The following is a 54,707-nucleotide window of genomic DNA, read 5'->3' on the forward strand; positions in this document are numbered from 1 at the left end:
AAATCCGCAAATCGCGATCCGCAAAGTTCAATGCCAACATGGACTTGGCTACTGTGCATGGGGTTGTTTTCGCGGTTTTTGTTTTAGGGGGCCCTGTTGCCGAGACCGCACACGTCCCGGCTTTCGCATCTCGCCTCGGTTGCCAACGAACCCCCGTTCACCCACTATCCGCTCCGACTCGACATTTTGGGGGGATCGATGCCGGCGTTCCGATTTAAGAAATCTTTCGCTGCTGCGATTACGGGTATGGCCCTGGCCGTCCTGATCCACCCGGGTGAAGGCTTCGCCTACTCCCAGGAGGAGCAGCAGGCCTGCACCCCCGATGCGATGCGGTTGTGCGGCGACTTTGTTCCGAACGTCGACGCCATCACCGCCTGCATGATCCAGAAGAAGTCGCAGCTCTCGCCGCAGTGCCGGGCCTTCTTCCGGCCGGGACCGGAGCCGGGCATGGCGGCGGCGCCCCGCGCCGGCAAGCCGACCAGCATCGCGCCCAAGAGCTCAGCCCGGACGGCGAAGAAGAGCACCAAGCCGGCCAAGAAGAAGAAAGCCAGCGAAGGCTGAGCGCGAGCACGACGTTCCCTTTTTGAAACTCGACCATGCCCGGGCCACAGCGCGCAGTGCGTTTGAAGTCCCGGGCATTTGCGTGTCCGACTCCTCGTTTGCTCGCCCCTTGAGTCAAACTGACCCAGGCATCAGCCCCACACCAGCCACCGGACTCGTTTTGTTCGCCTCCGCGTGCGGACGCTTGCGACAATCGCGATCATGTGGGGATGGAAACGAGTCGCGAAACGGATTGCGCGGCGAGGTTGCATTCCATTTTTTCCCGCTGGACTGCTCAAAAAACGCACGATTGCTGGCGTGAAGCCGCCGTCGGACGCAGCAGTGTGACTCAAAAGCCAACGCGCTTTGTTATTTCATGGCGCCAGCATAACTTATGATAAATTTTTCTTTCCCGAATCACCGTGGTGATTCATTTTCGCCGCCTGGGGTCAATCTGGAGGCAGAGGTATGAACGTTATTGTTTTTGCATCGCGTAAAGGTGGCTCGGGCAAGAGTACCCTGGCCGCGCATCTCGCCGCGCAGATCAAGGCGACCAAGCCGATCCTGCTCGTGGATGCGGATCCGCAAGGCTCGCTCACGCTGTGGCACAAGCTGCGTGGCACCAACGAGCCGCCGATCAAGTCCGCGGTGAACTCGGTCAGCGGCATCGTCTCCGCTGCCAAGCGCGACGGTTATGAATGGGTGTTGATCGACACGCCGCCGAACCTGTCGGCCGTCGTCGACGACGCCATCCGCAATGCCACCATGGTGGTGATACCCGCCCGTCCCGGCGTGTTCGACGTCAACGCGGTGCAGGAAACCATCCAGATGTGCCGTGCGGCACGCAAGCCCTACGCGGTCGTGCTCAACGGTGCGCCGGCGCGCCGCGATGAGTCCGAAAGCCCGATCGTCACCATCGCCCGCGAGGCGCTGGCGAAGTTCCGTGCTCCGGTGTGGGGCGGCCAGATCACCAACCGTTCGGATCTGCTGATGGCGCTGAGCCACGGCGAGGGCGCGCGGGAATATCAGGCCGAGAGCCGTGCGGCGCAGGAAATCGCAAGGCTGTGGGCGGCGATCGAGCGTTCGGTAAAGGCTATTCGCGGCACGGCGTCGGCTTCCGGCGCAATGCACAAGCAGGCGGCGTAATTTTCATAAATCATTCCCCGGACGAAAAACGCGCGGACCTCCGCGCGTTTTGCGTTTTTGGGAAGATGACTTTGCCGCTAGGCCACCATCAGCATGTAGAACACGATCACCGGCGACAGAGTGAGGATCACCGACCAGATGCCGGCGGCCCAGAGAATGTCCTCGGTGGTGAAGCCCTGCTGTCCAGCGTCGTAATGCGACGCCATTTCGTTATGACTATTCACAAACGCCCCCGCGATTTCTTCGCTTATGGGCATGAACGCTACGTGAGATATTTTAAAATTCCGGGTCGCAGTTTCGCGCGCTTTTGAACACAGCTGCTACCACGGATTAACCATCCGGACGTGCGCTGACATCACGCCAGCCAGACCCGAAACACCAGCACCGGCATCAGGCCGAGCATCACCGCCCAGAAGCCGAACCACGACACCACAACAATTCCCCGCAAGAAATCAGCGGACGCGAACATTTCTGCCGCCGTCGGGCGGATGCGTTGCCCCATGATCATTCCCCCATTTGAAAAGACTTTGAATGGAGACGATAGGCGCGTTTGCGTAAACGAGCCGTGGATGCGCCATGTGGCAGCAGCGAAGACCGTTGAGGCGCGGTTAACCAAGCACTCCGCTCTCTCACTCCCTCTCCTCGTTCTTAGGAGGAGAGGGTGGGGTGAGGGGCTACCAGCTACGCCGCGACTTGCATGCGTCGCTCGATCTCGCGGTCGAGCTGGACGGCGAGTTCGCTGCCGACCTCCACCATCGGCAGGCGCACTTCGGGGCTGTCGATCAGCCCCGTGCGCCACAGCCAGTATTTTGCCGGCGCGGGACTGGGCTCGGTGAACAACAGGCGCGTCAGGTCCGCGACCTCCTGCCAGCGCGCCAGCGCCGCATCGTGGTTGCCGCGCTTCAGCTCGGCATGGACGGCCGCAAACGTCGCGGTCTCGAGATGGGCTGACAGCACGATGCCGCCGTCGGCACCGTCGCTGAGCGCCTCGAAATAATTCGCATCCTCGCCGGTCAGCACGCGAAAGTCCGCAGGCCTGTCGCGCAGCAACGCGATGGATTGGTCGCGGCTCGCGCCGCAATCCTTCAGGCCGATGATGTTCGGATGCTCGGCAAGCCGTAGCAGCGTCTGGTTGGTGATGTTGACCGAGGTGCGATAGGGGATGTTGTAGAGCGCGAGTGGCCAGGCGGCGTGATCGGCGAGCGCCTCGAAATGCGCCAGCAACCCGCGCTGCGACGGCCGCACATAATACGGGCTCGCGATCAGATAGCCATCGATCGGCCAGTCCGCGGTCGCGTCGAGACGCTCCTTCAGCCGCGACGTGTCCGCACCTGAAAGTCCAAGGCAGATCGGAATCTTGCTGTGGCCGATGGCCAGCTCGTCGCGCACGATGGCGACGAGACGTTCGAGCTCGGCGTCGCGTAGCGTCATGCCTTCACCGGAGGTCGCCCCCAGGATGAAGCCGTCGACGGCCTGTCCGCTGTAATGCCGGGTCAATCGGCGCAGCGACCTCTCGTCGAGGGCGCCGTCGCGAAACGGCGTCACCAGCGGCAGCCAGAGCCCGTGCAATTGTTCCTGTAGTCCGGTCATGTTCCATCTCCTTCTCGGGAAAAATCCTGAGACGGGGCACATGAAAAAACCCCGTCCAGGCGGCGGGGTTTTCGAAGTTTCGGCTCGCGATGACGAAGGCTGTTAGCGCGCGCAAAAATCCGAGGTCCCCAGATGGGGGCCTTTTTTCGAGGCGACTGCCTGCGACGAGATTGCGCACGACTTCGTGATCATTCGCAAATGATGCGGGGTAAGCATGGAACTGTCAATACACGCGGAGGGCGATGGCCGGATCCGCAAAAAAAAGCCGGGCTCGATCGAGCCCGGCTTAAGGTATTGGCCACGTGAGGCCGACACAATCACCTTCCAAGAGGGATTACTGAACTCCCGCGCCACTGGAGGAGGGGGACAAATGCGCAACGCGAAGGCTCAGCGTAAAGAGATTATGGGCTAGCTTCGCGCCATGCATCAAGCGTCCAAGCCGCATGTCAGACATGCGGAAATCAGGACGGCCAGCGCTGCGCCTTGCTCACCACGAAGTCGCGGAACACTTGCACGCGCGCGACCGTCTTCAGCTCTTCCGGATAAACAAAATACGTATCGAGCTGGATCGAATCCGATTCGCCGAACAGCTGCACGAGGCGGCTCTGTTCTTCGATCAGATAGTCCGGCAACGCGGCGATGCCGAGACCCTGCTGACAGGCGCGGACGAGGCCGAGAATGTTGTTGACCCTGAAATAGGCTTCGCGCGGACCCGAGCCGTTGCGCCCCGCTTCCACTAGCCAGTTGCGGTTCTGAAGATGCGGCGCGAAGTTGCCGTCGGAGAGCGTGATGATGCGGTGGGAGTCGAGCTCCTCCAGCGTGCGCGGCGTGCCGAAGCGCTTGATGTAATCGGGCGAGCAATAAGCGTGGAAGCCCATCGCGAACAGCTTGCGCTGGATGAGATCCGGCTGCGTCGGCTTGCGGGTGCGGATCGCGACATCGGCCTCGCGCATCGAGAGATCAAGCTCCTCGTCGGTGACGATCAGCGAGATCCGGATTTCCGGATACAGCGCGGTGAATTCGCCAAGCCTGGGGATCAGCCAGTTGATGCCGACGCCGGGCGTGGTGGTGATCTTGAGATCGCCGCTCGGCCGCTCGCGGCTGTCGGTCAGCTTCGCGCGCGCCGCCTGCAACTGCATGAACACGTCATGGGCGGTGCGGAACAGGAGGTCGCCCTGTTCGGTGAGGATCAGGCCGCGGGCGTGGCGGTGGAACAGCGAGACCGAGAGCTCCTGCTCCAGTGCCGAGACCTGGCGTGATACTGCCGATTGCGACAGGCCGAGCTGCTCGCCCGCGTGCGTGAAGCTGCCCGCTTCCGCCGCGGCGTGAAACACCTTCAGCTTATCCCAGTCCATATCCGTAAATCCGTCGCGTGTTCTTGCCATGATGTCTATTCCGCTGCCGCGCGCTCGCTGGCGCGCAGGGCCAAAAATCGTTCCGCCTCGAGCGCCGCCATGCAGCCGAGGCCGGCCGCCGTGACTGCTTGACGATAGGTCTCGTCGGCGACGTCGCCGGCGGCGAACAGTCCGGGCACCGAGGTGGCGGTCGAGTTCGGGGCGACCTCGACATAGCCCGACGGTTTCAGCTTGACCTGCCCGGCCACGAGCTCGGTCGCCGGGGCATGCCCGATGGCGACGAAGACGCCGTCGGTCGGCACATCGGTCAACGCGCCGGTCTTGACGTTCTTCAGCCGCACTTGGGTGACCTTGTTCGGGTTCTCGGTACCGCAGATCTCGTCGACGGCTGAGTCCCAGATCACCTTGATCTTCGGGTGCTTGAACAGGCGTTCCTGTAGGATGCGTTCGGCGCGGAAGTGATCGCGACGATGCACGATGGTGACCTGCGAGGCATGGTTGGTGAGGTACAGCGCTTCCTCGACCGCCGTATTGCCGCCGCCGACTACTACGACTTGCTTGTTGCGGTAGAAGAAGCCGTCACAGGTGGCACAGGCCGACACGCCGCCACCCTGGAATTTCGCTTCGGACGGCAGCCCGAGCCAGCGCGCCTGGGCGCCGGTGGCGAGAATGACGGTGTCGGCGAGATAGACATCACCGCTATCGCAGGTCAGGCGAAAGGGGCGTTGCGAGGTGTCGAGCTTGGTCACCAGATCGGTCTTGATCTGGGTGCCCACATGCAGCGCCTGCTTCTCCATCTGCTCCATCAACCAGGGGCCTTGGATCACGTCGGCGAAGCCCGGATAGTTCTCGACGTCGGTGGTGATGGTGAGCTGGCCGCCCGCCTGGATGCCCTGGATCAGGATCGGCTCAAGCATCGCGCGCGCGGCGTAGATCGCCGCCGTGTAGCCGGCGGGGCCGGAGCCGATGATGACGACCTTTGCATGGACAGCGGCGGACATTTCGACAGATGCCTTTCACGGGGGACTGCAGCGCGGGCGCGGAACGTGCCGGGAGGCCTCGCGGAGGCGCTGAAATATCAGAGGTAATCTAAGCCTTCTGGTGAGCTATGCAAGAATTGCATTCCCTGTCGGCGGATTTTTCCAACAGGGAACAAAAGTCGATTGCGCTGCACGCGCAATAAAATTGCGCCGAGTGCGTGGTCTGCGCTATGAGGATTGCGACAGAGCCACCAATACCGCCGCAAAGGCCAGGAGTTCCAATCACGTGTCGCGGAACCTAGACGAGATCGACCTGAAAATTCTCACCGAGATTCAGGCCGACGGTCGAATCACGAATGTCGAGCTGGCCAAGCGCGTCGGCATTTCGCCACCGCCCTGCCTGCGCCGAGTCCGGGCGCTGGAGGAGGAGGGGTATATCCATGGCTATCGCGGGCTCTTGGACGCGCGCAAGCTCGGCTTCGACGTCACGGTGTTTGCCGCAGTGCACCTCTCCAGCCAGGCCGAGGCGGATTTGCGCGCCTTCGAGGAGTTCGTCCGCGCCGAGCCGCTGGTGCGCGAGTGCTGGATGCTGTCGGGCGAAGTCGATTTCATCCTGAAATGCGTCGCACCCGACATGGCCACCTTCCAGGATTTCGTCACCCATTTGACCGCCGCCCCGCACGTCCGCAACGTGCGGACCTCGCTGGTGCTGCACAATTCGAAATACGAGGCGGCCGTGCCGCTCGACGTGAGGGGACGAAGGTAGCGTCTCCTCCGTCATTGCGAGCAACACGCAGATACAAAAAAGGCCGCGCAGTGCGCGGCCTTTTTCAAATCACACGCAACGGCAAATCGTTACCGCCACTCCACTTTGGTAATCTCATAAGCCTTGGCGCCGCCGGGTGCGTTGACCTCGACGGTTGAACCCTTCTTCTTGCCGATCAGCGCGCGCGCGAGCGGCGAGGTGATGGAGATGCGGCCCTTCTTGGCGTCGGCCTCGACCTCGCCGACGATCTGCCACACCGTCTTCTTTTCGGTGTCCTCGTCGACCAGTGTCACGGTCGCGCCGAACTTGATGGTGTCGCCGGACAGCTTCGAGATGTCGATGATGTCGGCGCGCGCGAGCTTGTCCTCGAGCTCGGCGATGCGGCCTTCATTGTGGGACTGCTCTTCCTTCGCGGCGTGGTATTCCGCGTTCTCCGACAGGTCTCCGTGCGAGCGCGCCTCGGCGATATGCTCGATGATCCGCGGACGGTCCTCCGACTGGCGCTTCTTCAGTTCTTCCCCGAGCGCGGCAAAGCCGCCCGCAGTCATCGGTACCTTTTCCATCTCTTCTCTCGTCCTTCGGTCGCGCGCGCCCTGACATGTCAACGCGCACGCAACTTGATTCGTCAGTCTGTCCGGGGGCTCAACGCGCGTGCCGCCGAACGTTCATATGGGCTTGGCGCCGGAACAGAACAACCATATGGCCGGACAGTTCCTCCGGCCATAGTGGCTTCATCGCCAATCACTTAGCGGAAGGTTGGGCCTCCCGCTCGCGATCAGGTTTCCGAAAAGTAGCTCTGCAGGGTCCGAACCTCAAGGTCCCCGCCCAGATAGGCGTGGATGCCCTGCGCGGCCGCCACGGCCCCGGAAAGAGTGGTGTAATACGGCACTTTATGCAAGAGGGCCGCGCGCCGCAGAGAACGGCTGTCGGCGAGCGCCTGCGGGCCTTCGGTGGTGTTGAAGACGAGCTGGACCTCGCCATTGGTGATGGCGTCGACGATGTGCGGCCGGCCCTCCAGCACCTTGTTCACCTTCTCGGTCGGGATGCCCTGGTCGGTCAGGAAGCGGGCCGTGCCCGATGTCGCCAGCACCTTGAAGCCGAGCGAATGCAGCTCGCGAACGGCCTCGGTGATGCGCGTCTTGTCGCTCTCGCGAACCGAGACAAACACCGTGCCCTTGCGCGGCACTCGTGTGCCGCCGCCGAGCTGGCTCTTGGCGAACGCCACCGCGAAGGAGCGATCGATGCCCATGACCTCGCCGGTCGAGCGCATCTCGGGGCCGAGCACGGTATCGACGCCGGGGAAGCGGGCGAACGGAAACACCGATTCCTTAACGCCGACATGGTCGAATTTCGCCTTCTTCAGCTTGAAATCGGCAAGCTTTTCGCCGGCCATGATACGCGCCGCGATCTTCGCGACCGGCGTACCGACCACCTTGGCGACAAAGGGCACCGTGCGCGAGGCGCGCGGATTGACTTCGAGCACGTAGATCTCGCCGTCCTTGATGGCGTATTGCACATTCATGAGGCCGACGACGTCGAGGCCGAGCGCCAGCTCGCGGGTCTGCCGCTCCAGCTCCTCGATCATCTTGTCGTCCAGCGAGTGCGGCGGCAGCGAGCAGGCGCTGTCGCCGGAATGGATGCCGGCTTCCTCGATGTGCTCCATGATGCCGACGATGAAGGTGTCCTTGCCGTCGCAGAGGCAGTCGACGTCGATCTCGGTCGCATCGGACAGATAGCGGTCGAACAGCAGCGGATTCTTGCCGAGCACGGTGTTGATCTGGCCGGTCTTGTCGTTCGGGTAGCGCGCCTTGACGTCCCCCGGCACCAGCTCCGGCAGCGTGCCGAGCAAGTAATCGCTGAGCTGGTTCTCCTCGCGGATGATTTGCATCGCGCGGCCGCCGAGCACGTAGGACGGGCGCACCACCAGCGGCAGGCCGAGATCGGTCGCGACCAGGCGCGCTTGCTCGACCGAATACGCGATGCCGTTCTTGGGCTGCTTCAGCCGCAGCTTGTCGAGCACCCGCTTGAAGCGGTCGCGGTCTTCCGCAAGGTCGATGGCGTCGGGCGAGGTGCCGAGGATCGGCACTTCGGCGGCTTCCAGCGCGCGCGCGAGCTTGAGCGGGGTCTGGCCGCCGAACTGCACGATTACGCCATGCAGCGTGCCGTTGGTGCGTTCCTTTGCGATGATCTCCAGCACGTCCTCGGCGGTGAGCGGCTCGAAATAGAGCCGGTCGGCAGTGTCGTAGTCGGTCGACACCGTCTCCGGGTTGCAGTTGACCATGATGGATTCGTAGCCGGCGTCGTGCAGCGCGAAGCAGGCGTGACAGCAGCAATAGTCAAATTCAATGCCCTGGCCGATGCGGTTCGGGCCGCCGCCGAGGATGATGACCTTCTTCTTGTCGGACGGCGAGCTCTCGTCCGCAGGCGCGCCCGCGAACGGCGCCTCATAGGTCGAGTACATGTAGGCCGTGGGCGAAGCGAACTCGGCCGCGCAGGTGTCGATGCGCTTGTAGACGGGGCGAACGCCGAGCGCGTGGCGCTTCGCCGTGACCTCCGCCTCCGTCGTCTCCGCGATCACCGCAAGCCGGGCATCGGAGAAGCCCATGGCCTTGAGCGTGCGCATGCCGAAGGCGTTGCCCGGCAGACCGTTCTTGCGGACCTTCGCTTCCATGTCGACGATGCCGCGCATCTCGCTGAGGAACCACGGATCGATCTTGCAGGAATTGAAGATCTCCTCGTCCGACCAGCCGAGCCGCATCGCCTGCGCGACCTGGAGCAGCCGGTTCGGTGTCGGCGTGCCCAGCGCGGCGCGGATCGCATTCTTGTCGTCGTCGCGGCCGAGACCTTCGATCTCGATCTCGTCGAGTCCGGTGAGGCCGGTCTCGAGCCCGCGCAATGCCTTCTGAAGGCTTTCCTGGAAGGTGCGGCCGATCGCCATGACTTCGCCGACCGACTTCATCGACGTGGTCAGCGTGGTGGAGGCGCCGGGGAATTTCTCGAAGGCGAAACGCGGCACCTTGGTGACGACGTAGTCGATCGTCGGCTCGAACGAGGCTGGCGTGGCGCCGCCGGTGATGTCGTTGGCGATTTCGTCGAGCGTGTAGCCGACCGCAAGCTTGGCGGCGACCTTTGCGATCGGAAAGCCGGTGGCTTTCGAAGCCAGGGCGGAGGAACGCGACACGCGCGGATTCATCTCGATGACGACCATGCGGCCGTCTTCGGGATTGACGCCGAACTGCACGTTGGAGCCGCCGGTCTCGACGCCGATCTCGCGCAGCACCGCCAGCGAGGCGTCGCGCATGATCTGGTATTCCTTGTCGGTCAGCGTCAGCGCCGGCGCCACCGTGATGGAATCGCCGGTGTGCACGCCCATCGGATCGAGGTTCTCGATCGAGCAGACGATGATGCAATTGTCCTTCTTGTCGCGCACCACCTCCATCTCGTACTCTTTCCAGCCGAGCACGGATTCTTCGATCAGCACTTCGTTGGTGGGAGACGCATCCAGGCCGCGCTCGATGATATCGAGGAACTCTTCCTTGTTGTAGGCAATGCCGCCGCCGGTGCCGCCCATGGTGAAGGACGGGCGGATGATCGCGGGCAGGCCGATCTCGGAGAGCGCCATCAGCGCCTGGCCGAGCGCATATTCCTGATAGCGCTTGCGGCGGTCGCTCTCGCCGAGCGTCCACTGCCGCTCGAGTTCTTCGAGCGCAGCGCCCGATGCCTTTGCGCGATCGGCCTGGTACTTGTCGCGGAAGGACTTCTTCAGGGCGGAGGCGTTGGCGAGCCGCGACTTCGGCGTCTCGAGCCCGATCTTGGTCATGGCTTCGCGGAACAACTGGCGGTCCTCGGCCTTGTCGATCGCGTCCGCGGTGGCGCCGATCATCTCGACGTCGAACTTGTCGAGCGTGCCTTGCTGGCGCAGCGACAGCGCGCAGTTCAGCGCGGTCTGTCCGCCCATGGTCGGCAGCAGCGCGAAGCCGCCGGGAATGACGTGACGTTCTTTCTCGATGATTTTCGCGACGATCTCGGGCGTGATCGGCTCGATATAGGTCGCATCGGCCAATTCCGGGTCGGTCATGATGGTGGCCGGATTGGAATTGACGAGGACGATGCGATAGCCCTCTTCCTTCAGCGTCTTCACCGCCTGGGTGCCCGAATAGTCGAACTCGCAGGCTTGGCCGATCACGATGGGACCGGCGCCGATGATCAGGATGGTGGTGATGTCTGTACGTTTGGGCATCAACTCTCGCCGAAGTGGAATTTGGGCACAAAAAAAGGGCGCGCCTGCTGCGCGTCCCTTTGGCCGAGAGCGCGTTGGTCCCCCTCGCGCGCGGGGTGGGTCTTAGACCAGTTTTCAGGGCGGCGAAACCCCGAAAAACGCCCATCAACCGGCAATTTTGACGGGTTTTGGCCGGGCCTGCCAGCCGCGGGCGAGATGGACCAGAAGAGCCGCCGAAACGCTCAATCCGCCGACCCAGCCCAGATCCGCCGGGCTCCACGCCGCAAGCACGGCGCCGCCCAAGGCTCCGCCGATCGCAAAGCCGAGATACATGGCCGAGGCGTTGAGCGAGAGCGCGATCATCGAGGCCTGCGGCTCGATCCGGATGATGCTGGCGACCTGGGCCGGGTAGAACGCCCATCCCGAGATGCCCCAGAGGAAGATCGCGCCCAGCACCGCATAATGCGCCTGTCCCGGCATCAGCTTCAGGACCAGCGAATGCAGGATCAGCGCGCTGGCCATGCCGGCAAGCCCGAGACCTGCCGTGGCGAGCGTGCCGAGCCGGTCGGCCAGGACGCCGCCGAGCATGTTGCCGATCGCGGCCGCGCCGCCGAACACCAGCAGCGCGAGGCTGATCTGCGAGGCGTCGAATCCAAGGCCGTGCAGCGGGACCGCGAAATAGGTAAACACGGTGAAGCCGCCGAGCGCCCATAAAATCGTGATCAGAAGCGCCGTCAGGACATTGCGGTGACGCGCCACCGCCAGCCGATCGCTGAGCGAGGCTGTGTTGCGCGGCAGGCCGCGGGGCAGGCCGAGCAGGAGGCCGGCGAGCGCAACGGCGCCGATCAGGGCGACCATGGCAAAGGTCGCGCGCCAGCCGAGCAGGCTGCCGACGAGATTGCCGAGCGGAACGCCGATGACGGTCGCAACCGTGAGGCCCGAGGTGACGAGTGCCACCGCGCGGCCGCGCCGCTCCGGCGCGGCGACGGCCACGGATACGGCCAGCGCGGTCGGCATGCACAGCCCGGAGCCCAGCGCCATCAGCATGCGCGAGGCCAGCAACAGGGCGTAATTCGACGCCACCATGGCCGCGAGGTTTCCGGCAATGAAAGTCGATAGCGCCAGGGCCAGCACGGTGCGGCGGTCGATATTGTTCAGCGTCACCGCCAGGATCGGCGAGCCGACCGCGTAGGTGAGGGCGTAGACCGTGACCAACTGGCCGGCGGCGGGGACGGAAATCGCCAGGTCGGTTGCGATAGACGGCAAAAGCCCAGCAATGACAAAGCCTTCCGTGCCGATCGCAAAGGCCGCCAAGGCCAGCCAGAATACGCTCATCAGGAAAATCCCTATGTTCAACGTTTATTGAACTATCGGTGGGACCGGGTCGGGAGTCAATTGGTTCAAGAACTATTGAACATTGAGGCTACTTCGCTATGATCTCAGACCATGAGCCGCACGCCTCCTCACCCCACTCGCGAGCAGATCGAACTGCCGATGATCCTGGATTGCCTGAGCGATCCGATCAGATTGGCGATTGTGTATCAGCTCGCCCAGCAGGAACCTGTCAGCGGCGAGCTGTGCTGCGGCGACTTCAACGCGCTCAGCGGCAAGTCGAATCTTGCCTATCACTTCGCCAAGCTACGCGAATGCGGCCTGATGCAGACCCGCGTCGCCGGCACCAACCGGTTCGTGCGGCTGCGCCGCGACGATCTGGACGCACGCTTTCCGGGCCTGCTCGATGCCGTCATCACGTCCGCGGCAAAGGATGCCGACCGGCTGCGGCTGCTGTCGGAGCACGATCTGGTTGAGGCTGATTGAGGATTGGGCGGCCAGTCCGTCTTCGCTTGCGCTTCGCTCCAGCTACGCCGGACACGCTTCGCCCCTTCGGGTCTCGCGTGACTGCGCCACGCGTAGCCCCGCAGGGGCGAAGCGTGGAGACCCGGCCTGGATTTGAACCAGGATAAAGAGCGATGCATCGCCCTCGCGTAGACACTTCCGCCACCGGGCCGCGGCGATCATTACTGATCGGGGTGCGACAAGCCACCTCAGGCAGACGTTATGCTTAACGAACTCAGGAAGCTTACCGAATCCGAGAGGTTTACCGAACTAATGGCGGCCGCGCGACGAACGTCATGCGCCAGCTATTGTGGCCGATATTGCGGTGAGCGCGCTGGACCGTGAAGCCGGCGGTCTTGAGCTTGGCGGTGATCTCCTCCTCACTGTAGCGCTGCAGCCCGATGCGCGTGCGCAGCTGACGGTAATCCGACAATGCGGTGCTGATCAGCCCGATCAGCGCATCTTTCAAAAAGCCGTGACGAAGGCCGAAACTGAGTAGCGCTGTGACGTCCCTGAACATGCCGACATTGGGCTGGAGGATGTCGCCGAGCACCAGCTTGCCGGAGGGCTTCAGGATGCGGCGGAAGTTGAGGAGCGCGGCGTCGAGCTCGTCCGGCGCCATATATTGCGCGACCGAGTTCATCACGACGAGATCGATCGACTGCTCCTGCATGTTGTGGACGTCATCGAGCGAGCGGACGCGGATTTTCGTGTTCGGGGCAAACCGCGCGATCAACCGGCCGCGCACGCCGGGCGCGGGCTCGGCGAGGATCAGCTTGCCGCAGACAGCCGCGACCTGGCTCGCCGACAGCGCCTCGCCGCAGGCATAGTCGAGCACGGTCGCCTCGGGCGAAGAAATGTAGCCGATGATGTCCCGCGCGATGATCTGGAAGTGCAAGTCGCGATGCAGCTTGCTGACATAGATCGTGTGCGTCGAGTCGTAGTAATCGATCCAATCGTCCATGGTCGTCGAGGGCCCCGGCCAAACGGTTCCGCTGAAGGAACCGGCGCTGCCCGCCTGCGTTAGGGGTGCGGCGGCGCGCCGTCAATGTCTGCGTCCTAACAGGAAGGTTTCCCGTGAGCAAAGCCCCACAAAAGGTCTCGCCCGACCTCGATACACCCACCGATCTGTCGTCCCAGGCGGTCAACAAGGTTTCGGAGGCGCTCAACGTGCTTCTGGCCGACGCGTTCGCGCTGTATCTGAAGACCAAGAATTTCCACTGGCACATCAGCGGCCGGCATTTCCGCGATTATCATCTGCTGCTTGACGAGCAGTCCGACCAGATCTTCGCCACCACCGACCAGCTCGCCGAGCGCGTCCGCAAGATCGGCGGCGTCACGCTGAAGTCGATCGGGCAGATCGCCAAGCTTCAGACCATCAAGGACAACAACGAAGACTATGTCCCGCCGCGCGAGATGCTGCGCGAGTTGATGCAGGACAACAAGCATGTCGCCGCCGCAATGCGCAAGGCACACGAGGTCTGCGACGACGCCGGTGACGTCGCCAGCGCCAGCATCCTCGAAAACTTCATCGACGAGACCGAACGCCGTACCTGGTTCCTGTTCGAAGCCACAAGACAGGAAGGTGCGAACGAGGCGTAGGTGACGCTGTCGTAGGGTGGGCAAAGGCGGTCTTCGCGCGCCGTGCCCACCATCTATCCGCAGTTCAAACTGTTTGGTGGGCACGCTTCGCTCTGCCCACCTGCACCGTCTTTGTAGCTACCGCCACAACCGCATCAACGCCCCATCCTTCCCCGTCACCGGATCGGCCGGCGGCAGCGCGACGTTTGGAATCGTCTTCAGCGCTTTCGCGTGGTTCTCCGGCGTTGCGCGGGTGATCTCCATCTTCGCACCCGGCGGATAAGCGCCGATCACGCAGAAATCCTCGCTCGCCTTGATGCGCTGGTGACCTGTGCCGGCGGGCAGGATCGCGACGTCGCCGGCCTTGATCTCCAGCTCCTGGCCATGGTCGCCGCCGAAGCGGACGCGCGCGCTGCCACGCGCAACGCCGAGCACCTCGTGCACCGTCGCGTGATAATGCAGATAGTCGAAGACGCCATTGCGCCACGTGCCGCCCCAGCCGTTCGCTTCGAACAAGCGTTCGATCGTCTCTTCCGGCTGTCTGGAATCGAGCTTCACCGCGGCCTGGTAGACCAGGAAGGGGAGGATATTGTTCGGCACGAGCCCGTCATCCTCAAACACGATGGCGAGCGGCTCGGCATTGTCGCGGACGACGGACATAAGGGGCTCCTGCGTGAGCGTAGCAGGGATCAACGAAGGGAGCTAAGCGGCGTTCCTTTGACGAAAAAAGCCCGGGACCAGGCCCGGGCTCTTTGTCATGACGTTAATTGCGAAAGAGCGCGCGCGCCTTACGCGCTCTTGTTCTGCCGCATCAGATCCGCAAAACGCTGGAACAGATAGTGCGAGTCGCGCGGACCCGGCGAGGCCTCGGGGTGGTACTGCACCGAGAACACCGGCTTGCCGTCGAGCTGGATGCCGCAATTGGAGCCGTCGAACAGCGAGATGTGGGTCTGCGTCGCGCCGGTCGGCAGGGTGCTCTCGTCCACGGCAAAGCCGTGGTTCATCGAGGTGATCTCGACCTTGCCGGTGGTCTCGTCCTTCACGGGATGATTGGCGCCGTGATGGCCCTGGTGCATCTTCTTGGTCTTGGCGCCGACGGCGAGGCCGAGCATCTGATGGCCGAGACAAATTCCGAATGTCGGCGTGCCCGACTTGATCACGTCCTGGATCACGGGCACGGCATATTTGCCGGTCGCGGCCGGATCGCCGGGACCGTTCGACAGGAACACGCCGTCCGGTTTCATCGCCAGGATGTCCTCGGATGACGTCGTTGCCGGCACCACCGTGACCTTGCACCCGACGCCGGCGAGCAGGCGCAGAATGTTGCGCTTGATGCCGTAATCGATGGCGACCACGTTGAACTCAGGCTTGTCCTGACGGCCAAAGCCCTTGTCCCAGAGCCAGGGCGTCTCGTCCCAGGTGAAGCGCTGGCCGGAGGTGACCATCGGAACGAGGTCCATGCCCTCGAGCCCCGGCCATTCGCGCGCTTCTTCCTTCAGGCCGTGCAGGTCGAACTCGCCATCCCTGGCGTGTGCGATCACGGCGTTGGGCATGCCCTTGTTACGGATCAGCGCGGTCAGCGCGCGGGTGTCGATGCCGGAGAGGCCGATGATGCCGCGGGTCTTCAGCCACTGGTCGAGGTGCTTGGTGGCGCGGTAGTTCGAGGGATCGGTGATCGCGGTGCGCAGGATCACGCCGCGCGCGCCGGGCGTCGCGGCCATGTTCACTGTCTCGATGTCGTCGTCATTGGTGCCGACATTGCCGATATGCGGGAACGTGAAGGTGATGAGCTGGCCGGCATAGGAGGGATCGGTGAGGATCTCCTCGTAGCCGGTCATCGCGGTGTTGAAGCAGACCTCACCGACGGCTTGGCCTTCGGCGCCGAGGCCAAAGCCTTCCAGCACCGTGCCATCGGCAAGCACCAACAGCGCGGTCGGTTTGTGGTCCGGCCAGGCGTGATCGTTATCATGTTGTGTCATGAGCCCGGTTCATAGTCCCCGCGGGCGCCGGCGTCAAAGCGGAGATGCGCCGATTCACATGCGTTTTTGCATATTTGACAGGTCGCCTTGGGCCCCTAAGCTCCGCGGCACAATTTCCGGCAAATTCGGGGGCTTGGGAGGCAATAATGGACCAGACGATGCCGATTCTGCTGGTTCCGGGATTAGCCTCCTCGGCCCGGATTTATGCGCCGGTCATCCCGTCGCTCTGGCGGTTCGGCCCGGTGATGGTCGCCAACCATATTCGCGACGACAGCATGGCAGCGATCGCCCGGCGTGTGCTGAGCGAGGCGCCGCCGCGCTTCGCGCTCGCCGGTCATTCCATGGGCGGCTACATCGCCCTCGAGATCATGCGCCAGGCACCCGAGCGGGTAGCAAAGCTGGCGCTGATCAACACCCAGGCGCGGCCCGACACGGAGGAGGCGACCGCGCGCCGCCGTGGTCTGATGGAGCGGGCCAGGCGCGGCGAGCTGCGTGCCGCGCGCGAGGAAATGTTTCCCGAACTGGTGCATCCGTCGCGCCGCGACGATGCCGGTATTCGCCAGCTCGTGCATGAGCAGGGCGAGGACGTCGGCGTCGAAGGCTATCTGCGACAGCAGTCCGCGATCATCGCGCGGGTGGATTCACGGCCGACACTTGCGACGATCAAATGCCCGACATTGGTGCTGACGGGCGATGCGGACAACACGATTCCCAACGCATTCTCGAAGGAGATGGCGGAGGGCATTGCCGGTGCAAGGCTCGTCGTTTTGGAGGATTGCGGACACCTGCCGCAGCCGGAGCAGCCCGCGGCGACGGTGCGCGCGCTGGTCGAATGGCTGGGACCCCCGGTTGTCTCAGGGCCGCGAACGGCCTAGATCAGGCCTCGGATATGCTAGGGGAGCACGATCATGCTGCGCGACGACATCAACAATGCGGTCAAGGAGGCCATGAAGGCCAAGGAAGAGCGCAAGCTGTCCACGCTGCGCATGGTCAATTCGACCATCAAGAACGCCGACATCGAGGCGCGCGGCAGCCGTAAGCCGCCGCTCTCGGACGCGGATCTGCTCGGCGTGTTTCAGAAGATGATCAAGCAGCGCCAGGAATCGGTCGAGCTCTACGAGAAGGGCGGCCGTGCCGAGCTCGCGGCGCAGGAGCGCGACGAGATCGCGGTGATCTCGGCGTATCTGCCGAAGCAGATGTCGGACGACGACGTCAAGAAGGCGATCTCAGATGCCATCGCCGAGACCGGCGCCGCCGGCATGAAGGATATGGGCAAGGTGATCGCCGTGCTGAAGACGAAGTACGCCGGCCAGATGGATTTCGGCAAGGCGTCCGGTTTGGTGAAGGCTGCTCTGACGGGCTAGTTCTTGCCCTCTCCCCTTGTGGGAGAGGGTGGATCGCCGCGTAGCGGCGAAACGGGTGAGGGGTCTCGCTCCGCGTGTGCCACTCTCACGACAAGAATTTGCCGACAGAAACCCCTCATCCGGCGCTTCGCGCCACCTTCTCCCACAAGGGGAGAAGGGTGCACCTTTGATGCGGCGCCCGTTCGGTCTACTCTCTCCCGATAGACAAATCGGGAGCAACCGATGACTGCCATCAAGCCGTTTCGGATCGCCATCAGCGACGACATTCTCACCGACCTCAAATCGCGCCTCGCCCGCACGCGCTGGCCGGAGGCGGAGCTGGTCGACGACTGGAGCCAGGGTGCGCCGCTGAAATGGATCCAGGAGATCTGCGCCTATTGGGCTGATGGCTATGACTGGCGCGCGCGAGAGGCAAAACTCAACCGCTTCGAGCAGTTCACCACCGAGATCGACGGGCTCGACATCCACTTCCTGCATGCGCGCTCGAAGGAGCCGTCGGCGCTGCCGCTGATCATCACCCATGGCTGGCCCGGCTCGATCGTCGAATTCCAGAAGGTGATCGCGCCGTTGGTCGATCCTGTCGCGCATGGTGGCAATCCCGCCGATGCTTTCCACGTCGTCTGTCCGTCGCTGCCGGGCTTTGGGTTCTCCGGCAAGCCGAACACCACCGGCTGGGGCGTGGATCGTATCGCCGCGACCTGGGCCAAGCTGATGGACCGGCTCGGCTATATCAGTTATGGCGCGCAGGGCGGCGACTGGGGCTCGGCGGTGACGACCTCGCTTGGCATGCAGGACGGCGAGCATTGCGCCGGCATCCACGTCACGCTCGCCTTCAACGCCGCGCCGAAAGTCGAGGGCGAACCGACGCCGGAAGAGAAGCGCGCGCTCGCCGGCCTCAAGCATTATGTCGACCTCGACTCCGGCTATTCGAAGCAGCAATCGACGCGGCCGCAGACACTCGGTTACGCTCTGACCGATTCGCCGAGCGGACAGGCGGCCTGGATTCTGGAAAAATTCTGGGCCTGGACCGATTGCAACGGTCATCCCGAAAACATCTTCAACAAGGACGAGTTGCTCGACAACGTCATGCTCTATTGGGCGACGGAGACGGCGACCTCGTCTGCGCGGCTCTATTGGGAAAGCTTCGGCAAGCGCCGGACCTCGCCGGTCGTCAAGGTGCCGACGGGCGTGGCTGTCTTCCCCAAGGAGATCATCACGCCGGTGCGGCGCTGGATGGAGCCGAACTTCCGCAACATCACGCATTGGAGCGAGATGGAGAAGGGAGGCCATTTCGCCGCATTCGAGCAGCCGGAGCTGTATGTCGGCGAGGTCAGAAAGTTCTTCCGGACGGTGCGCTGAGACGCATTCTCCGTCAGGCCCGGGCTTGTCCCGGGCATCCACGCCCTTAAACTCGGGTCAAACAAGAACGTGGATGGCCGGGACAAGTCCGGTCAAGACGACGCTGCCGGGAAACGACCATGCTCACCGAAGCCAACACCTACGACGAACTCTACAGCAATTTCCACTGGGAGATCCCGGCGCGCTTCAACCTGGCGGAGGCCTGCTGCGATCGCCACGCCGACGGCACCGGCCGGCTCGCGTTGGTCTATCTCGACGAGAACGGCGCCATCACGCGCACATCCTTTGACGAAGTTGCGGAGATGTCGCGCCGCTTCGCCAATGTGCTGAAGGCAGATGGTCTTGCCCGCGGCGACCGCGTCGCGGTGTTCCTGTCGCAGTCGCTGGAGCTGCCGATCGCGCACATGGCCGCGTTCCGTTCGGCGATGATCTCCATTCCGCTGTTCGCGCTGTTCGGCGAAGACGCGCTGGAATTCCGTCTGTCGAACTCGCAGGCCAAGGCGATCATCAGCGACAAGGCGGGCTGGGAGAAGCTTTCGAAGATTCGCGACCGTCTGCCGGAGCTGAAGAATGTCTACATCGTTGGCGAACGAACGCCGACGGGCACGACATCGTTCTGGGATTCGGTCAAGGCGGCATCGCCCGACTTCAGGCTGGTGGACACGTCTGCAGACGATCCCGCGCTGATCATCTACACCTCGGGCACGACAGGCAACCCGAAGGGCGCGCTGCACGCACACCGCGTCGTGCTCGGGCATCTCCCCAATGTCGAGATGTGCCACAACTTCCTGCCGCGCCCCGGCGATCTGATGTGGACGCCGGCGGATTGGGCCTGGATCGGTGGCCTCATCAACGGCCTGTTCGCGTTCTGGTATCACGGCATTCCCCTGGTCGGCCACCGCGCGCGAAAGTTTGAGCCGCAAGCGGCGATGCAGATGATGGCCGATCTCGGCGTGCGCAATGTCTTCCTGCCGCCGACCGCGCTGAAGCTGATGCGGCAGGCCGGCGTGACGCATTCCGGAGTCAAGCTGCGCAGCATCTTTACCGGCGGCGAGTCCCTCGGCGGCGAGCTGCTCGGCTGGGTGCGCGAGACTTTCGGCGTCGACGCGCATGAGGTGTTTGGCCAGACCGAATGCAATCTCGTGATCGGCAGCAACGCGAATCTGTTTCCGATCCGCCCCGGTTCGATGGGCAAGGCGACGCCAGGTTTCGATGTTCGCATCGTCAACGACAGAGGCGAGGAGCAGCCACGTGGTCAGCGCGGCGTCATCGGCGTGCGCCAACCCTGTCCTTGCACGATGCTCGAATACTGGCGCAATCCGGAGGCGACGGCAAAGAAATATGCTGGCGAGTTCCTGCTCACCGGCGATCTCGGCGTGCAGGACGAGGACGGTTACTTCTGGTACGTGAGCCGCGAGGACGACGTCATCACCACCGCCGGTTATCGCGTCGGTCCGTCCGAGATCGAGCATACGCTGATGAAGCACCCGGCGGTGGCGATGGCGGCGGTGGTCGGCATTCCCGATCCGATCCGCACTGAATCGATCAAGGCCTGGATCGTGCTGCGCCCGGGCTTTGCCGCCGGCGACGCACTCGCGCGCGAGATCCAGGAGTTCGTCAAGGTGCAACTCGCCGCCCACGAATACCCGCGCTTCGTGGAGTTCGCGGAGACCCTGCCGATGACCGCCACCGGAAAGGTGCTGCGGCGCGAGCTGCGAGCGCTCGGGTAGAGCACATCGTCATCTCACCGCTGCGGCGTCGACAGCGCGGATCGCAGCATCGCGGCGAGGTCTCGCCGCCGGAACGGCTTGGTCAGGATGCGGGCATCGCCGATCCCGTCGGGCGCCTTGACCGGATTTTGGCTGTAGCCGGAGGTGAAGAGCACCTTGAGCCCGGGCCGCAACTGGATTGCTTGCCTCGCAAGCTCCGGCCCGAACATGCCGCCGGGCATCACGACGTCGGTGAACAGCAGGTCGATGTCCGCGGACTGGCGCAACAAGTCGAGCGCCGCCGGGCCGCTTGCGGCCGTGATGACGCGGTAGCCGAGCGCCTTCAGCTCGCTTTCGACATAAGTCCGAACCATGTCGTCGTCCTCGACGACGAGAATGGTCTCGCTTCCTTCGCGCGTGACGATCCCTTCGGCGGGTGAGGCGTCCTCGTTTGGCGGTGCCGCCAAGCGGGGAAAGAACAGCCTGACGGTGCTGCCTTGTCTCGGTGCGGACTGCATCTGCACCAGCCCGCCGGACTGCCGAACAAACCCGTAGACCATGCTCAGGCCGAGCCCGGTCCCCTTGCCGACCTCCTTGGTGGTGAAGAACGGCTCGAACGCCCGGCTCGCCACCTCGGCGGTCATGCCGCTGCCGGTGTCGGTCACAGCCACCATGACATAGTCGCCCGATCGCGGCTCGCCGTTGATGTCCAAGTCGGATTCACCGAGCGAGACGTTGCGCGCCTCGATGGTCAGCCTGCCGCCCAACTGCATGACATCGCGCGCGTTGAGCACGAGATTGAGCAGGGCCGTCGTCAGCTGGCCGGGATCGACGCTGGTCAACCCCACATCCGGTTCGAGCGCGAAGGCGCATTCGATGTGCTCGCCCAGCGGCCGGCGCAACAACGCCTCCATCTCCTGAATCTTCTCGCTAATGTCGATGTCTCGCGGCCTCAGGGGCTGCTTGCGCGCGAAGGCGAGCAGGCTCCGCGTCAGGTCGGAGCCGCGCTCGGCGGCTGTCGCGATGTCGCCGGCGATCCGGTGCAACTCCTTGTTCCCCGCCAGCCTGTCGGCAAGGTGTTCCGAATTGCCGAGAATGACGGTGAGGAGGTTGTTGAAGTCATGTGCCACGCCGCCGGTGAGCTGACCCATGGCCTCCATTTTTTGGGATTGGCTGAGCTTCTGGTTGAGGTCCGCGATGGCCGCGCGTTGCTGCTCGAGCGACTCGGCAGTGCCATTGAGCAGGGTCATCAATCCGCCAAGCTCGCCGCGCGGATGGGGCGGAGGAATTCGCGCGCTGAGATCGCCGAGCCCGAGTCTCTTCGCCATGCTGGCGAGTCGCCCGACCTGGCGCCCGACGCTCACGGTTGCGAGGATCCATACGCCGGCCAGCAGCAGCAGCAAGGCCACCGCGAGGATCGCCATGTCCTCGTAGAGCCGGCGATTGGCCGCCGCGACCAGTCCGTCCTTGGAGCGTCCGACCAGGATGAAGAGGCCGGCATCACGGATCGAAGGCGAGTGGGCGACGGCCCAGACCTGCGTGCGGCCGTCGCGATCGGTCACTTCCTGAAATGCCTTTTGATCGGGAGCCGTCGCGAAGCGGAGCAGGTCAGATCCCGCAATCGACGCGCCCACGGGCGCGGTCCAGCCGGCTGTCGAGGGGGCGACGAGAACGGTGCCCTTGGCGTCAATGAGCAGGACATCCTTCTCGGCGAGCAGCCGCTTGTGGTGATACTCGGCGAATTTACGCAGGTTGAACGAGGCGAGCAGCACCAGCTTCAGCGAGCCCGCCTCCGATCGCACCGGATATGCGATCTGGAGCACCGATATTCCGGTCAGCCGGCCGAATACCGGCTCAACCACGACGCTGCGCGAGACCAGGGCCTGCTTGAAATAGGCGCGATCCCTCAGATCGAGGGTGCGGTTGGTCCGCAGCGAGTCGCAGAACAGGCTGCCGTCCGGGTCGATGGTCAGGATTCCCGTGAACTGAGGGTATTCCTCGCGGACGTCCGATAGAAACGCCGAGCACGCCGCCTTGTCGCGCGTGTCGAGGTCGCGCGCGCGGGCCAGACCGTAGTGAAGCTGCGCGGTTCCTTGAATCTTCTCACTCAGATCGCTGGCAATGTCGTCGGCCGAGGCCGCCAGATTGGCCAGGGCGGCGTTGATTTCACTGCTCCGGTTCTGCACGAAACGGAGCCCGACGAGGCTCGCCGGCACCAGCATGGCCGCGATGACGAGTATCAGTAGCCGGGTGCGCAAGCTCATCGGTCGGACGGTCCAATCTGGTCATCGCGCGCTCGTTCAAGGACCCAATTTGCGGCACCACCCTCCGCTCAGTCCATAGGCAACGGGCCGAAAAAGTCCTCGACGGGGAAAGATTTCGAGCTAGTTGCAGCACGGATGAGCTTCTCGAAAGGAGCCCCGCCGACGGCGCGATGGCTTTCCCGGGTCTGCGCCGGTGGCCTCGGGATACCGTCGTCCGGCCGTCAACTCCCGCGTGCGCGCCGGCCGCGGGGACGCTAAGATCGAGGTCATCCGCGTGCGACGGAGATCGCACCGGCTAAGGAGGAGGGAGCTGATGTCCATTTCGGGCAAGGTCGATCCGGTGGTGCGTCCCGTCGCGGCGACCGACATCGCCGAGGCGCTGGTCGAGGGCCTGCGTGATTTCCAGGCGCTGCCGCTTTACGGCCTTTGCTTCGGCGCGCTCTACGCCGCCGGCGGCATTGCCATCATGCTGTGCTTCACTGCGTTCGGCATGGTCTATCTGGTCTATCCGCTGGCCGCCGGCTTCGCGCTGCTCGGGCCATTCGTGGCGATCGGGCTCTATGAAGTCAGCCGCCGTCGCGAGCGCGGCGAGCCCGTCTCGCCCGGCGCGATCTGGTCGGCCGTGCGCGCGCGCAGCGAGATCGGCTGGATGGCCTTCGTCACGCTGTTCGTCTTCGTGGTCTGGATGTACCAGGTGCGGCTTCTGATCGCGCTGCTGCTCGGCCTGCACGCCTCGTTCTCGAGCCTGCAGGAGTTCATGACGGTGGTGCTGACCACGAACGAGGGCTTGCTGTTCCTCGGCATCGGCAACGCGGTCGGCGCGGTGCTGTCGCTGATCTTGTTTTCGCTGACTGTGGTGTCGTTTCCGCTGCTGCTCGACCGCGAGGTCGATTTCGTCACGGCGATGGTGACAAGCGTGCGCGCGGTCGTCGCCAGCCCGCTGCCGATGATCGGCTGGGCCGCGGTGATCGTGATGGTCCTGATCGTCTCGGCGCTGCCGTATTTTCTGGGGCTGGTGGTGACGCTGCCCGTGCTCGGGCACGCGACCTGGCATCTTTATCGGCGCATCGTGGTGCCGGTGGCGTAACGGTGAGCCGGACGCAACGGCAGCGAACTATTCGCCCGTTGCCAGCCGGCGCTCGCCTGATGAGGTCAGTTCGAGTTCACCGAGGCGCCTGACCGCATAACCGAGGTTGGTCAGCCGCTCGCCGTGCGCTTGCGGAATTTCGCCTTGCGCCTTACCCTTGCCGATCTCGGCCAACGACGCAAATTCATCGGCGCTAAGGGTAACGCTGCTGTCTGTCATCAGGCAACCTCGTCGGTCCATACTTTGAAATTGAGCAGCTTATTCGGACCGAAGGTCTGGGTGATCGGGACGTCCGCGGCATCGCGTCCTTGCGCGATCAGCACGCGGCCGATCCGCGGCGTGTTGTTGCGGGGATCGAACATGTGCCAGCTTCCGCCGAGATAAGCCTCGAACCAGCCGGCGAAATCTCCCACGGCCCACGGCTTCGGCGTGCCGATGTCGCTGAGATAGCCGGTGCAGTAGCGCGCCGGGATGTTCATGCAGCGGCAGAACGCGATGGCAAGATGAGCATAGTCGCGGCACACACCCTTGCCTTCGTCGTAGACTTCCCGCGCCGTCTTGGTTGCGCGCGCGTGCTCATAGCCGAAGGCGATGTGACGATGAACGAAATCGCAGATGGCCTGGACCCGCGCCCAGCCGGGCGGCGTGTGCTCGAACAATTTCCATGCGATATCCGACAAGCGATCGGTCTCGCAGTAGCGACTGCCGAGCAGATAGACGAGCGTGTCGGTCGGCAGCGCCTCGACGGCGTGCTGAACCGCGTTCGGAAACGCCGGGTCGGGCAGGCCGCTGTCACTCACGACCCCATCGCCGGCAAGGCGAAAGGTGCCGGCCGGCGCTACGATGCGGCTGCACCAATTGCCGAAGAGGTCGCGATAGGGAGTGATCGGCACCGAGGGTCTGGTGGTCACCAGGTCGGGCACGATGACATCGGAGGCGCGGGTGAAGTGCGTGCCCAACACCATGATCATAGGCGTGGGCTGCGGGAATTCGTACAGCATCTCAAACCCGACGCGGAGCTTCATACGTTTTTCCCTTGGCTAAGCTCCCAACATGGCTACGAAGCGGCCGATCACAAGGCTTCGACGGCTTATTCGGTCGCGAACGGCAATTTGCGCTTCAAAAGCGCGGCACGGGCGAGAAAACGATAGCTAATTGCGGCGATTGCGCGCACGGTGCCGACAACGTCGGAAAGAACCTGTCGTCTCTGCGCATATGCAGCGCCACGACTATTCGCGCGACGTGAAGCGCCTCATTCCCTCGCACTGGCGGAGCCGACTCATCGCGACGTCGCAACAGCGGTCGTTGCGCATATTGCCCGCTCCGGCGGTGAGGCGGACGCGGCACGCCCGTGCCGCGGACGCCTGAAGGTTTCATCGCGATTCTATCATGAGATCGAACGCCAACCGAAAGCACCCGATGCAAACTCAACCGATGCAAGCTCTCTCGCCACGGCACGTCAAGACAGAAGAAGCGCTCCGGCTCGGCGTCGAGTCGGGCTGGTACGCAATCAAGGTCAGCGGGACCTTTGTCTCGGGCCCGCACGTTTCGGAAGCGGATTGCAGTCGCAAGATCGACGAAATCAATCCACCGGTGAAGAAGAAGCGGTGACGGCGCAGGGTTCGTCCGCTACGGCGTCTTGATCCCCATCGCCCTCAACGCTTCCAGCATCTGCGCCGGCGGCGCCATCTTGATCTGCGGCGCCTTGCCCGTTTCCAGCAGGCTCTTCAGCCCCGACAGGATTGCGGGCCAGCCGGTGCGGCCGCCGGAAAGGATGTCGTCGCTGAGCGGGCGGTCGTGACGTTCGCTCATGGTGAGGCGGACGGCCTCGCCGGCTTGTTCGATCTCATAAGTGACAAGCGTGGTGCCGAGCTTCGCGACGAGGTCGGGCCAGTTGAGGTTCCACGTCACCGTCAGCCTGTTCGGCGGATCGTATTCGAACACATCGCCCGAGATGTGTTCTGATCCGTCAGGCGCGCGCACGATGAATTTGCCGCCGAGTCTTGGCTCCATCTCAACCGCAAAGCCGGAAAAGTATTTGCGGCTGAACTCGGCGGAGGTCAGCGCCTCCCACACCTTGTCCGGCGTCGCGGCGATGTAAATCGTGTAGACGGTGAGCGGCTTGAACTGATCGAGGTTCATTTTGCATCAAATCCCTTGTTGAGGGCTGCGCGCGGAATGACCAGCACTTTGCCGCGTTCCAGCAGGCTCTTGAGGCCGGACAGGATCGCCGGCCAGCCGTTGGAAACGGCGCCGAGATATTTGCCGCCTTCGACGAAGCCGTCATGCAGCACGGTCAAACGCACGAGCGAGCCGAACGGTTCGATGGTGAACACGACGCGCGAGATCGGTTCGCCGCGCAGCTCTTCGTATTTCTGGTGCTTGAAGCTGTAGGACAACCGCCGCGGTGGATCGGCTTCTAGGATTTCGCCGGAATCGGTGGTCTCGCCGTCCAGCAGTAGCGCGAAAGGGGAGCCGATTTTCCAGTCGGACCTGACCTCGGCGCCAAACCAGTATTGCTTGCTGAACTCGCTTGATGTCAGCGCCTCCCACAGCCTCGTTGGCGTGGTCTCGATGTAGGTGACATAGACGAATTGCGGCTTACTCATCACGCTTCTCCAACTGGCGTTTCAACTCACCGAGTGCGGCGAGCTTGCCGCGCTCGAATTTCTTGATCCAGCGCTCGCCGATCTGATGGATCGGAACCGGATTGAGATAGTGCAGCTTCTCGCGGCCGTGCCTGATGGTCGTGACCAGGTTGGCGTCTTCCAGAATGGCAAGGTGCTTGGTCACCGCCTGGCGCGTCATCGCGAGGCCTTCGCAGAGCTCGTTCAGCGTCTGGCCATTCCTGGTGTGAAGCCTGTCGAGCAGCGACCGTCGTGACGCATCGGCGAGCGCTTTGAAGACCTCATCCATGGCGACGATCATATGCAACCAAACGGTTGCCTGTCAAGACGGTGATGCATCGAGCGCGGCTCGTGTTCCGGCAGACACCGGAGATGAAGACGTGGGAGCTGCGGCGCTGGACGGACATTAAGTGTCATGCATTAATGCCCCAAACCGCTCTCAGCGAGTCCTCCCCATGATGTCTCTGCAAGCCTATTTCGCCTTCCTTGCCGCCTGCATCGCGCTGGCGCTGCTGCCGGGGCCGATCGTCACTCTCGTCATCGCCAACGGGCTGCGCCACGGCACGCGTGCGGCGCTGACCAATGTGGCCGGTGCACAGGCCGGTCTCGCAATCGTCATCGGCATCGTCGCGGTTGGCCTGACCTCGCTGATGGCGACCATGGGCTACTGGTTCGACTGGGTGCGCTTTGCCGGCGCCGCCTATCTGGTCTGGCTCGGCATCAAGCTGATCTGGGCACCGGTCGAGGGCGTCAATGTCGACCAACCGCCGGCGCCGCCGCGCGGCGGATTCTTCCTGCAAGGTTTCCTGGTGCTGCTGTCGAACCCGAAGGTGCTGGTGTTCTTCGGCGCCTTCATCCCGCAGTTCATGGACATGAATCGCGACCACTTCCCGCAGGTCGCGCTGCTGGGCGCAACCTTCATGGTCACTGCGGTGATGACGGACGCGCTCTACGCTATCGCCGCCGGGCGGGCCCGAAAGTTCTTTTCAGCTCGCCGCACCCGCATGATGTCGCGCATCTCCGGCGGCTTCATGATCGGCGGCGGCATCTGGCTGGCGCTGACCAGGGCGAAATAACCCCCATCGGACTAGTCGACCAGCCTCTCCGCCCGCAGCTCCAGCTCGATCTCCGCAAAAATCCGCGCCAGCCGCTCGGCCCATTGTTGCTGGCCGGACTGGTCCGCGATCAGATCCTGGCGGATCTCGATGCCGGTGTTGACGAGGCCGCGGGCTTCGCCGTGGACGGGGATGGTGTAGTCGGTGAGGTCGTTGACCGCGTAGGGCTCGTTGTCGCCGACGACGAGATCGCTCTCTCTGCTCAGATGCCTGAGCAACAGCTGCGGCAGCACGGTGTCGCGATTGTAGAGCGCGCCGATGTGCCAGGGGCGCGCGACGCCGGCGTAAACGGGGGTGAAGCTGTGCAGCGATACCAGCACCGTCGACCGCTTGTCGTGCACGCGGCGGCCGATCGCGGCCTCGATACGGCGGTGATAGGGCTCGAAGATCTCGCGCCTGCGCGCTTTGCGTTCCTGCTCCGAAATTCCCTCGTTGCGCGGGATCGCGGTTGCTTCGGAAATCAGGGGGATAGAGCTCACGGCGCCGGGCGGGCGGTTGCAGTCGATCACCAGCCGCGAATAGCGCTGGGCGATCAGATGTGCGCCCAGCATCTCTGCGAGCCGGTCGGCGACCCCCGCAATGCCGATGTCCCAGGCGATATGCCGCGTCAGCTCGCCTCCCGCGACGCCGAGATCGCCGAGCGCACGCGGCAGCACCCGTCCGTAGTGGTCCGAGGTGAGCAGAAAAGGCGATGTCCCTTGCGCATTCACCTCGTGCACCGGGGGGACGTCACCGTCGCTGAGGAGTTGATTGGTCGCCTCGATTGTGTCTAAAGCCATCCTGATTGCCTAATGAAACAGCAGTCACCCCGAAGAATCGGGCGGGATTGCTATAGATTGGTCCGCCCGACCTCACCATGATTGCCTGAAGATGCCGCTGCTGACGATTCATCACAAGACCGAATATCGCTACACCCGCCCCGTGGCGTTCGGCGAACACAGGATCATGCTGCGTCCGCGCGACGGGCATGATCTGCGCGTGCTCGACTCCAGGCTCGAGATCTCGCCGGAGCCGATGTCGCTGCACTGGATCCACGACGTGTTCGGCAATTCCGTCGCGATCGCGAATTTCGACGAGCGCGCGGACACGCTGGTCTTCGATTGGCACGTCACCGTCGAGCACAATCCGGTCGAGGAGTTCGCGCTGACGCCGGACGACTCGGCCTATTTCTATCCGTTCGCGTATGATGACGAGGAATTTCCCGACCTCGTCCACTACATCACCCCGCAATACACCGATCCCGACGGCGAGATCGCGGAATGGGCGCGCGGCTTTCTCGACGAGGACGCGCCGACGCCGACCTTCAAGATCTTGAGCGGCATGACCCACGGCATCCGCGAGCGGTTCAAGTACCGCAAGCGCCACGAGCTGGGCACGCAGCATCCGCTCGACACCTTGCAGTCCGGTAGCGGGACCTGCCGCGACTACGCGCTGTTCATGATTGAGGCGCTGCGCCATCTCGGCATCGCCGCACGATTCGTCTCCGGCTACATCTTCCTGCCGGAGGATATCGAGCAGCGCCATGTCGGCGGTGGTTCGACGCATGCCTGGGTGCAGGTCTACCTGCCGAGCGCGGGCTGGATTGAATTCGATCCGACCAACGGCATCGTCGGCACCCGCGACCTCATCCGCGTCGCGGTCGCACGCGATCCGCGCCAGGCGATCCCGCTGCACGGCGTCTATATCGGCGCTGCGGGCGCGTTCGACGCCATGGACGTCACCATCAGGGTGGTGTCGGACGAGCAGCGCAGCGGTGAGAAACTCGAGGCTGAGGCTTCGTAGATCTGCTGCGATTTGCACACTGCCGATTGACGGTTATAGAAGGCCATGACCTCCGATCGTCTTTTCGTCTACGGCACGCTGATGCGCGGCTTCGACCATCCGATGGCGCGGTTGCTTGCGGGCCATGCGGATTTTCTGGGTGAAGCGACCTGCCGTGGCCGGCTCGTTCTGGTGAAGCATTATCCGGGGCTGCTGCTCTCCGATGTGCCATCCGACCGCGTCCACGGCGAACTCTTTCACCTGGGCGTGCCCGACGAGCTGTTGCGCGAGCTCGACATGTACGAGGCCTGCGGCGAGGGCTTTCCGGCGCCGACCGAATATCTGCGCCAGCTGGTCGACGTGACAGGCCCGGACGGCGCGACGGCACCGGCCTGGACCTACATCTACAACTGGCCCGTCACCGATCTGCCGCGCATCGAATCCGGCCGCTTCCTCGATCACTAGGCCGACAGCACTTCCTTCACCGCGCGGACGTCGACCTCGCGCTCGACATAGGTCCACTCCTCCGTCCGCCTCAGCATCGCAACCAGCTCCTCGAACAGCGAGGCGTGCGCGGGCGCGAATTCGAACCAGGTCAGGAAATCGAAAGGCCCGCCGAGGTCGCGGCAATGATAGAGCTGGCGCGCGATCGCAGGCAGGAAGCGCAGGCTGCTCGCGATGTGGTGCGACTTGTCCTCGAATATCCTGCGGCGCTCTTCCTGGGTCAGATCCCACCAGGCCTGCGACTTGCGGATCGGGATCAGCGCCGCGCTGGTCGCTTCCAGCCGGCCGAGGCCGGCCTGCACGGCCGTGAGCTGCTGCTTCTCGGCGCGCTCGGTGTAGCGCAAGTTGCTCGCGGCGCCGACCAGCCGCCAGGCATTGCGCGAGGGCACCAGGGGCAATGCGATGGCCTCGCTGTCGGTGACCGACAGCGCCGGCATGAAGGCGAGGGGTTCGCCCGTCACAGGCGAAATCGAGGTGATGCGCCAACCCCCACTCTGGCCGCCTCGGAAGGTCCTGAACATCGCCCATGGAAGCGTGGAACCGAGGCGGGTTCAAGGCCTCTGGCAGTCGGGCTCACACTCCGCGGGCCCCGGGATGACCGAAGGGCTGTGAACAGCGCGTATAAGCCTGACAAACCTGACTTCTGGACGGGCCGTCCCTATATCCCTGATCCCTTCGCCCGACTCACACGGTTTCGCGTTACACAGAGCCCATGCGCTTCACGCCCCAATTCCTCGACGAGCTGCGTGCCAGGCTTTCGGTCTCCGAAGTCGTGGGCAAGCGCGTCAAGCTGAAGAAGGCGGGGCGGGAGTGGAAGGGGCTGTCGCCGTTCCAGCAGGAAAAGACGCCGTCCTTCTACGTCAACGACCAGAAGGGCTTTTACCACGACTTCTCCTCGGGCAAGCACGGCGACATCATCAGCTTCATGATGGAGACCGATGGCCTGCCGTTCGCGGAGGCCGTGGAGCGACTCGCCAATATGGCGGGCCTGCCGCTGCCGGCGGTGACGCCGGATGCGGCGCGTCAGGAGCAGCGGCGCCGCTCGCTGCACGACGTGATGGATCTCGCGGCCAAGTTCTTTGCCGAGACGCTGGCCTCGCGCGTCGGCGCCAAGGCGCGGGGCTATCTCGCCGACCGTGCTATCTCGCCGGCGACGCAATTGCAGTTTCGGCTGGGCTATGCGCCACCAGATCGTTTCGCGCTGAAAGAGCATCTCGGTAAGCTCGGCGTCTCCGTCGACGACATGGTCGAGACCGGCATGCTGGTGGCCGGCAACGACATCCCCGTGCCCTATGACCGGTTCCGCGACCGCGTGATGTTTCCGATCACGGATTTGCGCGGCCGCGTCATCGCCTTCGGCGGCCGCGCGCTGGAGAAGGACGTTCCGGCCAAGTACCTGAATTCGCCGGAGACGCCGCTCTTCCACAAGGGCGACAATCTCTACAACCACCAGACGGCGCGCAAAGCCACCCATGACGGGAGCGCCCTCATCGTGGTCGAGGGCTATGTCGACGTCATCGCCATGGTCACCGCGGGCTTTGCCGGCAGCGTGGCGCCGCTCGGCACCGCGCTTACCGAAAACCAGCTCGCGCTGCTCTGGAAGATGGCGGACGAGCCGATCCTCTGCTTCGACGGCGACCGCGCCGGCCAGAAGGCGGCTTATCGTGCCGCGGACCTCGCCTTGCCGTTCCTCGCACCAGGCAAGAGTCTTCGTTTTGCGCTGCTGCCGGAAGGGCAGGATCCCGACGATCTCGTGCGCTCCGGCGGTCGCGGCGCGATCGAGGAGGTGATCGCGGCGGCGCGTCCGCTCGCCGAGATGATCTGGTCGCGCGAGCTCGAAGGCGGCAATTTCGCCACGCCCGAGCGCCGCGCCGCGCTGGAGGCGCGCATCAAGGAGCTCTCCAACGGCATCCGCGACGAGGTGGTGCGGCGCTATTATCGGCAGGATCTTGCCGAGCGGCTTCAGCGCGCCTTTGCCCCCGAAGGCGGGCGCGGCGGCTTTGGCGGCCGTGGCAATTTCCGCCCCGGCTCGGCCGGCCGTCAGTTCCAGCCCCGCGGTGGGGGAGGCGCGAATCGATTCGGCGGCCAAGGATTCGGCCAGGGATTTGGCGGCCGCCGCGGCCCGCCCGGTCCGATCCAGCTGCCCTCGGGGCCCTATCAGGCGGCGAGCGCGCAGCTCGCGGCAAGCCCGATCATGCGCGGCCAGCGCAGCGCCATCTCCCGCCGGGAGGCCCTGATCCTGCAGATCCTGATCAACCACCCCTGGCTGCTGCACGATCACCTCGAGGAAGTCGCGGCCCTGGAGCTCGCCCATCCCGAGGTCCATAAGCTCAGGGCCGGCATCATCGCCGCTTTTGCCAACGACCATCACCATTCGCCGGACCCCGGCGAGCTGGCCGAGAAGATGCGCAGCGACCTCGAGAAGGGTGGATTTTCGCAGGCTCTTCAAAGGGTTGAGGGCGGCATCACGACGGCGGCGGTGTGGGGCGCCCGCGAGGGCGCCGCACGGGACGACGTTCTCTCCACCTGGCATCAGCTGGTCGCCTTGCATCGGCAGTACCATTCACTACTTAGAGAGCTGAAAGACGCCGAGCTGGCCTTGGGGGATGATCCCAGCGAGGCCAACATGGCGTGGCTGCGCGACGTCAAGGCTCGGATAGGCGAAGTCGACGGCACCGAGGCCCTGATCGAGGGTTTTGGCGAGCTGTCAGGCCGGTTCCAGAAGAGCGTGTGATGAAAGAATCATGCGGACGGCCGAGGCCTGAACCGCTAAAAGACTCGCCAAATCCGAGGTTTGGCGGCAAAAACAGGGTTAATCGAGGCTTAACGGTCTTGTAGCACTTTGGCCACCAGGCGGCCGCAGGCAGAACAGACGCGTCAGGAATGAATCCGCGCAATTGCTGTTGGCACTACACCTGCAACCGCTGCGACAAAGAGGCTCTACGAAGCGTTAGGCAAATCCGGCGAGTGAAAGGTCGGGGGTGGCGACAAGAGGTCCGCGCCGCCCTTTCCGTGTCGAGATCTGACGAAGCGAGAGCATCGAGCAACAGGTTCAAGTGATTTCACGCGGGCGCAGCGAACGTCTGTGTGAAACGCGTTTAGGAGCAATGGATGGCCACCAAGGCAAAGACGCTGCAGGCGAAGGACAAGGAAAAAGACGACAAGGCAGCGGACGCGCCGGAGAAGGACTCCCAGGACGCGCCCTCGCCGTTGCTCGATCTGTCCGACGCGGCCGTGAAGAAGATGATCAAGCAGGCCAAGAAGCGCGGCTTCGTGACCTTCGATCAGCTCAACGAAGTTTTGCCGTCCGACCAGACCTCTCCCGAGCAGATCGAGGACATCATGTCCATGCTCTCGGACATGGGCATCAACGTCACCGAAGCCGACGATAGCGAAGGCGAGGAGGACAAGGACGAGGGCGGCGAGGACGAGACCGACAACGAACTCGTCGAAGTCACCCAGAAGGCCGTCACCGAGGTCAAGAAGAGCGAGCCGGGCGAGCGCACCGACGATCCCGTGCGCATGTATCTGCGCGAGATGGGCACCGTCGAGCTGCTGTCGCGCGAAGGCGAAATCGCGATTGCCAAGCGCATCGAGGCCGGCCGCGAGGCGATGATCGCAGGGCTGTGCGAAAGCCCGCTGACCTTCCAGGCTATCATCATCTGGCGCGACGAGCTCAACGAAGGAAAGATCTTCCTTCGTGACATCATCGATCTCGAAGCCACCTATGCCGGGCCCGATGCCAAGGCCGGCATGAACAATGCGATGATCGCCGGTCCGAACGGCGAGACCGGTGAAGCGACGGCCGAAGGCAGCCAGGCCACCGGTGCCGCGCCCGCGCATGTCGCCCCGCCCGCCGCACCGCCGGCGCCGACCCCGTTCCGCGCCGCGCCTGCGCCCGGCAATGCCGGCGACGCCGCGAAGGATCCGGCGGAGTCCGCCGCCGAAGCCGACATGGACGAGGACGACGAGTTCGAGAACCAGATGTCGCTTGCGGCGATCGAGGCCGAGCTCAAGCCGAAGGTCGTCGAGATCTTCGACAAGATCGCCGACAGCTACAAGAAGCTGCGCAAGCTGCAAGAGCAGGACATCCAGAACCAGCTCGAGAGCACCTCGCACGGCCCTTCGCTCTCGCCGCACCAGGAGCGTAAATACCGCAAGCTCAAGGACGAGATCATCGTCGAGGTGAAGTCGCTGCGCCTGAACCAGGCGCGTATCGATTCACTGGTCGAGCAGCTCTACGACATCAACAAGCGCCTCGTCTCGCATGAGGGCCGCCTGATGCGCCTTGCCGACAGCCACGGCGTCGCGCGCGAGGACTTCCTGCGCAACTACACCGGCTCGGAGCTCGATCCGCGCTGGCTTAACCGTGTCTCGAAGCTGTCGGCCAAGGGCTGGAAGAACTTCGTCCATCACGAGAAGGACCGCATCAAGGACCTCCGCCACGAGGTGCATCAGCTCGCGGCGCTGACCGGCCTGGAGATCATCGAGTTCCGCAAGATCGTGCACTCGGTGCAGAAGGGCGAACGCGAGGCCCGTCAGGCCAAGAAGGAGATGGTGGAAGCCAACCTCCGTCTCGTGATCTCGATCGCCAAGAAATACACCAACCGCGGCCTGCAGTTCCTCGACCTGATCCAGGAAGGCAACATCGGCCTGATGAAGGCGGTCGACAAGTTCGAGTATCGCCGCGGCTACAAGTTCTCGACCTACGCCACGTGGTGGATCCGGCAGGCGATCACCCGCTCGATCGCGGACCAGGCGCGCACCATCCGCATCCCCGTGCACATGATCGAGACGATCAACAAGATCGTGCGCACCTCGCGCCAGATGCTCAACGAGATCGGACGCGAGCCCACTCCTGAGGAATTGGCCGAAAAGCTCGGCATGCCGCTGGAGAAAGTGCGAAAAGTCCTCAAGATCGCCAAGGAGCCGTTGTCGCTGGAGACGCCCGTCGGTGACGAAGAGGATTCACACCTCGGCGATTTCATCGAGGACAAGAACGCGATCCTGCCGATCGACGCAGCGATCCAGTCCAACCTGCGCGAGACCACCACGCGCGTGCTGGCCTCGCTCACCCCGCGCGAAGAGCGCGTGCTGCGCATGCGCTTCGGCATCGGCATGAACACCGACCACACGCTGGAAGAAGTCGGCCAGCAGTTCTCGGTGACGCGCGAACGTATTCGTCAGATCGAGGCGAAGGCACTGCGCAAGCTGAAGCATCCGTCGCGGTCGCGGAAGCTGCGGAGCTTCCTGGATAATTGATTCAGGCATGCCCGGATTCGATCCGGGCATTCATCCAAACGAAAACGGCGGGCCGAGGCCCGCCGTTTTTGGTTCTGCCGACGCTTCGCACGACTTGCGAGCGGAGCCTACTTCTTCTTCGCGCCGACCCGCTCGAGGTTCTTGATCTCCAGCGCCGGTCGGCCGGATTTTTCGGCGATCTCGCGGTCCTGCTCCATGATGTAGGCGCGGGCCGGCTCGTCGCCATCGAGGCCGCCGAGCAATTCGGCGGGCACGCGCCGGTTGGAGCGTTGGGAGCCGTCTTCATAGAAGACGTTGAAAAAGGCGAATTCGCCCTTGGGATTGGTTCCGGGTTTTTTGGCCATGGCCGGCTTTTCGTCGATCAGGGGGCCATAGTCAAATGACTTTGGCAGGTTTCCGGGGGCTGGCCGCGGACCCTGCAGAGGTAGAACCGGCTGCGCGCTCGACCGACGAACCGGTTTGCGGCGCGCCTGGATGCCGGATGGATTCAACGCTTCGTAAAACCCGATGCGCTCCGTCGAGGAGACCCTTACCTTCAGCCTTGTCTCACCCTGCCTCAATAAACGGCGGGCAGCGAAGCCCGCCGTTTATTTTGGTCTTCAGTGTCGCCCGGGGCTGGCGGGGCGACAACCTAGAATAGAAGTTTATAACCGGCGCCATGCCGTGGCAAGGCAAATCGTTGGCGCTGCGATGTCGTAGCGAACGCATCAGATATGCAGCGGTCGCGACATCGCGTTTCGATCAGCGCCAAAGCAATTGCTTGGATGGCCAAATCACTTTGTTCATATTTCCTGCTCTCGCAATGAGACCGGCGCGCGCCTTGTTAGAAAACGCGTTTGCCTGCACGTATTTCCGCGTGCAGAAGTTGCGCTGACTAACATATGTTAATCCGTTTTCGCCTTCACATTGTTCCCATCATGCTGCGCGCGCAGCATGCACCAATCTCACGGCGCCACCAGCTCCACGCGCCGATTGAGCGCGCGGCCGGTGTCCGTTGCATTCGGGCCGACCGGCGCGAGCAATCCAACGCCGGCTGTGCGCAATCGCGTCGGCGCGATGCGAAAGTTCTTCACCAGCTCGGCTGCGACGGCTTCGGCGCGGCGCTTCGACAGGTCGAGATTGTACTCATAGGCGCCTTGGCTGTCGGTGTGGCCGACGATGAAGACGTTGAGCTGCGGCTGGTTCGTCAGCAGCTTTGCGATCTGCTCCAGCGTCGGGCGGCTTTCCGGTTTGAGCACGGCCTTGTCGGTGTCGAAATAGATGCCGTAGAGCGCGATGTGGCCGGTCTCGCCAAGCCCTTTCGCCATTGCGGCGGCATCCACCATCTTGTTCGCGATGGCGCCGAGCTCGGCGACGGTGACCTGCGCCGTGATGTCCTGATTGTTCTGGCTGACCAGGACGCTGGCAAAGGTCTCGCGCCCGCCCTCGGTCTTGCGGCCGGCGTAGTAACGATAGTTGAAACCATCGACCCACATCTGCGGGACCGGCAGCGTGTCGACGGCTTCGGTAAAGGGAATGGCGCCGCAGGCATCGGTGTCGCAGGCGAGCAGGGTCCCGAAGCCGGCTTTAGCAAGCTGCGTCTCGAAATTGCGCGACACTTCCAGGATCGAGGGGCCGGGATTGGTGCGATAGGCGATGCGAAAGACGCGGCCCTCGAGCCGCCGCGCATCGACGGGCTGGCCGTCCTTGAAGGGAGCCGCCTGCATCCGCGCCGCGTCAAAATCCTTCATCACATAGCCGGTGATGACGCTACCGGCGAACCGGCCGATGCCGGGATAGTCGCGGCTACCCGCGACATCGCGTGTCTGCGCGGGAGCGGCAGTCAGGGTGAGGCAGAGCAATGCGAGGACGGCGAGGATCCGCCGCGACATGGACATGAGCATGGAGATCCGCATAGGCATGGTCATCTCGATCGGTTAGGGAGGGGGCGAGCGCATTTGATTTGTCGCAGGCAGGCAGCGATCGGTTCTGGCGAGGATTTGTCGCTTTGACGCGAATCCGGTTCCCGGGCATGATCGTGCGCCGCTCTCCCGCCCATTCCCTGTAGGATTCATCCGAATGTCGAAATACGCCTTGGCCATCGCCTTCATCGCCTGTCTGGCCGGCGGATCGGCGCAAGCCGCGCGCTGCGGCGGCGACTTCAATAGCTTTGTCGCCAGCATGGCCGCGGAAGCGCAAGCTGCCGGCGTCTCGGCGAGCGTGACCAGTGCGGCGCTCAGCGGTGTGCAGCAGGATGGCGCGGTGCTCGCCTTCGACCGGCGCCAGCGCTACACCTTCAACAAGAGTTTTGAGCAGTATGTTTCGACCCGCGTCGGCCCCGGCCGCATCAATGGCGGCAAGGCGCTGTTGCAGCGCCATGCCGCGCTGCTCTCGCGCATCGAGCAGCAGTTCGGCGTGCCCCGCCATATCCTGGTCGCGATCTGGGGGCTGGAGAGCGATTTCGGCAAGGGTGACATCGGCAAGCTGCCGGTGGTCCGCACGCTGGCGACGCTGGCGCATGATTGCCGCCGCACGGAGCTATTCCAGGGCGAGCTGCTTGCGGCGCTGAAGATCGTGCAGCGCGGTGACCTGCCGCTGCGCGACCTCATCGGCGCCTATGCCGGCGAGATCGGCCAGACCCAGTTCCTGCCGTCCTCCTACATCAAATACGGTGTCGATTTCGACGGCGACGGCCACGTCGATCTCCGCCACAGCGTTCCCGACGTGCTCGCCTCCACCGCGAACCTGCTTCACACCAGCGGCTTCAAGATGGGCCAGCCCTACGGCGAAGGCACTGCCAATTTCGAGGCGATGCGCGAATGGAACAGGGCGGTGATCTATCGCAAGACGATCGGGTATTTTGCCGATCGGCTGGCGGGGCAGTGAGGGGAGCTAACCACAGTCGTCATTGCGAGCGCAGCGAAGCAATCCAGAATCTTTCCGTGGAGACAGTCTGGATTGCTTCGTCGCTGCGCTCCTCGCGATGACGAGCGGAGACAGTGCCGCGCCCCTGACCTACTTCGCCGGCCCCTTCGCCATCCTCTCCAGCTTGCGCTGCAACGGTGCCCAGTACGTTGCCGGGCGGAAGCGCAGGAGGTCCATGAAGCGGGCGTCGTTGCCGAATCAGGATGCGCGGCTCGTTTCTTTCGATGCCCTTGATGATGCGCAGCGCGGCATCTCTCGGCGTGGTCTTTGCCGCGTTCTCGAACCGCTCGATCGATTGCGACCGGCGTGCGTTGTCGGTAACGCCGACCCCGGTGCGCGAATTGCGGGCGATGGCGGTGGCGACGCCGCCGGGATGCACGACCGACAGCCTGACAGGGCTGCCCGCGACTGCAAGCTCGTGCCGCACGCTCTCGGAAAAGCCGCGCACCGCGAATTTCGCCGCAGCATAGGCCGACTGTCCGGGCGGGGCGATGATGCCGAAGATCGAGGACAGGTTGACGATGTGCGCCTCGCCCAGCGTCTTCAGATGCGGCAGGAAGGCGCGCGTGCCGTGCACGACGCCCCAGAAATTGATGTCGAACAGCCAGTCCATCTGCGCCTGGTCGATCTCCTCGAACGAGCCCATCAGCGCCACGCCGGCATTGTTGACGACGATGCCGAGCGCGGGATGCGCGATGGTCGCCTCACGCGCGAACTGCGCGATGTCGTCGGGCTCGCCGACGTCGACGCGATGCAGGCTGACCTTGCATGCGGCTCCGATCTCGGCCGCGAGCGTCTTCAGCCCGGGCTCGTCGCGATCGGCGAGCGCGAGATCGCAGCCGCGCCGCGCAAGCTCGGTCGCCAGCGCGCGGCCGATGCCGCTTGCCGCTCCGGTGATGGCGGCGGCGCCGCCGATTGCAGTCATGATGATCCCCCGTCGAGCGCTCTCCAGCGGAACTATGATTTACATTTTTTCATATTGGAACCGAACCGCATGGCGGTTCCCACCTTAACCTACGTTACTTGATGAAGACAGGCAGCATTGGGAGCCGCCGATGGGACAAGCACAGCCATTTCGCGCCACCGCACTGATCGTGGAAGACGACCTCATGCAGAGGGAGATGCTCAGTCTTCTTCTCGAAGAAAGCGGCTACGACGTCATTCAGTGCGAGAGCGCCGAGGCGGCCGAGCTTGTGCTGGAGAAGAGCGCAGGCGCGCTCTGCCTGATGATGACCGACGTGCAACTCGCCGGCCGCATGAACGGCGTCGAGCTCGCGCATGTCGCCAAGGACCGCAACCCCAAGCTCGACGTCGTCGTCACCTCCGGCCGCCCCTTGATGCAGCCCCTGCCGAACGGCGCAAAGTTCTGGGCCAAGCCCTGGGCGCCGCTCGACGTGCTCCGCGAGGCCGAGATCGCGCAGCTGTCCTGACGGTCGATCCGGCAGGCCGGCTTTCGTGGTCCGGAGCGCGGTGATAAGGTCGGTCCATGACCTTGTCCTTCCTGCTCACCTCGCTCATCGTCGTCGCCTCGCCCGGCACCGGCGTGCTCTACACGCTGGCCGCCGCGCTGACCCGCGGCTCGCGCGCGAGCTTCGCGGCTGCCTTCGGCTGCACCCTCGGGATCGTGCCGCACATGACGGCCGCGATGCTGGGGCTCGCCGCCGTGCTCCACACCAGCGCGCTCGCCTTCGCCGCGTTGAAATGGTGCGGCGTCGCCTATCTGCTCTACATGTCCTGGCAGGCGCTGCGCGAGACCGGGGCGCTGGCGGTCGATGGCGAGATCCGCGAGCGTTCGGTTGGCCGGGTGATCGTGACCGGCTTTCTGATCAACATCCTCAATCCGAAGCTGTCGATCTTCTTCCTCGCCTTCCTGCCGCAGTTCATCGCCGCGGACGAGGGCCATGTGCTGGCGCGGATGCTGGAATTGAGCGGCGCCTTCATGGCGATGACGTTTGCGGTGTTCGTGGTCTACGGACTCTGCGCAGCCTCGGTGCGCGAGCGCGTCATCTCCCGCCCGCGCGTCATGGCTTGGCTGCGCCGGAGTTTTGCCGCCGGCTTCGCCGCGCTCGGCGCCAAGCTGGCGTTCGCGGAGCGATAGCTTCTCCAGCCAATCAACGCGGGAGCCAATAAAAAAGCGGGCCTTGCGCCCGCCATCTTCCAACTCACAACTTCCACCCGACGCCCGGGCGGAGCGAGCTCCACCCGGGCAAAGAATAAGAAGCCTCGTTACTTCTTCTTCGCTGCCTTCTTGGCCTTCTTCTTCGTCGCCTTCTTCGCCTTCTTCGCTTTCTTAGCCATAGGATCCTCTTCAGGGTTAATGGTGAAACGCGACACGAGGGATGCTCGGCGGAGGGCCAGCCTCGCAACATCCTCGACGACAAGCTCAGCAGATTCGCGCGCTTCTGCCCCGCGCTGTCATATCGGTGTCATCGCGTTATCCACAGCTCAGATGCGTTTTTGGGTGATTTTGGTTCGCGAATCCGGCGTCGCCGGCATGCCTAACGATCCGACAATGCGCCGGCCGTTCATGAATCCAAAACCAAAGGCATGCTTTCGCGGATCGCAGTGAGACTCCGTTAAGCGCGACGGCTGCATTGTCTCCGCAAGAAAACGGGGACGGGGTCATGGACGGACAGCTGGCAGGGACAGAGGGCGCGATGCTGCGCTTGTGGCGCGCGCCATGCTGAACGTGCCGACACTCTGGACCGTGTTCGTCGTCAACTTCCTGGCGCTCGGCCTGATCTGGGCCTACGTGACACGCTCCTATCCGAAATTCGCGGCCGCGCGGTTCTGGATGGCATCGTGCTTCGTCGGCGCGACCGGCACGATGGCGGCCTTGATCCGCCTTTTCGTCGTCTCGCCTGTCCCGCTTCTGCTCGGAGCCGCCGGCGTCATCGCGGCGAGCTGCCTTGCCGCCATGGGCATTCAGCGCTTCTACGGGCAACCGGTGTCCTGGCGCGTCATGGCCGCCACCGGAATTCTCAGCCTTGGCGGCGTCGTGTTCTTCATGGTCGCATACGATCACATGCAGTTGCGCATGCTCAGCTACTCGCTCGGTCAGGGGCTGCCGTTGGCGCTGTCGCTGCGTTTGCTGCTGTCGCCGCCGGAAGGCCGCGCCAGCCCGGGAGCCCGGCTCTCCGGCATCGTGATCATCACCATCATCGCGATCTTCGCGGCGCGTGCGATCGGCAATCTGCTCGGCGGCGATTTCTCGTCGGTCGCCGGCGGGCAGTCTCATGCCGTCATGGTGCTGGGCCTGCTGTTCCTTTCGATGACGCTCAATTTCGGCTTCCTGCTGATGGCGATGGACCGCCTGCGCAACGAGGTTGCCGACCTCGCGCTGCTCGACGATCTCACCGGTGTCGCCAACCGGCGGCACCTGTTGCAGCGGCTGGGCGAAGAATGCGCCCGCTCCGAGCGCAGCAGCGAGCCGTTCTCGCTGCTGGTGATCGATCTCGACGGCTTCAAGACCATCAACGACACCCACGGCCATGCCGCGGGCGATGCCTGCCTCCAGCACTTCACCCTGATGGCGCAGACGCGCTTGAGGCCCGGCGACATGCTCGCCCGCACCGGTGGCGACGAATTCTGCGTCGTGCTGCCGTCGTCGACCTTGCGCGAGGCGGCTGCGATCGCCCGCCGCGTGCTCGAGGTCTGCCGCCAGGATGCCGTCAACTGCACCGGCATCGACATTCCGATCGCGATCTCGATCGGGGTGGCGCAGTGGGACCGCGGCGTCGGCCAGTTTCCGGACCGCCTGATCGCGCATGCCGACCACGCGCTCTATGCCGCCAAGAAGAACGGCAAGAACGACTTTGCCGTCCACGATCCGGCGCCGCCGCTCATGCCTGACCCGGTCGGTCCCGGCGAGGCCTTGCGCAAATTCGCGTAAGGGCGTGCTAACGTCAGGTCCGCACTGGACCCGCATGATGATCTCTCGCCTGCTCGCGGCCGTTCTCGCCGCTCTCATTCTGATCGCACCTGCCGCTGCGACCGACGCCGAGCTCGCTAAGCTCGCGCGCGCCTCCGGCACGCCCGACATTCCCGGCCTGAAGATGGTGTGGCTGGCGCCATGGGGCGACGTCGGCAACGCAAAACCGTGGCGTAACATCATCGTGCACCAGACCGAGGGACCGGCAGGCTCGGCGCGCGGCGGTGCCGAGGTGCAAGCGAAGAATCCCACGCGTCGCGGCGTCACATTGTGGGTCGAGACCGACGGCACCGTCTATTGGGCGGTCGCGGAAAACCTGGTGCCGACCCATGGCGACGGCGCCAACCGCAACGACAACAAGTACATCGACAACAAGCCGACCTATCGCCAGGTGGTGCGCGACAATTCGATCGGCGTCGAGTTCGCCGGCAACTATCCCGACGTCACCACGGGCCCGACCGCGGCGCAGGTCGCGGCATGGAAGATCCTCGTCCAAATTCTGCGCGCGCGCTACGGCATCCCGCTCGACCGCGTCTATGCGCACAACTGGATCGACTACAAGGACGCCCGCTATTGCGAAGGCTGCTGGCTCGCGACGCTGGCGCGGATTTGGGGGGAGTGACGAGCTACACCGGTTGCGACATCCAGCCGAACAGCCGCCGGATCAAGCCCGGCCGCCGCGGCAGTTCCGGCGGGTCATCCACCGCCAGCACGCGTTTGAAGAAGTAGTCCAGGAACACCATGTCGTTCGGCTCGGTGACCGTGAATGTCTCGTCGCCGAAGTAGACGCTGTAGTTGAAGAAGAACGGACCCATGAGCGGGATCGTCGCCGTCGAGGCGTAGTCCTTCGAGATCACGAACTCCGACGGCTCGAGCCCGTGGTCGCGCATCGCCTGCTCGACCAGCGGCAGCTTGCGCATGAACTGGGCGGAGAAGCCGCCGACGGTGGATTGCAGGATGATCGACACGGTGCGTGTCCGTTCTCTTGATGCTGTCGGCCCGATGCTTTTGGTCGGTCGACCGGCAGCGCGGGTTCAAGATGCCTGGTCCGCCTCCGCGCGAACATGCTGCACCTCACACGCAAACAAAAAAGCCGGCGTTGCCGCCGGCTTTTTGTCTCTTGTCGATCCGCCAATCTCTGGCGCTAAAAACCTCGCGCTTAGAGCGCGGCTTCCAGCGCGGCCTGTTCGGCCTTTGCGATCGTGCCCTTGACCGCGGACTGCACCTTCTCGAAGGCGCGGACCTCGATCTGGCGGACGCGCTCGCGCGACACGCCGAACTCGGCAGCAAGGTCTTCCAGCGTCATCGGCTCATCGGCGAGGCGGCGCGCCTCGAAGATGCGGCGTTCGCGCGGGTTGAGCACGCCCATGGCGCCGTTCAGGGCGTCACGGCGGTGATCATACTCCTCGTGCTCGGCCAGCATGGCTTCCTGGTTGGGCGAATTGTCGACCAGCCAGTCCTGCCATTCGCCGGCCTCGCCGTCGTCGCGGATCGGAGCGTTGAGCGACGCGTCGCCACCGAGGCGGCGGTTCATGTCGACCACGTCCTGAGCCGTGACGCCGAGACGCTTGGCAATGATGGCCACCTGGTCGGGGCGGAGATCGCCTTCGTCCAGTGCGGAAATCTTGCTCTTCGCCTTGCGCAGGTTGAAGAACAGCTTCTTCTGGTTCGCGGTGGTGCCCATCTTCACGAGCGACCACGAACGCAGGATGTACTCTTGAATCGACGCCTTGATCCACCACATCGCGTAGGTAGCGAGACGGAAGCCCTTCTCGGGCTCGAACCGCTTCACTGCCTGCATCAGGCCGACATTGCCTTCCGAGACGACCTCGGAGATCGGCAAGCCGTAGCCGCGATAGCCCATGGCAATCTTGGCCACGAGACGGAGATGGCTGGTGACGAGTTGGTGCGCGGCGTCACGATCATCGTGCTCGCGCCAACGCTTGGCGAGCATGTATTCCTGCTGGGGTTCCAGCATCGGAAACTTGCGGATCTCGCCGAGGTAACGGGAAAGGCCGGATTCGCCATTAAGGACCGGCAGGGTAGCTGTACGGGCCATAGTGCGCCCTCCAAACAGGTTCAGGCCCCCGATAGCGGCGGGCCAGGCAGACGACCGCTTGGTTAAAGCCGATCGGTGCTGCGATGTTCCGCGTTGGTCTTCAACGCAAGCGCAATATACTCCATCGGGAGGCAAAAAGGGAAGGATTGCTGACGTCACGTCCCCGTGTGGCAGCTATAACTTTTTGTAATGTAAAGCATTTCTGAAGCGGCCTGCGTCATAGCGCCGCTTTCAGGGCCCCCTGGAGGAGAAGCAAATCCTCCGGCAGAGGCGCCTCCCAGTGGAGTAATTCTCCAGTCCTCGGGTGCTGCAATACCAGCAGGAAAGCGTGCAGCGCCTGCCGCCCCAGCGCGGCCAGGACGGCCTGCGACTCAGGGCTCAGCTGGTTTGCCTTGGTCTTGAAATGCGGGCCGTAGACGGCGTCGCCCATCAGGGGGTGGCCGATATGGGCGAGGTGGACGCGGATCTGGTGGGTGCGCCCGGTCTCGAGCTCGCAGGCGAGCAGCGCCGCGATCGGCTTGCCGTCGCGCCCGGCAAAACTCTCCAGAAGCTCCCAATGCGTCACCGCCTCGCGGCCGCCTTGGCGCACCGCCATCTTCTCGCGCGCATGCGGGTGGCGGTCGATCGGCGCGTCCACGGTGCCGCGATGGCGGCCCGGCAGCCCCCAGGCGAAAGCCATGTAGCCGCGCCGCATCGGCCCGGTCCGGCCGTGGTCGGCGAATTGCGCGGTGAGCGAGGCATGCGCGAGGTCGTTCTTGGCGACCACCATCAACCCCGTGGTGTCCTTGTCCAGCCGGTGCACGATGCCGGGCCGGCGGACGCCACCGATGCCCGACAGCGATGAGCCGCAATGGGCGATCAGCGCATTCACCAGCGTGCCGGTCTCGTGGCCGGCCGCAGGATGCACCACCAGCCCCTTCGGCTTGTTGAGGACGACGATGTCGTCGTCCTCGAACACGATGTCGAGGGCGATATCCTCGCCTTTCGGCTCCGGCGGGGCCGCTTCCGGCACGTCGATTGTGATCGTATCGCCGGATGCGACGTGATAAGCGGGGTCCCGGATCGCGGCGTCCCTGAGGCTCACCGCGCCCGCCAGAATCAGAGCTTTCAGCCTCGATCGCGACAGTTCGGCAAGGTGCGTCGCCAGCACGCGGTCGAGCCGGGTCGAGCCCTCGGAGCCTTCGACGACAACCTCCAACCTTTGCGCAGAGCCAGAATTTTCCATGACGACGTCTGATACCGTTGTTCCCGAACCGAGCCCCGAGCAGGCCGCGCTGTTCGCGCGGGTGCGGCGGATGATGCTGATCGCGGGGTTGACCACGGCGCTGGCAATCTGCGCCGTCCTGATCGCGGTGGGCTACCGCCTTTTCAAGTCGGAGGGAAGGGCGCCCGAGCCGGCAGGCGACGTCATTGCCACCCTGCCGAAGGGCGCCAAAATTGTCTCGAGCGGCGTCGCCGGCGACCGGCTCGTGATCACGCTCGACGTCGGCGGCGTCACCGAGATCCGCACCTTCGATGCCCACACCTTGCGGCCGGCCGGAAAGCTGAAATTCGCCAATGAGCCGTAAGGCGGGGCTGGGGCGCGGAACCCGCCTCAGCCGTCGTCCTGGCGAAAGCCAGGACCCATAACCACCGAAACCCGGTTGCGTGAACGAGATCGTTACTCGGTTCGCCTTAACCATCGCCACACGGGGCGATGGGTCTGAACTTCGCCAGGACGACGCCGATTGGGCGTTTGAATCCCCTCGATCCCCGCTTGCCGCCGGCAAAATTCGAGGCTATGTCCTCTCCCTCACGCTCCCTTCGTCTAGCGGTTAGGACGCGGCCCTCTCAAGGCTGAAACAGGGGTTCGATTCCCCTAGGGAGCGCCATTTTTCCTGCCAGACTGGGCACTTCGAAAACCGGCCATTTCCGCTTGTAGCCCCAACCGGCGTGCGCAGTTCGCACGGCTCGGCGCGGGCGCTCTCCTAAGCGATCGTGCCGTCGATCGAGCGGCGGATCACCCGCTGTACTTCTGCATTCGACAGAAACAGATCGTGGTTGATGATGCCCCAGCCCTCCTGCGAAGCATCGACCACGCGCACACCGAGCTGCGCGATGACGGCTTTCTCGGCGGCGCCGACCCTGGTCATTCCACCTGCGATCTGTCCCGACAGGGCCAGGGCGCGATCGTTCGTGGAGGCGATCACGGTGATCTTGCCGGCAAGCGGACCGATGCGGTGGATCGCCGACGAGAACACGTCCATGTCGATATCGGGCGCGGCAAACACCACCGCGCCGATCTTGCTCGTCACTGTGTCGCCGTATCGCGCATAGAGCTGACGCAGGCTTTCGAGCGACAGCATGGTTCCCATGCTGTGCGCAACGATGTTCACGCGGCCGGTGCCTGGCGCCGACACGAGTGCGGAGAGCACGTGCTCAAACTCGTCGCGGGACCACATCGCACTGTCGCGGTCATAGGCATAGTCGAACAGTCCTGCCTTGGAGGGCCAGGAGAACACCATGGTCCGACCGCGGAACTTGATCCCATCGGAGAGATGGGCGCCATCCAGCACCGCCGTCTCGAACGTCTGCTTGAAGCCGTGCACATAGATCAGCACGTCTCCTCCGCCGGCCTGCGCAACGAGATCGCCAACGTCGGTCGACACCGGTTCAACCCGGTCAAGGCGCCAATCGCCAAGTCCAACCGAGGCCAGAGAAAGGCGGCTCTCGTCCGGCGCCACCAGCTTCGCCCGCGCGACTGTCATGGTCGTCGCGCGCTCCGGCCCGAACCAGGGCTTCGTGCGACCGCCGTTCACCGGCTTGCGCGTGGTGGTGACGAGCAATGTGGGGTCAAGGGATAGCGATGACGCGTCGAAACGTGCCCCGGTTGCACCCAAGCCGGCGCATCCGCCGAGCGCGAGGGCGGTCCCTGCCGACATAAATCCGCCGAGGAGAGCGCGGCGCGAAATAGAATGACAGGGGTCGCGTTGCAGAAGAGGTCGAGCGATCACACAAAACCCTTTGGGAACTTTGCCCACCGTAGCGCCCCATCTAACTTCGTGAATGACAATGGGGGCGAGAAGACGGCGGAGCTGCTTCGCGGTCCATTGCACGGTCGTGGCGTCCGTCGTCTCCGACGGCCGGACGAAACAGACGCAAACGCTAGTCAACCCGTCATATCAAAATATTACGCTTTACCGAAATTCGGAAATGTCGCATGTGTCGGCCATCCCAGCCCACAAAAGGGGCGGTCGTACGTCGTCACGAACGCGGGTTGGGAGTTGCGGTGGACGCGGGCGGCGATAAAGGCGGGCTTGTTGCGTGCAGGGCGAGATGAACCTCGTGAGCATGGCACGAACCGCATCGACGGACGGCGCTCAAACCTCGTGAAGCTTTTGGCGAAGCAGGAAACTCGCATACGGCGAAACCGTGTGGTCCTGGCCGTCGTTGCTACGGTCAAGCCTTTGCGAAGGCGTCAGCGCGTCAACCGGCGCGGTGCCGTGCATTTCGTGGAAGTGACGGAGGCAAGAAGGAACTCGTCTCCGGGGAGAGCGCGGCATAGGCCGTCAAACCATCGCGCAGGGAAGGCCTGGTCTCGGCTGCCCTGTGTCTCCCCTGTGCATTGCGTGTGCAATCAGTTCGCATACGGGTTTTTATGGGTGCCAGCCGGCGCCCGGTCTTCCCTGCGCCCTTTCGTCTCGAGGGGTGAAGCGAGAAGCATAGCTCGGGCAAACCTGCCGCGAGACTGTGAGCGCGTGTCTGCGACCCGCATGTGAATTGACCTCCCTTCGAGCCTCCCTTTCGAGCCTTCCTTGCGAGCATGATGCATCGGCATCGGTGGAGGTGGTCGTACCTCACGGAATCTGCCTTGATGCGAATTCAGCGTGAGGGAGCGACGATATGGGCGGCTTGGTGATCTCTGGCGGTCGGGTGGTGGATCCCGCCAGCGGAATGGACGCCATCGGGGATGTGGCGGTGGTGGACGGCAAGGTCGCCGCGGTCGGAACGGGGCTCGGCAGTGCCGAGCGGGTGATCGACGCGACCGGGCTCGTGGTCGCCCCCGGCTTCATCGACCTTCATGCGCATGGCCAGTCGCTCCCCGCCGATCGCATGCAGGCGTTCGACGGCGTCACGACGACGCTCGATCTCGAAGCAGGCGTGCTGCCGGTCGGGTCCTGGTATGAGCGCCAGGCGCGGAAGGGACGCGTGCTGAACTACGGCGCGGCCACCAACTGGGCTTTCGCGCGTATTGGCGCGATGACGGGCTCCAATGCGGAGAGCTCGCTGGAGGCATTCGGCAACGCCATGCGCGATCGCCGCTGGATGGACAACGTGGCGAGCGATGCGGAGGTTGCCGGCATTCTGGAGCGCCTTTCGCGCGGCCTGAACGAGGGCGGCATCGGCATCGGCATCTTGAACGCCTATGCGCCGGGCGCCGGCGTGCAGGAGCTGACCGCGGTCTGCCAGCTCGCGGCCGCGCAGGACGTGCCGACCTTCACCCACGTCGCCTACATGTCGCGCGTCGATCCCGAGAGCGCGGCGGAAGCCTATATCCGCCTGATCGGCTATGCCGGCGCCACCGGCGCGCACATGCACATCTGCCATTTTAACTCGTCGAGCAAGACCGACGTCGAGCGCTGCCGCGTGCTGATCGCGAAAGCGCAGGCGCAGGGCCTGCCCATCACCGTCGAGGCCTATCCCTACGGCACCGGCTCGACCGTGCTGGCGGCTGCGTTCTTCAGCGACCCCGAATTCGTCGAGCGCAACGGCACCGGTTACGATTCCGTGCAGCGGGTCACCGACGGCCATCGCTTCAGCGATCGCGAGGAGCTCTTGAAGGCGCAAGCTGAAGAGCCGTCCTCGCTGGTGCTGTGGCACATCCTCGACACCGAGAACAATGCGCATCACCGCGACCTGCTCGACATGTCGGTGCTCTATCCCGGCGGCGCGATCGCCTCCGACGCGATGCCGTGGACGACGTCGGACGGCAAGACCTACACCGGGGATGCCTGGCCGCTGCCGGATGACGCCACCTCGCATCCGCGCTCGGCGGGCTGTTTCACGAAGTTCATCCGCGAATGGGTGCGCGAGCGCAAGACCGTGTCGCTGCTCGAAGGCGTGCGCAAATGCGCGCTGATTCCGGCGGAGATCCTGTCGCAGAGCACGCCCGCGATGCGCGCAAAGGGCCGGCTCGCGAAGGATGCCGATGCCGACATCGTCGTATTCGACTACGAGAAGCTCTCGGACCGCGCGACCTTCACGGCGATGAACCGCCCCTCCGACGGCGTGCGGCATCTCGTGGTCAGCGGCCAACCGCTGATCACAGATGGTGTGCTGGACGTGGCGGCGCGGCCCGGCCGTCCCGTGCGCCGTCCCGTCGTCGGGGGCTGACACATGCCGGTCCCCATTCTCCTGGTGACGGGCTTTCTGGGGGCCGGCAAGACCACTGTCGTCAACCATCTGCTGGCGCATGCGGAGGGGCGGCGGATCGCCGCTGTAGTCAACGATTTCGGTGCGATCAACATCGATGCCGAGCTGATCGCGGGCGCGAGCGACGGCGTGGTCAGCCTCGCCAATGGCTGCATCTGCTGCTCGCTCGAAGGCGACCTATTGCGCACCCTCTCGACGCTGCTGCGGCGTGATCCGAAGCCGGAATACATCGTCATCGAGACCAGCGGCGTCGCCGATCCCGCCGAGATCGTCCGCAATTTGATGGATCCCGTGATCCTGCGCGAAGCGCCGCTGGAAACGGTGCTCTGCGTGATGGACGCGGCGACACCGCCAGCCGCTCTCGACGATGCGCTGCATCGTTCGCAGCTGCGCGTCGCCGACATCGTGGCGCTGAGCAAGCTGGATCTGGCGGACGAGAGCGCGGGCTCCCGGATGCGCGAGGCCATCCGCGGGCAGCGCGTTCCTGCCGTGGTGGTCGATGCGCCGCACGGCGAGATTCCGTCCGCGCTGCTGTTTCCCGCGACCGTCGATCGGGCCCCCGCGCGACGCGAGCCCGGACCGCGACGGCCGGCAGAGCAACGCTTCGAGACGCTGAGCTGGACCTCGGACCAGCCGATCTCGCTGCCCCGCCTGCAGCAGGCGATCGGCCGGCTTGCGCCAAAACTCGCGCGGGCAAAAGGCCTGTTCGAGACCGTCGAGCAGCCCGGGCGCCAGATGGTGTTTCAATTCGCCGCCGGCCGCGCCACGCTGGCGCCGGGTGAAGCCGGGCTCGCCGTTGGTGATGCCACCGCTCTGCCGCGCGCGCGGATCGTCTTCATCGCCGAGCTCGGGGTGCTCTCGAAGGCGGAGCTCGACGGGATCATGGAGACGTGCGTTGGATCGGTGAAGCTATAAGCTCAAGCGAATTGCGCAACGCCGTGGCCGACGGACCAGTTCTCCGCGGGCGCATCGAGGACGTTGACGAACACGTCCTCGAGGCGGATGCCCGGGTTTTCGCCGAGCCGATCCGCGATCCGCCGGTACAGGGCCTTCTTCTGCTCGGGTGTGCGCGAGGCGAATACGGTGATCTGGATCAGCACGGCATCGTCGCTGCGCGTGACGCCGTAGGCGTTGCCGCAGCGGAAGTTCGCGGGCGAAAGCTCGCTGATGGTCATGAACTCGTCGCCTTCGGGGACGTTCAGCGCCTCGCGCATGGCGCGGTAGAGGCCGTCGAGGATCGCCTTCCGGTAGGCTTCCGGCTTTCCGGCGCGCATCGAGATGTGGAGGAGAGGCATCGCGAATTCCTCATTGACGAAGGGCTGCGTGGGTACCAGTTTGTTTTTGACGAGGCGTCAAGAAATCATGTTTTTGACATCGTGTCAAATACGCCTGACGGGAGCAAAGCTTGAGGCCGCGCGAATTCGACCATGACGATGTCCTGCGCATCGCCTTCGACCAGTTCTGGCGCAAGGGCGTGCGCGGCACCTCGCTGTCGGACATCGCGCGCGACGCCGGTGTGCAGCGCGGCAGCCTCTACAACGCCTTCGGCACCAAGGAGGCGCTATTCCTGCAGGCGTACGAGCGCTATGCGGGAGACTATCTCGTCGCTTTGCAAAAGGCGCTCGGTGCGGGCAGCTTGCGAAAGCGCCTCACCGCGTTCTTCGACCTGACCATCAGCAACTTCCGCGCGGGCTCGCCGCCGCGGGGATGTCCGACCACGCGCGGCTTGATGGAGCTCGGCGCGGCCGAAGGCGAGGGGCTGGACGAGGAGGCGCGGCAGGCCTTCGCGAACCTCATCTCGCGCATCACTGTTCTGGTTCAGGAGACGTTGTCGGCGGGTGCGGCGCCCGGCGAGTTCAGCGGCAATTCCGCGGCCGCGGCACTGCACATCATTACCGTGACGCGCGGCCTCGCCGTGCTCGAACGCGCCTTCGGCGACGAGCCGCAGCTGCGCAAGATCGCGTCCCACACCATCGATCTCGTGCTCGGCTAGAAGGGCGGCTAGGTGTCAGCAGACCGCGAGCGCGTTAACCGCCCTGGTTGTCGCAATCCCGTTCTCGTCGCCGACGAACTGGCAAACGGCAGATTCGAGCTCACCTGGCTGGTTGCCGCGCGCCACCGCCAGCAGCCGCATCAAACCCGCCTCGTCCTGCGACAGGCGCCGGCACGACGGCGGCATGAAGCACAATTGGCAGGGCCGACCGCTGCGCAGGATTCTGACCAGTGCGGCAACGCGTGCGACCAGCAGCGGGCTGTCGGCGATGCCAGGCGCCTCGTCGGCAAAGCGATAGGCCGCCTCCCAGCAATCGGACGCGCCGGTCGCATAGGCGGCAGCAATGAACCGGAACAGCGAGAGCGTGACGCGGCCAAAATCATCGTAGCTATCGAAGTCAGGCCGCGTCGCAAGCGCGACCCGAAGCGGACAGAGCCGCGCCTGGCCGGCTTCCGTGACAGACACAGCGCCGCAACTGTCCTGCATCATGCGCGATCCCGGTCAGTGCAACGTGGGGCTTCCGACCAGCCAGCTCTTCATCGCCATTGGTCGGTCATGGTCGAAAGACGGAACGTGTCGGTCGGGCAGGATGAGACCCGCCATGCGGAAGATCGTTGCAAGCCCGCGCACGGGTGCGAGAGCCCAATCGGCGCCGACCGGCGGCAGCCAGCATTCGAACTGTTCGCGCGCGATATCATCGCGCTCTTTCTGCGCGGCGGCGATTGCCCGCAACATCCCGTGCTCGCTGTCGGACATGCGCGGGCAGGTCGGGCAGTGCACCGCGATCGCCGTATGCGCCGTGCAGGCAAAGATCTCGATGATGGATTCCAGCGACGGCACGGCGTCGCCCACGCGAAAATGGTCGTACACTTGCTGGATGTCGGCCGCGGTGGGAACAGCGCTTCCGCTGCGTGCCTTGGCCCGAAATCCCCAGATGAAGAGCCGCTCCGCCGCGCTCAGCGCCGGAAGGTCGAGGGACCCTGTCGATGTCGATTGATGCATTCTAGCCTCTGGCCTCCGGCTGCGCCCGCGCCCCGGCTGGCGCTGATGATCTGCGCCGATCGTTCGGTCAGAGCCCCCTGCAAGTCAACGCTCGGAGGGGCGATGCCGAGGTCTTCTAGTTTTGAAGAGTTCGCATCTCGGATGCAGCCCGCCTCGTGAACCTGCCAGGTGTCCGAGGCATGCCGGTAGGATCCTACGGAGTTTGCGGGGTTTTGCGGGAACCCGAATGCTTAAAGCTTTGCTAAGGGACGCGGGATAAACTGGCATATCAGCCCTTCCAAATCTTGCGAGCACCGATGTTTTTCTCCCGCATCAGTTTCAAGCTGGTCCTGATTGTCGGCATCAGCCTCCTTGGCATGATCGCGCTGGCGCCGATCGCGCTTTCGACCCTGCGCGCGCAGATGATCGCGGACCGTGAGGCCAAGACGCAGCACATGGTCGACGTCGGCTACGGTATCCTGGCGCACTACCAGAAGCTCGAGAGCGAAGGAAAGCTGCCACGCGAGCAGGCGCAGGCCGCCGCGATCGCGGAGGTCAAGAGCCTGCGCTACGACAAGGTCGAATATTTTTGGCTGAACGACATGACCCCCAAAATGGTCATGCATCCGATCAAGCCGGAGCTCGACGGCAAGGATCTCTCCGGGATGAAGGATCCGTCCGGCAACGCGCTGTTCGTCGGCTTCGTTGACGTCGTCAAGAAGCAGGGCGCGGGCTTCTACAGCTATCTCTGGCCGAAGCCCGGCTTCGACCAGCCGGTCGGGAAAATCTCCTATGTGAAGGGCTTTGCGCCCTGGGGCTGGATCATCGGCACCGGTATCTATCTCGACGACGTCGACGCCGTCTTCCGCCAGAATGCGATGACGTTCGCCCTGGTGTGCCTGGTCGTGTTCGTGCTCGTGCTCGGCGCCTCCTTCGTGATCGGCCGCAGCGTGACCCGGCCGCTGGCGAAGATCACCGCGCTCACCGAGCGCCTCGCCTCCGGCGACAGCGCGTTCGACGTGCCCCATACCGACCGTCGCGACGAGATCGGCGGGCTCGCCAAGGCGCTCGCCGTGTTCAAGGACAATGCTGCGGAGGTCGGCCGGATGCACACCGAACAGCAAGAGACGAAGCAGAAGGCCGACGAGGAGAAGCGCAGGACGATGACCGATCTCGCCGGCAAGTTCGAGGCGAACGTTCAGGCCGTCGTCCGCGACGTCTTCAACGAGGCGCGCGCGATGCAGCAGGCCGCGCAGGGCATGTCCGAAACCGCCAACAAGGCGACCGACCGCGCGAGCTTCGTCGCCACCGCCTGTCAGCAGGCTTCGAGCAACGTGCAGACGGTGGCCTCCGCCGCCGCGCAGCTGTCGTCCTCGATCACCGAGATCAGCCAGCGTGTCGCGCAGGCTGCGACGGTCGCCGACAAGGCCGCTGCCGACGGTCAGCGCACCAACGACACGGTGCAGGGGCTGGCGGCGGCCGCGCACAAGATCGGCGAGGTCATCGACCTCATCAACCAGATCGCCTCGCAGACCAATCTGCTCGCGCTCAACGCCACCATCGAGGCAGCGCGCGCCGGCGAGGCCGGCAAGGGCTTTGCGGTGGTGGCAAGCGAAGTGAAGTCGCTGGCGAGCCAGACCGCGAAGGCGACCGACGAGATCGGCGCGCAGATCACCGCGATCCAGGCCGAGACCAACCAGGTCGTCGGCAACATCGAGAGCATCCGCAGCACCATCATGGAGGTCAACGAGATCTCCTCGTCGATCGCCGCAGCGGTCGAGGAGCAGGGCGCCGCGACCGCGGCGATCGCCCACAGCGTAAGGGAGGCCGCCTCCGGCACCGACCAGGTTTCGCAGAACATCTCGGGTGTGACCGATGCGACGGCGGAGACCGGCCAGGCCGCCGGCCTCGTGCTGCAATCGAGCGGCCGGCTGTCGCAGAAGCTGCAATCGCTGGAAAACGAGGTCAGCGCTTTCGTTGCGGGGGTGCGGGCGGCTTAGTATAGCAGGGGGATGGGCCAAACTTCCGATCGGCGCGCGCGCATTCTCCTGATCAATCCAAACAGTTCCGTGGCGACCACCGAGATGATGGTCGCTATCGCGAGGTCGGCCGCCGGCGACGGCTTCGACATCGACGGCGCGACCGCAACGCGCGCGCCGCAAATGATCGTGACGCCGGATGCGTTGGATGCAGCTTCCACCGAAGTTCTGGAGATCGCGCAATCGAACCGGCATGCATGCGACGGCATCATCGTCGCTGCGTTCGGCGATCCCGGATTGGCCGGGATCAAAGCCGCGATAGAACTGCCCGCGGTCGGCATCGGTGAGTCCTCGATGCTGGCAGCTGCCGAGAACAGCCGCCGCTTCGGCGTGGCGACCACGAC

55 protein-coding genes, 1 tRNA gene and 1 pseudogene (1 of these 57 running past the window's edge) are annotated in these 54,707 nt (G+C 64.2%); 28 read left to right on the forward strand and 29 right to left on the reverse strand.

The window, feature by feature from the left end; all coding sequences use genetic code 11:
- Positions 1-198: 198 nt before the first annotated feature.
- Both IVB41_RS07340 and IVB41_RS07345 read left to right on the forward strand, forming a co-directional pair.
- Positions 199-561, forward strand: coding sequence for a hypothetical protein (locus tag IVB41_RS07340; RefSeq protein WP_027565324.1), 363 nt, complete (start codon positions 199-201; stop codon positions 559-561).
- A 447-nt stretch (positions 562-1,008) separates the two neighbouring features.
- Entirely contained in the window at positions 1,009-1,686 is a 678-nt protein-coding gene (locus IVB41_RS07345) for a ParA family protein (RefSeq protein ID WP_007596685.1), read from the forward strand.
- Positions 1,687-1,763: 77 nt separating this feature from the next.
- On the opposite strand, the gene IVB41_RS07350 is transcribed toward IVB41_RS07345, so the two are convergent.
- From IVB41_RS07350 to trxB, 5 genes are all read right to left on the reverse strand, one after another.
- Positions 1,764-1,943, reverse strand: a complete 180-nt coding sequence (locus tag IVB41_RS07350; protein WP_007596684.1) for a hypothetical protein — start codon at positions 1,941-1,943, stop codon at positions 1,764-1,766.
- Between the two features lie 98 nt (positions 1,944-2,041).
- Positions 2,042-2,188, reverse strand: coding sequence for a hypothetical protein (locus IVB41_RS07355; RefSeq protein WP_247428484.1), 147 nt, complete (start codon positions 2,186-2,188; stop codon positions 2,042-2,044).
- 179 nt (positions 2,189-2,367) lie between these two features.
- Positions 2,368-3,276 (reverse strand): 4-hydroxy-tetrahydrodipicolinate synthase, encoded by a 909-nt coding sequence (locus tag IVB41_RS07360; protein ID WP_247428486.1) that lies wholly within the window; start codon positions 3,274-3,276, stop codon positions 2,368-2,370.
- A gap of 461 nt (positions 3,277-3,737) precedes the next feature.
- Positions 3,738-4,661 (reverse strand): LysR family transcriptional regulator, encoded by a 924-nt coding sequence (locus IVB41_RS07365; protein ID WP_007614700.1) that lies wholly within the window; start codon positions 4,659-4,661, stop codon positions 3,738-3,740.
- A 5-nt stretch (positions 4,662-4,666) separates the two neighbouring features.
- Positions 4,667-5,632: a thioredoxin-disulfide reductase gene (gene trxB / locus IVB41_RS07370; protein WP_247428489.1), complete on the reverse strand. Its 966-nt coding sequence runs from the start codon at positions 5,630-5,632 to the stop codon at positions 4,667-4,669.
- 265 nt (positions 5,633-5,897) lie between these two features.
- Here trxB and IVB41_RS07375 point away from each other — a divergent pair, with 265 nt between their 5' ends.
- On the forward strand, positions 5,898-6,377 hold the full coding sequence (locus tag IVB41_RS07375; RefSeq protein WP_007596676.1) for an Lrp/AsnC family transcriptional regulator: 480 nt from the start codon (positions 5,898-5,900) through the stop codon (positions 6,375-6,377).
- A gap of 89 nt (positions 6,378-6,466) precedes the next feature.
- On the opposite strand, the gene greA is transcribed toward IVB41_RS07375, so the two are convergent.
- From greA to IVB41_RS07390, 3 genes are all read right to left on the reverse strand, one after another.
- Positions 6,467-6,940 carry a transcription elongation factor GreA gene (greA, locus tag IVB41_RS07380; protein WP_007596674.1) on the reverse strand — a complete coding sequence of 158 codons (474 nt, stop codon included), beginning with the start codon at positions 6,938-6,940 and terminating at the stop codon, positions 6,467-6,469.
- Positions 6,941-7,152: 212 nt separating this feature from the next.
- Entirely contained in the window at positions 7,153-10,617 is a 3,465-nt protein-coding gene (gene carB, locus IVB41_RS07385; RefSeq protein ID WP_247358015.1) for a carbamoyl-phosphate synthase large subunit, read from the reverse strand.
- A 144-nt stretch (positions 10,618-10,761) separates the two neighbouring features.
- The gene (locus IVB41_RS07390; RefSeq protein WP_247428491.1) at positions 10,762-11,931 is read right to left on the reverse strand and encodes an MFS transporter; all 1,170 of its coding nucleotides are present in this window, start codon (positions 11,929-11,931) and stop codon (positions 10,762-10,764) included.
- Between the two features lie 111 nt (positions 11,932-12,042).
- On the opposite strand from IVB41_RS07390, the gene IVB41_RS07395 reads away from it, so the two are divergent.
- Complete coding sequence (locus IVB41_RS07395) at positions 12,043-12,414, forward strand: helix-turn-helix transcriptional regulator (protein WP_247428494.1); 372 nt, start codon at positions 12,043-12,045, stop codon at positions 12,412-12,414.
- A gap of 280 nt (positions 12,415-12,694) precedes the next feature.
- On the opposite strand, the gene IVB41_RS07400 is transcribed toward IVB41_RS07395, so the two are convergent.
- Positions 12,695-13,396, reverse strand: coding sequence for a class I SAM-dependent methyltransferase (locus IVB41_RS07400; protein ID WP_247282519.1), 702 nt, complete (start codon positions 13,394-13,396; stop codon positions 12,695-12,697).
- 113 nt (positions 13,397-13,509) lie between these two features.
- Between IVB41_RS07400 and IVB41_RS07405 the strand changes: the two genes are divergently transcribed.
- On the forward strand, positions 13,510-14,034 hold the full coding sequence (locus IVB41_RS07405; protein WP_027565316.1) for a Dps family protein: 525 nt from the start codon (positions 13,510-13,512) through the stop codon (positions 14,032-14,034).
- A 117-nt stretch (positions 14,035-14,151) separates the two neighbouring features.
- Here IVB41_RS07405 and IVB41_RS07410 read toward each other — a convergent pair whose 3' ends face one another.
- Together IVB41_RS07410 and carA are read right to left on the reverse strand one after the other, a co-directional pair.
- Complete coding sequence (locus tag IVB41_RS07410; protein WP_247358018.1) at positions 14,152-14,673, reverse strand: hypothetical protein; 522 nt, start codon at positions 14,671-14,673, stop codon at positions 14,152-14,154.
- A gap of 128 nt (positions 14,674-14,801) precedes the next feature.
- Entirely contained in the window at positions 14,802-15,992 is a 1,191-nt protein-coding gene (gene carA / locus IVB41_RS07415) for a glutamine-hydrolyzing carbamoyl-phosphate synthase small subunit (RefSeq protein WP_247428497.1), read from the reverse strand.
- Positions 15,993-16,138: 146 nt separating this feature from the next.
- Between carA and IVB41_RS07420 the strand changes: the two genes are divergently transcribed.
- From IVB41_RS07420 to IVB41_RS07435, 4 genes are all read left to right on the forward strand, one after another.
- Complete coding sequence (locus tag IVB41_RS07420) at positions 16,139-16,867, forward strand: alpha/beta fold hydrolase (protein ID WP_247428500.1); 729 nt, start codon at positions 16,139-16,141, stop codon at positions 16,865-16,867.
- A 33-nt stretch (positions 16,868-16,900) separates the two neighbouring features.
- Positions 16,901-17,356, forward strand: a complete 456-nt coding sequence (locus IVB41_RS07425; protein ID WP_247428503.1) for a GatB/YqeY domain-containing protein — start codon at positions 16,901-16,903, stop codon at positions 17,354-17,356.
- Between the two features lie 222 nt (positions 17,357-17,578).
- Complete coding sequence (locus tag IVB41_RS07430) at positions 17,579-18,715, forward strand: epoxide hydrolase family protein (protein WP_247428506.1); 1,137 nt, start codon at positions 17,579-17,581, stop codon at positions 18,713-18,715.
- Positions 18,716-18,834: 119 nt separating this feature from the next.
- The gene (locus tag IVB41_RS07435) at positions 18,835-20,445 is read left to right on the forward strand and encodes an acyl-CoA synthetase (RefSeq protein WP_247428528.1); all 1,611 of its coding nucleotides are present in this window, start codon (positions 18,835-18,837) and stop codon (positions 20,443-20,445) included.
- Between the two features lie 14 nt (positions 20,446-20,459).
- Here the strand turns inward: IVB41_RS07435 and IVB41_RS07440 are convergent, their stop codons facing one another.
- Positions 20,460-22,688, reverse strand: a complete 2,229-nt coding sequence (locus IVB41_RS07440; protein WP_247428531.1) for an ATP-binding protein — start codon at positions 22,686-22,688, stop codon at positions 20,460-20,462.
- 313 nt (positions 22,689-23,001) lie between these two features.
- On the opposite strand from IVB41_RS07440, the gene IVB41_RS07445 reads away from it, so the two are divergent.
- Positions 23,002-23,775 (forward strand): DUF2189 domain-containing protein, encoded by a 774-nt coding sequence (locus IVB41_RS07445; protein ID WP_247428535.1) that lies wholly within the window; start codon positions 23,002-23,004, stop codon positions 23,773-23,775.
- Between the two features lie 27 nt (positions 23,776-23,802).
- Here the strand turns inward: IVB41_RS07445 and IVB41_RS07450 are convergent, their stop codons facing one another.
- Positions 23,803-23,994, reverse strand: coding sequence for a hypothetical protein (locus IVB41_RS07450; protein ID WP_247358024.1), 192 nt, complete (start codon positions 23,992-23,994; stop codon positions 23,803-23,805).
- Positions 23,994-24,800, reverse strand: coding sequence for a transglutaminase family protein (locus tag IVB41_RS07455; protein WP_027565307.1), 807 nt, complete (start codon positions 24,798-24,800; stop codon positions 23,994-23,996). The genes IVB41_RS07450 and IVB41_RS07455 overlap by 1 nt, the downstream gene beginning before the upstream one ends.
- Positions 24,801-25,164: 364 nt before the next feature.
- Between IVB41_RS07455 and IVB41_RS07460 the strand changes: the two genes are divergently transcribed.
- Positions 25,165-25,386 (forward strand): hypothetical protein, encoded by a 222-nt coding sequence (locus tag IVB41_RS07460; protein WP_247282510.1) that lies wholly within the window; start codon positions 25,165-25,167, stop codon positions 25,384-25,386.
- Positions 25,387-25,404: 18 nt separating this feature from the next.
- On the opposite strand, the gene IVB41_RS07465 is transcribed toward IVB41_RS07460, so the two are convergent.
- The 3 genes from IVB41_RS07465 to IVB41_RS07475 are packed head-to-tail and all read right to left on the reverse strand — an operon-like array spanning position 25,405 to position 26,691.
- Positions 25,405-25,917 (reverse strand): SRPBCC family protein, encoded by a 513-nt coding sequence (locus tag IVB41_RS07465; protein ID WP_247428541.1) that lies wholly within the window; start codon positions 25,915-25,917, stop codon positions 25,405-25,407.
- Entirely contained in the window at positions 25,914-26,384 is a 471-nt protein-coding gene (locus IVB41_RS07470) for an SRPBCC family protein (protein ID WP_247428546.1), read from the reverse strand. The genes IVB41_RS07465 and IVB41_RS07470 overlap by 4 nt, the downstream gene beginning before the upstream one ends.
- Positions 26,377-26,691 carry a helix-turn-helix transcriptional regulator gene (locus IVB41_RS07475; protein WP_219683740.1) on the reverse strand — a complete coding sequence of 105 codons (315 nt, stop codon included), beginning with the start codon at positions 26,689-26,691 and terminating at the stop codon, positions 26,377-26,379. Before IVB41_RS07475 ends, IVB41_RS07470 begins: the two co-directional genes overlap by 8 nt.
- A 166-nt stretch (positions 26,692-26,857) precedes the next feature.
- Between IVB41_RS07475 and IVB41_RS07480 the strand changes: the two genes are divergently transcribed.
- Positions 26,858-27,478: a LysE family translocator gene (locus IVB41_RS07480; protein WP_247428549.1), complete on the forward strand. Its 621-nt coding sequence runs from the start codon at positions 26,858-26,860 to the stop codon at positions 27,476-27,478.
- 11 nt (positions 27,479-27,489) lie between these two features.
- Here IVB41_RS07480 and IVB41_RS07485 read toward each other — a convergent pair whose 3' ends face one another.
- Positions 27,490-28,296 carry an N-formylglutamate amidohydrolase gene (locus IVB41_RS07485; protein ID WP_247428552.1) on the reverse strand — a complete coding sequence of 269 codons (807 nt, stop codon included), beginning with the start codon at positions 28,294-28,296 and terminating at the stop codon, positions 27,490-27,492.
- A gap of 91 nt (positions 28,297-28,387) precedes the next feature.
- Here IVB41_RS07485 and IVB41_RS07490 point away from each other — a divergent pair, with 91 nt between their 5' ends.
- Both IVB41_RS07490 and IVB41_RS07495 read left to right on the forward strand, forming a co-directional pair.
- On the forward strand, positions 28,388-29,299 hold the full coding sequence (locus IVB41_RS07490) for a transglutaminase family protein (protein ID WP_247282505.1): 912 nt from the start codon (positions 28,388-28,390) through the stop codon (positions 29,297-29,299).
- A 45-nt stretch (positions 29,300-29,344) separates the two neighbouring features.
- Complete coding sequence (locus IVB41_RS07495; protein WP_027565300.1) at positions 29,345-29,743, forward strand: gamma-glutamylcyclotransferase; 399 nt, start codon at positions 29,345-29,347, stop codon at positions 29,741-29,743.
- Here the strand turns inward: IVB41_RS07495 and IVB41_RS07500 are convergent.
- Positions 29,740-30,303 carry a chlorite dismutase family protein gene (locus IVB41_RS07500; protein WP_247428555.1) on the reverse strand — a complete coding sequence of 188 codons (564 nt, stop codon included), beginning with the start codon at positions 30,301-30,303 and terminating at the stop codon, positions 29,740-29,742. The genes IVB41_RS07495 and IVB41_RS07500 overlap by 4 nt on opposite strands.
- A 191-nt stretch (positions 30,304-30,494) precedes the next feature.
- Between IVB41_RS07500 and dnaG the strand changes: the two genes are divergently transcribed.
- On the forward strand, positions 30,495-32,516 hold the full coding sequence (dnaG, locus tag IVB41_RS07505; protein WP_027565298.1) for a DNA primase: 2,022 nt from the start codon (positions 30,495-30,497) through the stop codon (positions 32,514-32,516).
- A 377-nt stretch (positions 32,517-32,893) separates the two neighbouring features.
- The gene (gene rpoD, locus IVB41_RS07510) at positions 32,894-35,044 is read left to right on the forward strand and encodes an RNA polymerase sigma factor RpoD (RefSeq protein ID WP_027565297.1); all 2,151 of its coding nucleotides are present in this window, start codon (positions 32,894-32,896) and stop codon (positions 35,042-35,044) included.
- Positions 35,045-35,151: 107 nt separating this feature from the next.
- Here the strand turns inward: rpoD and IVB41_RS07515 are convergent, their stop codons facing one another.
- Together IVB41_RS07515 and IVB41_RS07520 are read right to left on the reverse strand one after the other, a co-directional pair.
- Complete coding sequence (locus IVB41_RS07515) at positions 35,152-35,388, reverse strand: hypothetical protein (RefSeq protein WP_007614643.1); 237 nt, start codon at positions 35,386-35,388, stop codon at positions 35,152-35,154.
- A gap of 600 nt (positions 35,389-35,988) precedes the next feature.
- Positions 35,989-36,927, reverse strand: coding sequence for an OmpA family protein (locus IVB41_RS07520; protein WP_247428559.1), 939 nt, complete (start codon positions 36,925-36,927; stop codon positions 35,989-35,991).
- Positions 36,928-37,102: 175 nt separating this feature from the next.
- On the opposite strand from IVB41_RS07520, the gene IVB41_RS07525 reads away from it, so the two are divergent.
- Positions 37,103-37,909: a lytic murein transglycosylase gene (locus IVB41_RS07525; RefSeq protein ID WP_247428563.1), complete on the forward strand. Its 807-nt coding sequence runs from the start codon at positions 37,103-37,105 to the stop codon at positions 37,907-37,909.
- A gap of 129 nt (positions 37,910-38,038) precedes the next feature.
- On the opposite strand, the pseudogene IVB41_RS07530 reads toward IVB41_RS07525, so the two are convergent.
- A pseudogene (locus IVB41_RS07530) lies at positions 38,039-38,873 on the reverse strand (SDR family NAD(P)-dependent oxidoreductase).
- A gap of 130 nt (positions 38,874-39,003) precedes the next feature.
- On the opposite strand from IVB41_RS07530, the gene IVB41_RS07535 reads away from it, so the two are divergent.
- The 4 genes from IVB41_RS07535 (at position 39,004) to IVB41_RS07550 (ending at position 42,501) form a co-directional block, all read left to right on the forward strand.
- Entirely contained in the window at positions 39,004-39,378 is a 375-nt protein-coding gene (locus IVB41_RS07535) for a response regulator (protein WP_247403712.1), read from the forward strand.
- 56 nt (positions 39,379-39,434) lie between these two features.
- Positions 39,435-40,046, forward strand: a complete 612-nt coding sequence (locus IVB41_RS07540) for a LysE family translocator (protein WP_247428566.1) — start codon at positions 39,435-39,437, stop codon at positions 40,044-40,046.
- 582 nt (positions 40,047-40,628) lie between these two features.
- Complete coding sequence (locus tag IVB41_RS07545) at positions 40,629-41,840, forward strand: GGDEF domain-containing protein (protein WP_247282500.1); 1,212 nt, start codon at positions 40,629-40,631, stop codon at positions 41,838-41,840.
- A 34-nt stretch (positions 41,841-41,874) separates the two neighbouring features.
- The gene (locus tag IVB41_RS07550; RefSeq protein WP_247428571.1) at positions 41,875-42,501 is read left to right on the forward strand and encodes a peptidoglycan recognition family protein; all 627 of its coding nucleotides are present in this window, start codon (positions 41,875-41,877) and stop codon (positions 42,499-42,501) included.
- A 4-nt stretch (positions 42,502-42,505) separates the two neighbouring features.
- On the opposite strand, the gene IVB41_RS07555 is transcribed toward IVB41_RS07550, so the two are convergent.
- From IVB41_RS07555 to IVB41_RS07565, 3 genes are all read right to left on the reverse strand, one after another.
- Positions 42,506-42,847: a hypothetical protein gene (locus IVB41_RS07555; RefSeq protein ID WP_027565289.1), complete on the reverse strand. Its 342-nt coding sequence runs from the start codon at positions 42,845-42,847 to the stop codon at positions 42,506-42,508.
- A gap of 191 nt (positions 42,848-43,038) precedes the next feature.
- Positions 43,039-43,938, reverse strand: coding sequence for an RNA polymerase sigma factor RpoH (gene rpoH, locus IVB41_RS07560; RefSeq protein ID WP_007596598.1), 900 nt, complete (start codon positions 43,936-43,938; stop codon positions 43,039-43,041).
- 217 nt (positions 43,939-44,155) lie between these two features.
- Complete coding sequence (locus IVB41_RS07565; RefSeq protein ID WP_247428574.1) at positions 44,156-45,163, reverse strand: RluA family pseudouridine synthase; 1,008 nt, start codon at positions 45,161-45,163, stop codon at positions 44,156-44,158.
- On the opposite strand from IVB41_RS07565, the gene IVB41_RS07570 reads away from it, so the two are divergent.
- Both IVB41_RS07570 and IVB41_RS07575 read left to right on the forward strand, forming a co-directional pair.
- A complete protein-coding gene (locus IVB41_RS07570) occupies positions 45,162-45,506 on the forward strand; it encodes a hypothetical protein (RefSeq protein ID WP_027565287.1) in 345 nt (114 codons plus the stop codon). The two genes, IVB41_RS07565 and IVB41_RS07570, sit on opposite strands and share 2 nt — an antisense overlap.
- 228 nt (positions 45,507-45,734) lie before the next feature.
- Positions 45,735-45,809 (forward strand) — tRNA-Glu (locus IVB41_RS07575).
- 96 nt (positions 45,810-45,905) lie between these two features.
- On the opposite strand, the gene IVB41_RS07580 is transcribed toward IVB41_RS07575, so the two are convergent.
- The gene (locus IVB41_RS07580; RefSeq protein WP_247403697.1) at positions 45,906-46,859 is read right to left on the reverse strand and encodes an alpha/beta hydrolase; all 954 of its coding nucleotides are present in this window, start codon (positions 46,857-46,859) and stop codon (positions 45,906-45,908) included.
- Positions 46,860-47,820: 961 nt separating this feature from the next.
- Between IVB41_RS07580 and IVB41_RS07585 the strand changes: the two genes are divergently transcribed.
- On the forward strand, positions 47,821-49,311 hold the full coding sequence (locus tag IVB41_RS07585; protein WP_247428577.1) for an amidohydrolase family protein: 1,491 nt from the start codon (positions 47,821-47,823) through the stop codon (positions 49,309-49,311).
- Between the two features lie 3 nt (positions 49,312-49,314).
- Positions 49,315-50,265: a GTP-binding protein gene (locus IVB41_RS07590; protein WP_247403692.1), complete on the forward strand. Its 951-nt coding sequence runs from the start codon at positions 49,315-49,317 to the stop codon at positions 50,263-50,265.
- A 2-nt stretch (positions 50,266-50,267) separates the two neighbouring features.
- Here the strand turns inward: IVB41_RS07590 and IVB41_RS07595 are convergent, their stop codons facing one another.
- Positions 50,268-50,645, reverse strand: coding sequence for a tautomerase family protein (locus tag IVB41_RS07595; RefSeq protein WP_247428579.1), 378 nt, complete (start codon positions 50,643-50,645; stop codon positions 50,268-50,270).
- A gap of 110 nt (positions 50,646-50,755) precedes the next feature.
- Here IVB41_RS07595 and IVB41_RS07600 point away from each other — a divergent pair, with 110 nt between their 5' ends.
- Complete coding sequence (locus IVB41_RS07600; RefSeq protein ID WP_247428582.1) at positions 50,756-51,343, forward strand: TetR/AcrR family transcriptional regulator; 588 nt, start codon at positions 50,756-50,758, stop codon at positions 51,341-51,343.
- A gap of 15 nt (positions 51,344-51,358) precedes the next feature.
- Here IVB41_RS07600 and IVB41_RS07605 read toward each other — a convergent pair whose 3' ends face one another.
- Positions 51,359-51,832 carry a hypothetical protein gene (locus tag IVB41_RS07605; protein ID WP_247428586.1) on the reverse strand — a complete coding sequence of 158 codons (474 nt, stop codon included), beginning with the start codon at positions 51,830-51,832 and terminating at the stop codon, positions 51,359-51,361.
- Positions 51,833-51,844: 12 nt separating this feature from the next.
- Positions 51,845-52,345: a hypothetical protein gene (locus tag IVB41_RS07610; protein WP_247428589.1), complete on the reverse strand. Its 501-nt coding sequence runs from the start codon at positions 52,343-52,345 to the stop codon at positions 51,845-51,847.
- A 296-nt stretch (positions 52,346-52,641) separates the two neighbouring features.
- Between IVB41_RS07610 and IVB41_RS07615 the strand changes: the two genes are divergently transcribed.
- Both IVB41_RS07615 and IVB41_RS07620 read left to right on the forward strand, forming a co-directional pair.
- Positions 52,642-54,324 (forward strand): methyl-accepting chemotaxis protein, encoded by a 1,683-nt coding sequence (locus IVB41_RS07615; RefSeq protein WP_247282493.1) that lies wholly within the window; start codon positions 52,642-52,644, stop codon positions 54,322-54,324.
- Positions 54,325-54,336: 12 nt separating this feature from the next.
- On the forward strand, positions 54,337-54,707 hold the 5' portion of the coding sequence (locus IVB41_RS07620) for an aspartate/glutamate racemase family protein (RefSeq protein WP_247428594.1). Its footprint extends 313 nt past the window's final position; only the first 371 of its 684 coding nucleotides appear in the window; the start codon lies at positions 54,337-54,339; its stop codon lies beyond the right edge, outside the window.

Source organism: Bradyrhizobium sp. 44, assembly GCF_023073095.1.
Taxonomy (GTDB): Bacteria; Pseudomonadota; Alphaproteobacteria; order Rhizobiales; family Xanthobacteraceae; genus Bradyrhizobium.

Bases quoted from the DNA above. Each gene is read 5' to 3' on its own strand.
- IVB41_RS07340 (WP_027565324.1), top strand. From the start codon at position 199: ATGCCGGCGTTCCGATTTAAGAAATCTTTCGCTGCTGCGATTACGGGT.
- IVB41_RS07345 (WP_007596685.1), top strand. From the start codon at position 1,009: ATGAACGTTATTGTTTTTGCATCGCGTAAAGGTGGCTCGGGCAAGAGT.
- IVB41_RS07350 (WP_007596684.1), bottom strand. From the start codon at position 1,943: ATGCCCATAAGCGAAGAAATCGCGGGGGCGTTTGTGAATAGTCATAAC.
- IVB41_RS07355 (WP_247428484.1), bottom strand. From the start codon at position 2,188: ATGGGGCAACGCATCCGCCCGACGGCGGCAGAAATGTTCGCGTCCGCT.
- IVB41_RS07360 (WP_247428486.1), bottom strand. From the start codon at position 3,276: ATGACCGGACTACAGGAACAATTGCACGGGCTCTGGCTGCCGCTGGTG.
- IVB41_RS07365 (WP_007614700.1), bottom strand. From the start codon at position 4,661: ATGGCAAGAACACGCGACGGATTTACGGATATGGACTGGGATAAGCTG.
- trxB (WP_247428489.1), bottom strand. From the start codon at position 5,632: ATGTCCGCCGCTGTCCATGCAAAGGTCGTCATCATCGGCTCCGGCCCC.
- greA (WP_007596674.1), bottom strand. From the start codon at position 6,940: ATGGAAAAGGTACCGATGACTGCGGGCGGCTTTGCCGCGCTCGGGGAA.
- carB (WP_247358015.1), bottom strand. From the start codon at position 10,617: ATGCCCAAACGTACAGACATCACCACCATCCTGATCATCGGCGCCGGT.
- IVB41_RS07390 (WP_247428491.1), bottom strand. From the start codon at position 11,931: ATGAGCGTATTCTGGCTGGCCTTGGCGGCCTTTGCGATCGGCACGGAA.
- IVB41_RS07395 (WP_247428494.1), top strand. From the start codon at position 12,043: ATGAGCCGCACGCCTCCTCACCCCACTCGCGAGCAGATCGAACTGCCG.
- IVB41_RS07400 (WP_247282519.1), bottom strand. From the start codon at position 13,396: ATGGACGATTGGATCGATTACTACGACTCGACGCACACGATCTATGTC.
- IVB41_RS07410 (WP_247358018.1), bottom strand. From the start codon at position 14,673: ATGTCCGTCGTCCGCGACAATGCCGAGCCGCTCGCCATCGTGTTTGAG.
- carA (WP_247428497.1), bottom strand. From the start codon at position 15,992: ATGACACAACATGATAACGATCACGCCTGGCCGGACCACAAACCGACC.
- IVB41_RS07420 (WP_247428500.1), top strand. From the start codon at position 16,139: ATGGACCAGACGATGCCGATTCTGCTGGTTCCGGGATTAGCCTCCTCG.
- IVB41_RS07425 (WP_247428503.1), top strand. From the start codon at position 16,901: ATGCTGCGCGACGACATCAACAATGCGGTCAAGGAGGCCATGAAGGCC.
- IVB41_RS07430 (WP_247428506.1), top strand. From the start codon at position 17,579: ATGACTGCCATCAAGCCGTTTCGGATCGCCATCAGCGACGACATTCTC.
- IVB41_RS07435 (WP_247428528.1), top strand. From the start codon at position 18,835: ATGCTCACCGAAGCCAACACCTACGACGAACTCTACAGCAATTTCCAC.
- IVB41_RS07440 (WP_247428531.1), bottom strand. From the start codon at position 22,688: ATGAGCTTGCGCACCCGGCTACTGATACTCGTCATCGCGGCCATGCTG.
- IVB41_RS07445 (WP_247428535.1), top strand. From the start codon at position 23,002: ATGTCCATTTCGGGCAAGGTCGATCCGGTGGTGCGTCCCGTCGCGGCG.
- IVB41_RS07450 (WP_247358024.1), bottom strand. From the start codon at position 23,994: ATGACAGACAGCAGCGTTACCCTTAGCGCCGATGAATTTGCGTCGTTG.
- IVB41_RS07455 (WP_027565307.1), bottom strand. From the start codon at position 24,800: ATGAAGCTCCGCGTCGGGTTTGAGATGCTGTACGAATTCCCGCAGCCC.
- IVB41_RS07460 (WP_247282510.1), top strand. From the start codon at position 25,165: ATGAGATCGAACGCCAACCGAAAGCACCCGATGCAAACTCAACCGATG.
- IVB41_RS07465 (WP_247428541.1), bottom strand. From the start codon at position 25,917: ATGAACCTCGATCAGTTCAAGCCGCTCACCGTCTACACGATTTACATC.
- IVB41_RS07470 (WP_247428546.1), bottom strand. From the start codon at position 26,384: ATGAGTAAGCCGCAATTCGTCTATGTCACCTACATCGAGACCACGCCA.
- IVB41_RS07475 (WP_219683740.1), bottom strand. From the start codon at position 26,691: ATGGATGAGGTCTTCAAAGCGCTCGCCGATGCGTCACGACGGTCGCTG.
- IVB41_RS07480 (WP_247428549.1), top strand. From the start codon at position 26,858: ATGATGTCTCTGCAAGCCTATTTCGCCTTCCTTGCCGCCTGCATCGCG.
- IVB41_RS07485 (WP_247428552.1), bottom strand. From the start codon at position 28,296: ATGGCTTTAGACACAATCGAGGCGACCAATCAACTCCTCAGCGACGGT.
- IVB41_RS07490 (WP_247282505.1), top strand. From the start codon at position 28,388: ATGCCGCTGCTGACGATTCATCACAAGACCGAATATCGCTACACCCGC.
- IVB41_RS07495 (WP_027565300.1), top strand. From the start codon at position 29,345: ATGACCTCCGATCGTCTTTTCGTCTACGGCACGCTGATGCGCGGCTTC.
- IVB41_RS07500 (WP_247428555.1), bottom strand. From the start codon at position 30,303: ATGTTCAGGACCTTCCGAGGCGGCCAGAGTGGGGGTTGGCGCATCACC.
- dnaG (WP_027565298.1), top strand. From the start codon at position 30,495: ATGCGCTTCACGCCCCAATTCCTCGACGAGCTGCGTGCCAGGCTTTCG.
- rpoD (WP_027565297.1), top strand. From the start codon at position 32,894: ATGGCCACCAAGGCAAAGACGCTGCAGGCGAAGGACAAGGAAAAAGAC.
- IVB41_RS07515 (WP_007614643.1), bottom strand. From the start codon at position 35,388: ATGGCCAAAAAACCCGGAACCAATCCCAAGGGCGAATTCGCCTTTTTC.
- IVB41_RS07520 (WP_247428559.1), bottom strand. From the start codon at position 36,927: ATGCTCATGTCCATGTCGCGGCGGATCCTCGCCGTCCTCGCATTGCTC.
- IVB41_RS07525 (WP_247428563.1), top strand. From the start codon at position 37,103: ATGTCGAAATACGCCTTGGCCATCGCCTTCATCGCCTGTCTGGCCGGC.
- IVB41_RS07535 (WP_247403712.1), top strand. From the start codon at position 39,004: ATGGGACAAGCACAGCCATTTCGCGCCACCGCACTGATCGTGGAAGAC.
- IVB41_RS07540 (WP_247428566.1), top strand. From the start codon at position 39,435: ATGACCTTGTCCTTCCTGCTCACCTCGCTCATCGTCGTCGCCTCGCCC.
- IVB41_RS07545 (WP_247282500.1), top strand. From the start codon at position 40,629: ATGCTGAACGTGCCGACACTCTGGACCGTGTTCGTCGTCAACTTCCTG.
- IVB41_RS07550 (WP_247428571.1), top strand. From the start codon at position 41,875: ATGATGATCTCTCGCCTGCTCGCGGCCGTTCTCGCCGCTCTCATTCTG.
- rpoH (WP_007596598.1), bottom strand. From the start codon at position 43,938: ATGGCCCGTACAGCTACCCTGCCGGTCCTTAATGGCGAATCCGGCCTT.
- IVB41_RS07570 (WP_027565287.1), top strand. From the start codon at position 45,162: ATGACGACGTCTGATACCGTTGTTCCCGAACCGAGCCCCGAGCAGGCC.
- IVB41_RS07565 (WP_247428574.1), bottom strand. From the start codon at position 45,163: ATGGAAAATTCTGGCTCTGCGCAAAGGTTGGAGGTTGTCGTCGAAGGC.
- IVB41_RS07580 (WP_247403697.1), bottom strand. From the start codon at position 46,859: ATGTCGGCAGGGACCGCCCTCGCGCTCGGCGGATGCGCCGGCTTGGGT.
- IVB41_RS07585 (WP_247428577.1), top strand. From the start codon at position 47,821: ATGGGCGGCTTGGTGATCTCTGGCGGTCGGGTGGTGGATCCCGCCAGC.
- IVB41_RS07590 (WP_247403692.1), top strand. From the start codon at position 49,315: ATGCCGGTCCCCATTCTCCTGGTGACGGGCTTTCTGGGGGCCGGCAAG.
- IVB41_RS07595 (WP_247428579.1), bottom strand. From the start codon at position 50,645: ATGCCTCTCCTCCACATCTCGATGCGCGCCGGAAAGCCGGAAGCCTAC.
- IVB41_RS07605 (WP_247428586.1), bottom strand. From the start codon at position 51,832: ATGATGCAGGACAGTTGCGGCGCTGTGTCTGTCACGGAAGCCGGCCAG.
- IVB41_RS07610 (WP_247428589.1), bottom strand. From the start codon at position 52,345: ATGCATCAATCGACATCGACAGGGTCCCTCGACCTTCCGGCGCTGAGC.
- IVB41_RS07615 (WP_247282493.1), top strand. From the start codon at position 52,642: ATGTTTTTCTCCCGCATCAGTTTCAAGCTGGTCCTGATTGTCGGCATC.